Source organism: Janthinobacterium sp. 64, assembly GCF_002813325.1.
Lineage (GTDB): Bacteria > Pseudomonadota > Gammaproteobacteria > Burkholderiales > Burkholderiaceae_D > Janthinobacterium.
On the sequence record NZ_PHUG01000001.1, the window covers coordinates 1,081,970 to 1,139,640 of the forward strand.

Annotated in this window: 48 protein-coding genes (2 of these 48 running past the window's edge); 15 read left to right on the forward strand and 33 right to left on the reverse strand. The window is 64.4% G+C overall.

Annotated elements, in window-relative coordinates:
- On the forward strand, window positions 1-732 hold the 3' portion of the coding sequence (locus CLU91_RS04815; RefSeq protein WP_157814599.1) for a response regulator. 489 nt of this gene lie to the left of the window's left edge; the window shows 732 of its 1,221 coding nt (coding positions 490-1,221); its start codon lies off the left edge, out of view; it ends in the stop codon at window positions 730-732.
- Here CLU91_RS04815 and CLU91_RS04820 read toward each other — a convergent pair.
- The 12 genes from CLU91_RS04820 to CLU91_RS04875 all read right to left on the reverse strand — a co-directional run bounded on the left by CLU91_RS04820 (window position 711) and on the right by CLU91_RS04875 (window position 14,680).
- Window positions 711-1,091 (reverse strand): immunity 22 family protein, encoded by a 381-nt coding sequence (locus tag CLU91_RS04820; protein ID WP_100873231.1) that lies wholly within the window; start codon window positions 1,089-1,091, stop codon window positions 711-713. The two genes, CLU91_RS04815 and CLU91_RS04820, sit on opposite strands and share 22 nt — an antisense overlap.
- Complete coding sequence (locus CLU91_RS04825) at window positions 1,092-3,785, reverse strand: polysaccharide deacetylase family protein (RefSeq protein ID WP_100873232.1); 2,694 nt, start codon at window positions 3,783-3,785, stop codon at window positions 1,092-1,094.
- A 124-nt stretch (window positions 3,786-3,909) separates the two neighbouring features.
- Window positions 3,910-5,211 carry a homogentisate 1,2-dioxygenase gene (gene hmgA / locus CLU91_RS04830; RefSeq protein ID WP_100873233.1) on the reverse strand — a complete coding sequence of 434 codons (1,302 nt, stop codon included), beginning with the start codon at window positions 5,209-5,211 and terminating at the stop codon, window positions 3,910-3,912.
- Entirely contained in the window at window positions 5,208-5,393 is a 186-nt protein-coding gene (locus CLU91_RS04835) for a DUF2783 domain-containing protein (protein WP_070310620.1), read from the reverse strand. Before CLU91_RS04835 ends, hmgA begins: the two co-directional genes overlap by 4 nt.
- A complete protein-coding gene (locus tag CLU91_RS04840; protein WP_100873234.1) occupies window positions 5,390-7,123 on the reverse strand; it encodes an FAD-dependent oxidoreductase in 1,734 nt (577 codons plus the stop codon). The genes CLU91_RS04835 and CLU91_RS04840 overlap by 4 nt, the downstream gene beginning before the upstream one ends.
- Window positions 7,124-7,139: 16 nt before the next feature.
- Entirely contained in the window at window positions 7,140-8,483 is a 1,344-nt protein-coding gene (locus CLU91_RS04845) for an MFS transporter (protein WP_232730629.1), read from the reverse strand.
- Between the two features lie 175 nt (window positions 8,484-8,658).
- Window positions 8,659-9,477 carry a helix-turn-helix domain-containing protein gene (locus CLU91_RS04850; RefSeq protein ID WP_100873236.1) on the reverse strand — a complete coding sequence of 273 codons (819 nt, stop codon included), beginning with the start codon at window positions 9,475-9,477 and terminating at the stop codon, window positions 8,659-8,661.
- A 10-nt stretch (window positions 9,478-9,487) separates the two neighbouring features.
- Complete coding sequence (gene msrA, locus CLU91_RS04855) at window positions 9,488-10,009, reverse strand: peptide-methionine (S)-S-oxide reductase MsrA (RefSeq protein WP_100873237.1); 522 nt, start codon at window positions 10,007-10,009, stop codon at window positions 9,488-9,490.
- Window positions 10,010-10,065: 56 nt separating this feature from the next.
- Window positions 10,066-11,409 (reverse strand): MBL fold metallo-hydrolase, encoded by a 1,344-nt coding sequence (locus CLU91_RS04860; RefSeq protein ID WP_100876583.1) that lies wholly within the window; start codon window positions 11,407-11,409, stop codon window positions 10,066-10,068.
- Between the two features lie 114 nt (window positions 11,410-11,523).
- Entirely contained in the window at window positions 11,524-12,498 is a 975-nt protein-coding gene (gene hemB / locus CLU91_RS04865; protein WP_100873238.1) for a porphobilinogen synthase, read from the reverse strand.
- Between the two features lie 141 nt (window positions 12,499-12,639).
- The gene (locus tag CLU91_RS04870) at window positions 12,640-14,004 is read right to left on the reverse strand and encodes a sensor histidine kinase (protein WP_100873239.1); all 1,365 of its coding nucleotides are present in this window, start codon (window positions 14,002-14,004) and stop codon (window positions 12,640-12,642) included.
- On the reverse strand, window positions 13,994-14,680 hold the full coding sequence (locus tag CLU91_RS04875; protein WP_100873240.1) for a winged helix-turn-helix domain-containing protein: 687 nt from the start codon (window positions 14,678-14,680) through the stop codon (window positions 13,994-13,996). The genes CLU91_RS04870 and CLU91_RS04875 overlap by 11 nt, the downstream gene beginning before the upstream one ends.
- Before the next feature lie 257 nt (window positions 14,681-14,937).
- Between CLU91_RS04875 and CLU91_RS04880 the strand changes: the two genes are divergently transcribed.
- The 4 genes from CLU91_RS04880 (at window position 14,938) to CLU91_RS04895 (ending at window position 19,055) form a co-directional block, all read left to right on the forward strand.
- Window positions 14,938-15,714, forward strand: a complete 777-nt coding sequence (locus CLU91_RS04880; protein WP_100873241.1) for a DUF481 domain-containing protein — start codon at window positions 14,938-14,940, stop codon at window positions 15,712-15,714.
- A 16-nt stretch (window positions 15,715-15,730) separates the two neighbouring features.
- Window positions 15,731-17,599, forward strand: a complete 1,869-nt coding sequence (locus tag CLU91_RS04885; RefSeq protein WP_198521248.1) for an esterase/lipase family protein — start codon at window positions 15,731-15,733, stop codon at window positions 17,597-17,599.
- Between the two features lie 124 nt (window positions 17,600-17,723).
- On the forward strand, window positions 17,724-18,368 hold the full coding sequence (locus tag CLU91_RS28390; RefSeq protein WP_232730630.1) for a hypothetical protein: 645 nt from the start codon (window positions 17,724-17,726) through the stop codon (window positions 18,366-18,368).
- A 6-nt stretch (window positions 18,369-18,374) separates the two neighbouring features.
- The gene (locus tag CLU91_RS04895) at window positions 18,375-19,055 is read left to right on the forward strand and encodes an RES domain-containing protein (protein WP_157814600.1); all 681 of its coding nucleotides are present in this window, start codon (window positions 18,375-18,377) and stop codon (window positions 19,053-19,055) included.
- A gap of 11 nt (window positions 19,056-19,066) precedes the next feature.
- On the opposite strand, the gene CLU91_RS04900 is transcribed toward CLU91_RS04895, so the two are convergent.
- From CLU91_RS04900 to ppc, 11 genes are all read right to left on the reverse strand, one after another.
- Window positions 19,067-20,062, reverse strand: a complete 996-nt coding sequence (locus CLU91_RS04900; protein WP_100876585.1) for an HD domain-containing phosphohydrolase — start codon at window positions 20,060-20,062, stop codon at window positions 19,067-19,069.
- 13 nt (window positions 20,063-20,075) lie between these two features.
- A complete protein-coding gene (locus CLU91_RS04905) occupies window positions 20,076-23,789 on the reverse strand; it encodes a PAS domain S-box protein (protein ID WP_100873244.1) in 3,714 nt (1,237 codons plus the stop codon).
- Between the two features lie 384 nt (window positions 23,790-24,173).
- Window positions 24,174-24,542 carry a hypothetical protein gene (locus CLU91_RS04910; RefSeq protein ID WP_100873245.1) on the reverse strand — a complete coding sequence of 123 codons (369 nt, stop codon included), beginning with the start codon at window positions 24,540-24,542 and terminating at the stop codon, window positions 24,174-24,176.
- A 75-nt stretch (window positions 24,543-24,617) separates the two neighbouring features.
- Window positions 24,618-27,077, reverse strand: coding sequence for a TonB-dependent siderophore receptor (locus CLU91_RS04915; protein WP_232730631.1), 2,460 nt, complete (start codon window positions 27,075-27,077; stop codon window positions 24,618-24,620).
- A gap of 222 nt (window positions 27,078-27,299) precedes the next feature.
- The gene (locus CLU91_RS04920) at window positions 27,300-28,262 is read right to left on the reverse strand and encodes a FecR domain-containing protein (RefSeq protein ID WP_157814601.1); all 963 of its coding nucleotides are present in this window, start codon (window positions 28,260-28,262) and stop codon (window positions 27,300-27,302) included.
- 2 nt (window positions 28,263-28,264) lie between these two features.
- On the reverse strand, window positions 28,265-28,771 hold the full coding sequence (locus CLU91_RS04925) for a sigma-70 family RNA polymerase sigma factor (protein WP_100873248.1): 507 nt from the start codon (window positions 28,769-28,771) through the stop codon (window positions 28,265-28,267).
- A gap of 135 nt (window positions 28,772-28,906) precedes the next feature.
- Window positions 28,907-29,389, reverse strand: coding sequence for a DUF3617 domain-containing protein (locus tag CLU91_RS04930; protein ID WP_100876586.1), 483 nt, complete (start codon window positions 29,387-29,389; stop codon window positions 28,907-28,909).
- A 62-nt stretch (window positions 29,390-29,451) separates the two neighbouring features.
- A complete protein-coding gene (locus CLU91_RS04935; protein ID WP_157814602.1) occupies window positions 29,452-29,625 on the reverse strand; it encodes a hypothetical protein in 174 nt (57 codons plus the stop codon).
- Window positions 29,626-29,734: 109 nt separating this feature from the next.
- The gene (gene pyk / locus CLU91_RS04940) at window positions 29,735-31,195 is read right to left on the reverse strand and encodes a pyruvate kinase (RefSeq protein ID WP_100873250.1); all 1,461 of its coding nucleotides are present in this window, start codon (window positions 31,193-31,195) and stop codon (window positions 29,735-29,737) included.
- 86 nt (window positions 31,196-31,281) lie between these two features.
- Window positions 31,282-32,292 (reverse strand): type I glyceraldehyde-3-phosphate dehydrogenase, encoded by a 1,011-nt coding sequence (gene gap / locus CLU91_RS04945; RefSeq protein ID WP_100873251.1) that lies wholly within the window; start codon window positions 32,290-32,292, stop codon window positions 31,282-31,284.
- Window positions 32,293-32,401: 109 nt separating this feature from the next.
- Entirely contained in the window at window positions 32,402-35,155 is a 2,754-nt protein-coding gene (gene ppc, locus CLU91_RS04950) for a phosphoenolpyruvate carboxylase (protein ID WP_198521249.1), read from the reverse strand.
- Window positions 35,156-35,510: 355 nt separating this feature from the next.
- Here ppc and CLU91_RS04955 point away from each other — a divergent pair, with 355 nt between their 5' ends.
- Window positions 35,511-35,966 carry an RrF2 family transcriptional regulator gene (locus CLU91_RS04955; RefSeq protein WP_100876588.1) on the forward strand — a complete coding sequence of 152 codons (456 nt, stop codon included), beginning with the start codon at window positions 35,511-35,513 and terminating at the stop codon, window positions 35,964-35,966.
- 64 nt (window positions 35,967-36,030) lie between these two features.
- Here the strand turns inward: CLU91_RS04955 and CLU91_RS04960 are convergent, their stop codons facing one another.
- The 4 genes from CLU91_RS04960 to CLU91_RS04975 form a co-directional block, all read right to left on the reverse strand.
- Window positions 36,031-37,698, reverse strand: coding sequence for a cation acetate symporter (locus CLU91_RS04960; RefSeq protein WP_100873252.1), 1,668 nt, complete (start codon window positions 37,696-37,698; stop codon window positions 36,031-36,033).
- Between the two features lie 14 nt (window positions 37,699-37,712).
- A complete protein-coding gene (locus tag CLU91_RS04965) occupies window positions 37,713-38,021 on the reverse strand; it encodes a DUF485 domain-containing protein (RefSeq protein ID WP_100873253.1) in 309 nt (102 codons plus the stop codon).
- 115 nt (window positions 38,022-38,136) lie between these two features.
- Window positions 38,137-39,318 (reverse strand): NO-inducible flavohemoprotein, encoded by a 1,182-nt coding sequence (gene hmpA / locus CLU91_RS04970; RefSeq protein WP_100873254.1) that lies wholly within the window; start codon window positions 39,316-39,318, stop codon window positions 38,137-38,139.
- A gap of 31 nt (window positions 39,319-39,349) precedes the next feature.
- On the reverse strand, window positions 39,350-39,763 hold the full coding sequence (locus tag CLU91_RS04975) for a hemerythrin domain-containing protein (protein ID WP_100873255.1): 414 nt from the start codon (window positions 39,761-39,763) through the stop codon (window positions 39,350-39,352).
- Window positions 39,764-39,975: 212 nt separating this feature from the next.
- Here CLU91_RS04975 and CLU91_RS04980 point away from each other — a divergent pair, with 212 nt between their 5' ends.
- The 7 genes from CLU91_RS04980 (at window position 39,976) to CLU91_RS05010 (ending at window position 47,249) form a co-directional block, all read left to right on the forward strand.
- Window positions 39,976-40,869, forward strand: a complete 894-nt coding sequence (locus CLU91_RS04980) for an STAS domain-containing protein (protein ID WP_232730632.1) — start codon at window positions 39,976-39,978, stop codon at window positions 40,867-40,869.
- Window positions 40,870-40,876: 7 nt separating this feature from the next.
- Window positions 40,877-41,239 (forward strand): STAS domain-containing protein, encoded by a 363-nt coding sequence (locus CLU91_RS04985; protein WP_099763575.1) that lies wholly within the window; start codon window positions 40,877-40,879, stop codon window positions 41,237-41,239.
- Window positions 41,236-41,652 carry an ATP-binding protein gene (locus CLU91_RS04990; RefSeq protein WP_100876589.1) on the forward strand — a complete coding sequence of 139 codons (417 nt, stop codon included), beginning with the start codon at window positions 41,236-41,238 and terminating at the stop codon, window positions 41,650-41,652. Before CLU91_RS04985 ends, CLU91_RS04990 begins: the two co-directional genes overlap by 4 nt.
- Window positions 41,649-42,734 (forward strand): ATP-binding SpoIIE family protein phosphatase, encoded by a 1,086-nt coding sequence (locus CLU91_RS04995; RefSeq protein ID WP_232730633.1) that lies wholly within the window; start codon window positions 41,649-41,651, stop codon window positions 42,732-42,734. The genes CLU91_RS04990 and CLU91_RS04995 overlap by 4 nt, the downstream gene beginning before the upstream one ends.
- Window positions 42,731-44,554, forward strand: coding sequence for an ATP-binding protein (locus CLU91_RS05000; protein ID WP_100873258.1), 1,824 nt, complete (start codon window positions 42,731-42,733; stop codon window positions 44,552-44,554). The genes CLU91_RS04995 and CLU91_RS05000 overlap by 4 nt, the downstream gene beginning before the upstream one ends.
- Window positions 44,541-46,055 (forward strand): ATP-binding response regulator, encoded by a 1,515-nt coding sequence (locus CLU91_RS05005; RefSeq protein WP_100876590.1) that lies wholly within the window; start codon window positions 44,541-44,543, stop codon window positions 46,053-46,055. Before CLU91_RS05000 ends, CLU91_RS05005 begins: the two co-directional genes overlap by 14 nt.
- Before the next feature lie 72 nt (window positions 46,056-46,127).
- Window positions 46,128-47,249 carry a metallophosphoesterase gene (locus CLU91_RS05010; protein ID WP_100873259.1) on the forward strand — a complete coding sequence of 374 codons (1,122 nt, stop codon included), beginning with the start codon at window positions 46,128-46,130 and terminating at the stop codon, window positions 47,247-47,249.
- Between the two features lie 3 nt (window positions 47,250-47,252).
- Here CLU91_RS05010 and CLU91_RS05015 read toward each other — a convergent pair whose 3' ends face one another.
- Both CLU91_RS05015 and CLU91_RS05020 read right to left on the reverse strand, forming a co-directional pair.
- A complete protein-coding gene (locus tag CLU91_RS05015; RefSeq protein ID WP_157814603.1) occupies window positions 47,253-48,005 on the reverse strand; it encodes a DUF4303 domain-containing protein in 753 nt (250 codons plus the stop codon).
- Window positions 48,006-48,020: 15 nt separating this feature from the next.
- Window positions 48,021-48,944 carry a LysR family transcriptional regulator gene (locus CLU91_RS05020; protein ID WP_100873261.1) on the reverse strand — a complete coding sequence of 308 codons (924 nt, stop codon included), beginning with the start codon at window positions 48,942-48,944 and terminating at the stop codon, window positions 48,021-48,023.
- Between the two features lie 123 nt (window positions 48,945-49,067).
- On the opposite strand from CLU91_RS05020, the gene CLU91_RS05025 reads away from it, so the two are divergent.
- The gene (locus CLU91_RS05025; protein WP_100873262.1) at window positions 49,068-49,841 is read left to right on the forward strand and encodes an SDR family oxidoreductase; all 774 of its coding nucleotides are present in this window, start codon (window positions 49,068-49,070) and stop codon (window positions 49,839-49,841) included.
- Between the two features lie 334 nt (window positions 49,842-50,175).
- On the opposite strand, the gene hpaR is transcribed toward CLU91_RS05025, so the two are convergent.
- Window positions 50,176-50,631, reverse strand: a complete 456-nt coding sequence (gene hpaR, locus CLU91_RS05030; protein WP_232730634.1) for a homoprotocatechuate degradation operon regulator HpaR — start codon at window positions 50,629-50,631, stop codon at window positions 50,176-50,178.
- A gap of 251 nt (window positions 50,632-50,882) precedes the next feature.
- Window positions 50,883-52,892, reverse strand: a complete 2,010-nt coding sequence (locus CLU91_RS05035) for a glycoside hydrolase family 3 protein (protein WP_198521250.1) — start codon at window positions 52,890-52,892, stop codon at window positions 50,883-50,885.
- 217 nt (window positions 52,893-53,109) lie between these two features.
- Here CLU91_RS05035 and CLU91_RS05040 point away from each other — a divergent pair, with 217 nt between their 5' ends.
- Window positions 53,110-54,147, forward strand: a complete 1,038-nt coding sequence (locus CLU91_RS05040; protein WP_198521251.1) for a helix-turn-helix transcriptional regulator — start codon at window positions 53,110-53,112, stop codon at window positions 54,145-54,147.
- Window positions 54,148-54,360: 213 nt separating this feature from the next.
- Here the strand turns inward: CLU91_RS05040 and CLU91_RS05045 are convergent, their stop codons facing one another.
- Together CLU91_RS05045 and CLU91_RS05050 are read right to left on the reverse strand one after the other, a co-directional pair.
- Window positions 54,361-57,423 (reverse strand): efflux RND transporter permease subunit, encoded by a 3,063-nt coding sequence (locus CLU91_RS05045; RefSeq protein WP_100873266.1) that lies wholly within the window; start codon window positions 57,421-57,423, stop codon window positions 54,361-54,363.
- Window positions 57,420-57,671: the end of an efflux RND transporter periplasmic adaptor subunit gene (locus CLU91_RS05050; RefSeq protein ID WP_100873267.1), read on the reverse strand. 855 nt of this gene lie beyond the right edge of the window; the window shows 252 of its 1,107 coding nt (coding positions 856-1,107); its start codon lies beyond the right edge, outside the window — the gene reads right to left on this strand; the stop codon is at window positions 57,420-57,422. The genes CLU91_RS05045 and CLU91_RS05050 overlap by 4 nt, the downstream gene beginning before the upstream one ends.

Consider the following 57,671-nt stretch of genomic DNA (forward strand, 5'->3'; position numbering starts at 1 on the left):
CCCAGCCTGGCCACGGACACGCCCACGGCCATGGCAGTGGTGGGCGGCATCATGCTGTTCTTTTCCGTGCATGGTTTCCTGATCGGCTACCTGCTCACGCGCATTTACCTGTCCATCATGATCAAGCGCGCCGACAGCCTCGTCAAAAATGAATCCGTGCGCCTGGAAAGCGGCAAGGAAATCGAAGTGACGGAGCTGAGCCGTTTGCAGCAAAAGTCGCTCGACGACATGCAGGAAGCCGTCACGCAGCTGCTGCTGGCCCATCCGCCCGATGGCGGCGCCGCCGTCACGGCCCTGGCCGGCGTGCCGACGGCGCAAAAGCCGTCCAGCCTGGTGCTGTGGCTGGATGACCATCCGCGCAACAATACCTTGCTGGTGGAGCAGCTGGAACGGGAAAACATCAAGGTCGAGCAGGCCGTGTCGACGCGGCAGGCGCTGGCCATGCTGCAGCAAAAACACTACGCGCTGTTCATCACGGACATGGCCAGGGTGGAAAACCGCCGCCGGATCAAGGATGCGGGCGTGCGCACGGTGCGCGAAGTGCGCCAGACCTTGCCGGAACTACCCATCGTCGTGTATTGCAGCAAGGATACGGTCGCCAGCTACGGCACGGAAGCGCAGGCGGCTGGCGCCCGTTTCATCACCACCTCGGGCACCAGCTTGCTGGCGGCAATCAACAAGCTATTGCATGAGCAACGCGAGGACGACGCTCAGCCACCGGCACAGGCGTAGCTGCCCACGTAATGCAGCGAACTGCGCTGCGGGTGCGCCAGCTGATTCGGCGCAAACACGCAGACGGCCGTGTCGGCCAGCACTGTCTTCCCATCCGCGTCGGCGCAGGCCTGCGCCAGCCAGCTGTCCGCATACGACACGCCATCGAGCAACTGCGCCAGCGGCGCGGGCGACGCCAGCATGGCGCTTTCAAAACAGGCCGGCTCGTAGTGCGTAAGACCCGTTTCCAGGAAGAATGGCGATGGCACGGCATCGCCATCGTCCGTGTACGTGGGCGCCAGATAGGCTTGCAGCGCTTCCCAGCTGGGGAAGCGGCCGCTGCAGGCAAACACGTGGACGACGGGCAAGGTATTGGCCAACTACAGCTTCTCCATCTTTTGCCGCACGGCCGGGGCCGTCGCCGCCGTTGGCGCCAGTTCCAGATAGGTTTTATAGGCCGCCTTGGCCTTGGCCGCATCGCCAGCCTTCGCATACGCGTCGCCCAGGTTCAGATAGGCGATGGCGCGCGACGGGTCCATCCTGACCGTGTTTTCAAACCAGCGGGCCGCTTCGCGGTATTTTTCCTGCTTGTAGAAGACAAAGCCCAGGTTATTCGCCGCCAGCGCGAAGTCGGGACGCAGTTTCAGCGCTTCCGTAAATTGCGCTTCCGCCGCCGCATACTGTTTCTCCTTGTACAACTGCAAGCCACGGTCGTTGGCCCGCTGCGCCAGCTGGCGCGTGGAGGTCGGCACGGCGCCCGGCGTGACGATCTTCTGTTCGCCGCCCTGCAAATCCTTCACCGTCACGCTGGCCGCCGCCGGTTTGGCGTCGAGCTTGCTGTTCAGGGCAATGGCTTCCGTCGACAGCTGCGTCGTGTTCGGGCTGAGGAATTCCGTTTCGCCCGGCAATTCGAAGACGAAGTCGCCCCCTTCCGAGCCAGGCAAGCTGCCGAACGCGGGCGTCTGGTTCGACACGCTGGACACGGCCGGCGCCACGTAGGCGGCCAGTTCCGTGGCCGTGATCAAGCCGTCGCCGTTGAGGTCGCCCTTGCCCGCCAGGCCCTGCAGCAAGGTCCATGTAAATACGGAGTGGCCGTTCGGCCCGCCATCGGCGACGAGCTGGTCGCCGCCGCCGGCCGTCAGCATTTGCCGGCCGATGCGCTTGGCGTTGTCGCGCAGGAAAGAGCTGGAACCGGCGCCACGGGTCAGGCCCAGGCCGCTGTAGCAGGCATCCATGACGAAGAACGCGTGCTTGGCCGTCAAGGACTCCGCGATATTCTGGATTTCCGTCATCGGAATCGCATCCGTGGCGAATTGCGCCGGGTCGGAGTCAACGGGCACGATATAGCCCAGGTCGCGCCCCGAGCTGAGCTTGCGCGTGGCGCCGTGGCCGGCGAAAAACACGAAGATACGGTCATTCTTTTGCACGCCACCGTGGGCCAGCTTATCGTGGAAGGCGGCCAGGATGTTGTTGCGGGTCGCTTCGCCATTTTTCAGGGTCACGACGCGCTCGGGCGCAAACGCAAACTTTTCAATCAGCGTTTCGCGGATGCCTTGCGCATCGCGCACCGCATATTGCAGTTTCGGCCATTTCGCGTAATCGTCGATGCCGATCACCACGGCCCAGGAATTGGCGTAACCGGTCGTCACGGGCACTTTCTCGGGCGCGGGCGCCGTGCTTTTTGCCACCTGGAAGCTCGTGCCATCCCAGCCCGCGAATTGATAGCCTTCGGCGATCAGCTTGTCTAGCACGGCCGGCAAGGCTTTCACCGTGCGTTCATGGATGTCGTGGAACAGGACGATGCCGCGCCCCGCCTTGTCGACGGAGGCCAGCACCCGGTTCGTGATCGAGCTGGGCACGGGATCGGCCCAGTCCAGCGAATCGATATTCCACATCACGGATTTCAAATGCGCATCGGCCAGCGCGGCCATGCCTTCGCTGTTGCGCGCGCCATACGGAAAGCGGAACAGCGCGGCCCGCTCGGGGCTGATGGCTTTTAATAAGGTATCGGTGCCGAGGATTTCGCCTTTCAGCTTGTCGCCCGTCTGTTTCGACAACTGTGCATGGCTGAAACTGTGGTTGCCCACGGCATAGCCTTCTTTCATCAGCTTGCGGCTCACTTCCGCGCCCGCACCCAGCTTGGCGTGGCCTTCCGCGTCGAGCGAACCGAGGTTGCGCCCCACGTTGAAGAACACGGCCGGCACGCCATACTGTTTCAAAATGGCGCTGATTTCTTCCGTGTAGCGGCGGTGCGGGCCGTCGTCGAAGGTCAGCACGATGGTTTTCTTCGGCAAGCCCAGGCCAAAGATTTCCGCCTCATCCTTCTTTGGCGCCGGCTTGACTTCGGGTACAGAACCGGCAGGGGGCACGGCATACGGCACGACGATGCCGTTTTCCTTCAGAATCTGTTCGCGGCTGTAGAGCTTTTTCAGCTGCGCCACGTAATCGTCCCAGCGCTCGCGTTTGAGTTCGATGGCGCGCTGGCCCAGGTTGCCGAAGATTTGCCGGATTTCCTTCTCGTAATTGCGCTCGATCTCGCCCAGCGCATCGAGGTCTTCGGAAATACGCTTGTGCAGCTTGATCGCCGGCAAGGAGGAGTCCTTGGCCACGTCGGCCAGCATGCTTTGCAGCAGCTCGCGGAAGGCCAGGCGGTCCGCGTCATACAGACCGGGATCCGATTCGATATACGTCAACAGACTGTCGAGCGCTTCGAAGCGGCCCGGATTCGTGGGCGCCGTCAATTGATCCAGTGCAAGATCGAGCCTGGCGATGCGTTCCTGGTTTTCATGGAACAGCGCCTGACCCACCTTGCGGGCTTCGTCGCGCGCGCCTTCCGGCAAGCTTTGCTCATCGGCCAGCAACACGATGATCTTGCGGAAATTGCCCAGCAAATCGCGGAACTGGGCGGCCACGGCGGCCGTATCGACGGCGGACTGCGGCGCGGCGGCCGGACTGCCCGAGGCGGGAGCGCCCGGCGTGGCGGTGGCGGCAGGACGGGTATAGGTATAAATGCCGGCCCCAGCGGCGAGAGCCACGACGACGGTGGCGGCGATCTTGATCGGCTTGGAAGTCACAGGCTTATTTTTCCCTTCAACTACGGAGTAAGACGGCGCACGTGCGCCGACAGTGTCATATTCCGTAATTGTAGAGCACGCCTGGCAACTTGGCCCGTACGTTTATTGCCAGGCAGCCAAGCGCTTACAGCGGGTCCGGATCAAAATGCTTGCGCAAGCCTTGCCAGCACTCGAAATAATCGTTTTGCAACAGTCCGCCGTTCAAGGCGAACGGCGTGGGCTTGAGGATGGTGCGCGTCTCGAACATGAAGGCCATGGTATCGGCCACCTTCGCCGGCGCCGACGTGTCGCTGTGCGAGGCGCGTTCGAACGTTTGCGCATCGGGGCCGTGGCCGGACATGCAGTTGTGCAGGCTGGCGCCGCCCGGCACGAAACCGGCCGCCTTGGCGTCGTACACGCCGTGGATCAGTCCCATGAATTCGCTGGCCACGTTGCGGTGGAACCAGGGTGGGCGGAAAGTATGCTCGGCGGCCAGCCAGCGCGGCGGGAAGATGGCAAAGTCGATGGCGCCAAATAGCGGGTTCTCGCTCGGTGCCTGCAGCACGAGGAAGATCGACGGGTCCGGATGGTCGTAGCTGATCGAGCCGATGGTGTTGAAGCGGCGCAAATCGTATTTATACGGCGCGTAATTGCCATGCCAGGCCACCACGTCCAGCGGTGAATGGTCCAAGGTCGTGCGCCACAGATGGCCGCCGAACTTGGCCACGAGTTCGCACTCGCCATCGATGTCTTCGTAGGCCGCGTGCGGCGTGAGGAAATCGCGGCTATTCGCCAGGCCGTTCGAGCCGATGGGTCCCATGTCGGGCAAACGGAAAGCCGTGCCGAAATTTTCGCACACATAGCCGCGCGCCGCGCCATCGGGCAGGGTCACGCGGAAGCGCACGCCGCGGGGGATCACGGCGATTTCCTGCGGTTCCAGCTCGATCAAGCCCAGTTCCGTGGCAATCGCCAGCCTGCCCTGTTGCGGCACGACCAGCAATTCGCCATCGGCCGAATAAAAGAAGCGCTGCATGGAGCGGTTCGCCGCATACACGTGGATGGCGCAGCCGCTCATGGCTTCGGCGCTGCCGTTGCCTGCCATGGTTTGCCAGCCGTCGATGAAGTCCACCGGCGTGCTGTCGGGCAGCGGCAGCGGGTCCCAGCGCAGCTGGTTCGGCGGCGTGGGAGGCATGGCGTGGAAATCGCTGACGATGCGGGTACTGGCAAGCAACGTGAATGGCGGATGCTGGCTGGCGGGGCGGATGCGGTACAGCCACGAGCGCCGGTTCTGCGCGCGCGGCGCCGTGAAGGCCGTGCCCGACAATTGTTCCGCATACAGGCCCAGGGGCGCCTGCTGCGGCGAATTCTGCCCTTGCGGCAAGGCGCCGGGCACGGCTTCCGTGGCAAATTCGTTGCCGAAGCCGCTTTGGTAGCCGGTGCCGATCATGCCGGCTCCGCCAGGCCGTCGGCCGCGTCGCGCAGCAAGCCCTGCACCACGTCGGCCTGGCCGATGGCGCCCATGGCCAGCAAGGCGAAACGGGCCAGGAACAAGGGCGAACGCTGCTCGCCCAGGCCGCCCATGGTGTGGCACAGCTCGGTGTAAAGATTATCGAGTTCGATGTCGGTCATGTTGTCTCCTTAATAATTTTTAATGACCCGCTGCGCAAAGTACTGGGGTCAGACCCGCCGGGTCTGACCCCGGCTTTTGCCAGCGCTTCAATCACCTGCCCCGCCCGCACTTGCCGCCAGCGCCCCAGCACGTGCCCATCCGGGCGCACCAGATAATAGCTGCCGGGCTGCGCGTCAAACAGCGAGAATACCTGCGCCGTGTGATCCCAGGCGCCCCCTTGCGCCCCGCCGCGGGCGATCGCCACGGTCGTCAAGGGCAAGGTATCGCCCAGCGCCAGCAGGTCAGCTGGGACGGCGCCATCGTCGCTGAAATACAGCCCCGTGAAATTGCCATCAGTACGGTTCACCAGATCGGTAATATACCCCGCTTTTTGTCCGCCCTTGTGCGGCAGCGCCAGCGGGCATTCGGGCAAGACCGTGCCCGGCGCGGGGCCGGCGGCAAACATCGCGCCATCTGGCGCATTCAGCGGCGACTGCGCATACGCGATGGCGCTGGTCTGGCGCGGGTTGATCAGCGAGCGCACGTGCGCATGCTTGCCCGCCAGGCCCAGCACGGCCGTACGCATCAGATCGAAGGCAAACGTGGGCGGCGCCATGAATTCCGTGCTTTTCGTGCCGTGGCGCAGGTTTTCATGGGCCGCGTACACGCGCTCGTCCGAATAGCTGTCCAGCAAGGCCTGCGGCGCCTGGCCCTTGACCACGTAGGCGAGCTTCCAGGCCAGGTTGTCCGCGTCGTCGATGCCGGAATTGGCCCCGCGCACGCCGAAAATGGGCACCAGATGAGCCGCATCGCCCGCGAACAGCACGGCGCCGTGCCGGTATTTTTCCAGGGTCAGCGCGTTGGCTTTATAAATGGTGATCCACACGGGATGCCATGGCGCTGTTTCTCCCATCATGGCCAGCAGGCTGTCGACTCTGGGCGCCACGTTTTCCAGCAACACGGCCGCCTGCGCATCCTCGTCGTCGCGCAACTGGTAGTCGATGCGCCAGATATCGTCCGGCTGCTTGTGCACCAGCACGGTCGAGCCGGGATTCGACGGCGGGTCGAAATACGCAAGGCGCTCCGTCGGGCGATCGCTTTTCAAATGGATGTCGACGATCACATAGCGCCCTTCATAGCTGGTGCCCTGCAGTTTGAGGCCCAGCGCTTCGCGCACTGCGCTGCGCCCGCCATCGGCCGCCACCAGCCAGTCCGTGTCAATCTGGTAGGTTTCGTCGGGCGTGGCGACCGTGACAGTAGCGCCATCGGCGCGCTGGTCCACGCCGGTGACCCGCGTTTGCCAGCGGATATCGATCAGCTCCGGCTGGCTTTCGGCCGCATCGAGCAGGAATTGTTCGATATGGTATTGCGCCAGGTTGACCATGGGCGGCAGCTTCTGGTTCGCGTCTTGCGGCATCGTGAAGTGCAGCACTTCCTCGTTGCGGGAAAAGCTGCGTCCGCCCGCCCACGGCAAGCCCTTGCGGATAAAACCGTCAAGCGCCCCCAGGCGGTCGATGATTTCCAGGCTGCGCCGCGAAATGCAGATGGCGCGGCTGCCCGTGCACACGCCGTCGTCCGCTTCGATCAGCACCGAGCGCACGCCGTGGCGCGCCAGGCCTAGGGCCGTGGCCAGACCCACGGGGCCGCCGCCGACGATCAGCACCGGCACGTGCTGCGTGGCGGCACCGGTCGGTTTGCCGGGCGGATAGACTTTCGGCACATGGGGATAAGGGTGGAAGATGTCGCTCATGATGGATCCTATTCAATCAAGATTGTTCTTTGCCGCCACGGGCGATGGGCAAGGTCAGCACGATGGCCGCGCCCGCCACCAGCAGCACGCTGGCATACAGCAAGCCCGTGGCAAAGCTGTGCGTGATGTCTTTCAGCCAGCCCACGACGACGGGGTTCAGGGCCGAGCCGATATTGCCCGTGGCGTTGATGACGGCGATGCCGATGGCGCGCGCGCCGAGGCTCAGGGCACGGTCCGGCGTGGTCCAGAAGACGGACATGGCCGTGTAAGCGCCCGTCGAGGCCATGCACACGCCCAGCAGTTGCACGACAGGATTGCCGGAATACGCGGTCAACAGCCAACCAAAGGCCGACAGCAGCATGGGCCAGACGATGTGCCAGCGGCGTTCCTGCAGGCGGTCCGAGCGGCGGCCCCAGGCAATCATGCCGATGACGGTGCACACTTGCGGGATGGCGGCCAGCAAGCCGATCTGCGTGTTGCTGGCGTTGCTGTTAAAACTTTTCACGATCAACGGCGTCCACACGGCCACCATGGCCAAAGTATTCACCAGGCAAAAATAGGCGACGCCGAATTTCAGCACGGTGGGCGAGCACATTTCCGCCAGCACCGAGGTTTTCTGGGCCTGCGCCGCAGGCTTGTGCTCGGCCGCCAGCATGCGCGCCAGCACCTGCTGTTCCAGCTTGCTCAGCCAGTTCGCCTTGCCCGGCGCATCATCGAGGTAGCCGTACACGGCCAGGCCCAGCAGGACGGATGGCATGCCTTCGAGCAAGAACAGCCATTGCCAGCCCTTCAGACCCCAGTGGCCGTCCAGGCCCAGGATCAGGCCCGACAGGGCCGAACCGATGGCGGCCGTGACGGGCATGGCGATCATGAACAGGGCATTGGCCCGCGCGCGGTAGGCGCTGGGAAACCAGTACGTCAGGTACAGCAGCATGCCGGGCAGGAAGCCCGCTTCCGTCACGCCGACCAGGAAGCGCAGCGCATACAGGCTGGCCGGGCCGCTGGCGAACAGGGTCGCCGTCGAGGCCAGGCCCCAGGCGATCATCATGCTGCCGATCCATTTGCGCGCGCCGATGCGGGCCAGCACGATGTTGCTGGGGATGCTGCAGGCGATGTAGGCGATGTAAAACAGGGTGGTGGCAAAACCGAACTGGGTGCCACTCAAGCCCAGGTCCTGCATCATGGTCAGGCCGGCGAAGCCGATGTTGATGCGATCCAGGAAGGAAAACACGAACAGCAGGAACAGAAATCCCAGCAGATGGCGCGATACCTTGCGCATCACCTGCTGTTCCAGTTGGGAGGCGGCCGCGTCGGGAACGGGCGCAGTAGTGGCTTGTGTAGCCGCTTTGGCGATGGTCATGCTAGTCTCCATAAGGTGTCGCCCTCCCCTTGTTGATTTTATTGGGTGAGAGCGGCCGGGTGATCCCGGCTTGAAACACAGTATGCAGACGACAACGACGCTGGCTGTCCCCATTTTGGGGACGTTTTACGGCCAAAACAGTCAAGAAGGCGGAGCCATTGCTACGCCGAAGGGACTAGACGGGGGCTGGCGCCATGCACAGCGCGAACAACTGGCGCTGGCTGGAAATACCCAGGCGTTTATAGGCGCGCTTCTGGTAAGTCGTCACGCTGGACGGTTGCACGCCCATGGTTTCCGCGATTTCCACGGCCGTCAGGCCTTCGAGCACGCAGCGCAGCACGTCCAGTTCGCGCTTGCTCAAGGCGGGACAATGCTGGCGTAGCCGTGCCAGCATCATGGGCGCGACGCCTTGCGTATTCTGGCCGTTCAGGCTGTAGTGATACTTGACGGCATGGGCAAACAGCGGTGACAGGGTTTCGATGCCCGCCACTTCGCCGGGCAAGAACTTGCCCTGGCTGCTGTCGCGGTAGAAATTGACGGACAGCCAGATATCGCCGGCCGGCTGCAGCAGCAAGGACAAACGATCCGAGACATTCGGTTTTTGATAGCAGGCGGCGCGGTAGCCGGGATGATCGATCTCGTCGCTGGCTTGCTGGTGCAGCACGATGGCGGGATCGATTTTGCGCCCCGGTGCCGGCGCGATCACGCGCTGGTTGCCGTCGAGCGCGTAATAGTGGCGCGCGTAGCTGTCGGCAATATCTTGCAGGAAACGTCCGCCGCGCCGGTCGGCCACGGCGACCGTGCGCGGGCGGTTGCCGAATTCATAGGCAAAGATCGTGCACTGGGCAATCGGCGCGACCGTGCTGACCGTTTTCAGGATGGCCCCGGCGACGGCATTCACGTCCGCATGGCCGATGGCGGCCATCAGCTCCAGGGTACGCCCGAAGTCCAGCTGCCCTTCCGCCTGCCGCCGCTCGACGCGCCAGTACCGCATATCAGCTTCCTTACTGCCCGCGCTGCGGCAAGACCCAGTCCGGCCGGATGTAATGGCAGGTGTAGCCGTGCGGCAAGCGCTGCAGATAATCCTGGTGCTCGGGTTCCGCTTCCCAGAACGGGCCGGCGAGCGCCACTTCCGTCACCACCTTGCCGGGCCACAGGCCGGAAGCGTCGACGTCGCGGATGATGTCTTCGGCCACCCGTTTTTGCTCGTCGTTCGTGTAATAGATGGCCGAGCGGTAGCTGGTGCCGCGGTCATTGCCCTGGCGGTTTTCCGTGCTGGGGTCGTGGATCTGGAAGAAAAATTCCAGGATCTTGCGGTAGCTGATGGTGTTCGGGTCGAAGACGATCTCGATCGCTTCCGCATGCGTGCCGTGGTTGCGGTAGGTGGCGTTGGCCACGTCGCCGCCGCTGTAGCCCACGCGTGTGGCGATCACGCCCGGATAACGGCGCAGCAAGTCTTGCACGCCCCAGAAGCAGCCGCCGGCCAGGATCGCGGTTTCATTGCCTTGTGCATAGGCTTGTGCCATGGTGTCTTTCCCGTTCTAGTCAGAAGCAGCTATCTTACCCTGTCGCGCGACTTTCTTCAGCGGGCCAGCAAGCGTTTGAGCTGCGCCGCCTGGTAGGCGCCGATGGCGTCATTGAACAGGCAGCGGATCAGCGGGTCGTCGACGATGTCCGCCTCGTCCAGTCCGGCCCGCGTGGCGGCGTCGAAAGGGCCATCGTTGATGCGCATGTACATTGAGGTGAGCGATTCACCGAGCACCAGCGCCGCATGGCATTTCACCAGCGGCACCTCGGTGGTCCATCCCGGCGCCTCGCCCGTGTCCGGCACGAGGTCGATCAAGTCGCCGTGCGTGCGGTAATGCAGGACCGTGGCCGCGCCGTCATGGCCGTACAGCGCCAGGCGCCAAAGACGCGGAGCCTGGAAATAGCTGTCTTCGGGCAGCTCCATGTCGCGGTAGCGCTCAAGCAAACCGTTGCGGCAGAAATCGAGCACCAGCGCGGCATCATCCGCACTCAAGGGCGCGAAACGGCGCGCGATGTCCGCCGTGGCGGGTGGCGGCGCATCGGGGCGGTAGTCGAAATCCACATCCTGCGGGCCCACGGGCAGCACCCAGGGCAAGGGGGCGGCGCTGCTCACGCCGTGCGCGTCGAGCAGCACGGCCGTCGATGGATCGAGGCGGAAGATGTGCGCGCCCGGCAGCGCGGCGCCGATTTCCTCGGCAAAGCGGCGGTAGGTAATCGGGAACATCGCATGGTTGTACCAGGACCACTCTTCCTGCACGAACTGGCAGGAGCTGGGCACGAGGTAACGGGGCGCCAGCGCGCGCAGCTGCGGTACCCAGTCGTCGGGAAACTCGACTGGCCCCCGCACTGCCTGCGACGGCGCGATGACGGCGATCTCGCGCATGGTCTGGAATGGCCACAGCACCATGTCCCACGGCGCAAAGGCAGCCAGCTGTTCCAACGTTTCGGGGCCGATCCAGGAATCGACGACGTTGAGCACGTTCAAGCCGGCGGCGCGCACCTGGAACAGCGAGTCGACATCGTCATCGAGCGCGCGGCGCGGGATCACCTCGATGCTGCCCACCTGTACCGGCACGTCGACGTGCAGGCGCTGCACGTGCGTAAAACCCAGTGCGCGGATCATCGCGAACAGTTCGTCGAAGACGCAGTACAGATAGATGGGCGTGGCGCGGTCGAGCGCATCGAGGCTGTCGAGCGAGCAGTGGTCGTCGTGGAAGTGCGAGATGAAGACGGCATCCCAGCGCAGCCGGCGCACGGCATCGAGGTCGAAGCGCACGGGCGGAAACGCGTGGCAATTGCGGCTGAACGGGTTTTCGACGATGGGATCGAAGGCGATGGCCGTGCCTGCGCATTCGAAGACATAGCCGGCGTGCAGGATGCGGGAGATTTTCAGGGGCATGGGAAAATGAAAAAAACCCAACGGCGTAAATACCGGGGTCGGACCCTGAGGGTCCGACCCCAGCTCTTGCTTTTGGGGTGAAAAAGGCCGCTAACGGCGCGCCAGGGACAAACCTCAATACGGATTATTCAGCACATCCATCGCGAAATACGTAAAAATCATGTCCGCGCCCGCGCGCTTGATGGCGCCCAGGGTTTCCTGCACCACGCGGCGCTCGTCGATGGCGCCCGCCTGGGCGGCGAACTTGATCATCGCGTACTCTCCGCTGACCTGGTAGGCGCCGATCGGCAAACGCGTCACTTCGCGCAGGTCGCGGATGATGTCCAGGTAGGCCCCGGCCGGTTTCACCATCAGCGCGTCGGCGCCTTCGGCTTCGTCGATCAGCGACTCGCGGATCGCTTCGCGGCGGTTCATCGGGTCCATCTGATACGTCTTGCGGTCACCCTTCAGGGTGCTGCCGGCCGCGTCGCGGAACGGACCGTACAGGCCGGAAGCGAACTTGGTCGAATACGCCATCACGGGCGTGTCGTGGAAACCGGCCGCATCCAGCGCGCTGCGAATCGCCGCCACCTGGCCATCCATGGCCGCCGATGGCGCGATGATATCGGCGCCCGCCTGCGCGGCGATGACGGCTTGCTTGCCCAGGTTGAGCACCGTGCTGTCGTTGTCGACCGTATCACCATGCAGGATGCCGCAATGGCCGTGGTCCGTGTATTCACAGAAGCAGGTGTCGGACATGACCACCATTTCCGGCACGGCGTCCTTGATGATGCGCGACATGCGCGCCACCAGGCCGTCCGGGTTCAGGGTGTCCGTGCCGTGGCTGTCCTTGTGGTGCGAAATGCCGAAGGTCATGACGGAGCGCAGGCCGGCGCGCGCGTAGCGCTCCACTTCCTGCGCCAGCTTCGCTTCGGGAATGCGGCGCACGCCAGGCATGGACTTGATGTCGATGAAATCGCTGGAGCCTTCGTCGACGAAGATCGGCAGGACCAGGTCGCGCGGGTTGATCTCGGTTTCGCGGAACAGCTCGCGCAGTTGCGGGGTCGCGCGCAGGCGGCGCATGCGCGAAGTGGGGAATTGTGCTGGCATGGTAACTGGCTTCAGGTTAAGGACGCCCGCAAGTATACGCCGATCAAGGCGCTTGCGCCGGGCCGCGCGGCAAAAAAGCCGCGCAGGTCAAAAAATGCCGTCGGGTGCAACGAAGAAGCTTACAAGTTGGTAATGTACTGTTTAGCCACGCTGGCGCAGCAGCCGCAAGCGCAGGCGCAAGCCCGGCGCCGCATCCTCGATCTCCAGGCTGCCGCCGTGCAGGGACGCGATGGCCGCCACGATCGACAGGCCCAGTCCATTGCCGGGCAAATGGCGGCTCTTGTCGAGCCGGTAAAAACGCTGCGTCAGCTTCGGCAGCTCTTCCGTTGGCACGCCGGGGCCGTTGTCGCGCACGGCCAGCCAGCTGCCCTGCTCATCGCTGCCGGCCGACACGTCCACCGTGGCGCCCGGCCCCGCATACTTGATGGCGTTGTCGACCAGGCTGGCCAGCGCGCTGCCCAGCAGGTTGCGGTCGCCGCGCGCCGGCACGCTGTCGCCAACCATCTGCACCAGCAGCACGCCCTGCTCGTCGGCCGTCGCTTCGTACATTTCCACGATGTCGGCGCCGATCTGCTGCAGGTCGATGTCATCGAAATTCTCCGGGCGCATGCCCGATTCGGCCGCCGCGATCTGCAGCAGCTTGTCGAACACGCGCGTCAGGTCGTCGATATCGTCGATGGCCGCCTGCGCCGTCTGCGCATAGCCAGCCACGTCCTGCTGCTGGCGCAAAGCGCCATCGAGCTTGTTGCGGATGCGGCCCAGCGGCGTGCGCAAGTCGTGCGCGATGGCGTTCGAGACGTGGCGCACGCCTTCCATCAAGTGTTCGATGCGGTCGAGCATGCGGTTGATGTCGCGGCTCAGCAAGCCGAATTCATCCTCGCTGGCGACGGGAATGCGCCGGCTCAGGTCGCCTGCCTCGATTTCCCCCGCCGTGCGGCGGATTTGCCCGATGCGCGCCTCGAGCTGGCGGCGGAACAGCCACGCGCCCGCCACCACCAGCAAGATGGCCACCCCGCCGCCATAGGCCAGCGAGCGCAGCACCAGGGTACGGATCGACTTGCCCTCTTCCATGTCGCGCCCGACGAACAGGCGCGCGCCGCCCGCCAGGTCGCGGATCAGCATGCGCGCGGGCACCCTGCGCCCTTCGCGCGTGACGTCGCGGTGCAGCAAACGGCCCACGGGACTGGCAAGGTCGGGCCAGGACGACAGATTGCCCGCCACGCGGCGGCCATCGGCGTCCACCAGCAAAAAAATCTCCGTGTCGCTGTCGGTGCGGTCGGTGAGCAGATGGGCAATTTCCGCCGTTGTGCGGCTGCTGCCGCCCTGCTGGTACAGCGTGGAGAGGCGCTCCGAGAGCAGGGTCAGCTTGCGGTCCACGCTGCGATCGAGCACGCCGATGGTGCCGAAATAGAAGACGGCGCAGACGATGCTGATCGACACGACCACCAGCACGCCATAGCCGAGCGCCAGGCGGGCCGCAATGGAACGGTGCCAGTTACGCACCATCGAGCACGCCCAGCGTATAGCCGACGCCGCGCACCGTGTGGATCAGCGGCGGCGAGAATTCCTTGTCCACCTTGGTGCGCAAGCGGCTCACCTGCACGTCGATGACGTTCGTCTGCGGGTCGAAATGGTAATCCCACACCGCCTCGAGCAGCATGGCGCGCGTGACGGACTGGCCCTGGTGGCGCATCAGGTATTCCAGCAGGCGAAATTCGCGCGGCTGCAGGGCGATCTGCCGGTTGGCGCGCGTCACGCGCATGGTGCGCATGTCGAGCACCAGGTCGGCCACCTGCAGCTGCGTCGCTTCGGGCACGGGCGCGGCGCGCCGCAGCAGCGCCTCGATGCGCGCCAGCAGTTCGTCGATGGCGAACGGTTTCGACAGGTAATCGTCGCCGCCGCTGCGCAAGCCGCGCACGCGCTCGTCGACGCTGGACAGGGCCGACAGCACCAGCACGGGCGTGTTGCGGCCCATGCCGCGCAGGCGCGCAACGATGGCCAGGCCGTCGATTTCGCCGGGCAGCAGGCGGTCGAGCACCAGCGCATCCCAGTCTTCGCCACAGGCCAGGCGCATGCCGTCGATGCCATTGTCGCAGGCGGTGACGTCGTGGCCCGCCTCGCGCAGGCCGGCGCAAATGTAACGGGAAGTTTCGGCTTCGTCTTCGATGACCAGGCAGCGCACGGGAGATTCCTTGTAAAGATCAGGCGGCAAATAGGCGCAGCATACGCCAGGCGCGCGCCGGTTGCCAGCCCCGTCGCGTGCGGCAAACGATGACGGGGTCGGGTACAATACGGCCTCGGCAATGTTTGGCCGCGCCCGCGCGCGCGCACGTACGCATGTTTTTATCGGCGCCGCCCCGATTGCTGCGGCCTGCATCGCCACCACCGCCACTAACGAACAGCAGGCACGCCCGGCGCGCGCCATAGACAAATACAGCCATGAAATCGACCCACTCTCTCGCACTGGCGCTGGCCATGGCCATCACCTGCGGCAGCGCCGCCGCCGCAGACGCCAAACAAACCATGCTGTTCGATGAAATTCCCATCGGCAGCTGGAGCACCTCCGCCGAACTGGGCGCTATCACCACCTCGGGCAATACGGTCGGCACCTCGGTAACGGGCAAGATCGACGCGCGCCAGGAACTCGATGACTGGAGCAATCAGTACATCTTCAGCGGCTACTTCAAGGAAGATGAAACGACGAACGACGACGGACAGAAAGTGCGCGAACGCTCGGCCGAACGCTTTTCCGCTTCCGCCAAGGCCGCCTACAAACTGATGGCCGACCATGAAAAACTGTTCGTGCTGGCCTCGCACGTGAACGACAAGTTCGGCGCCTATACCAAGTACTCGACCCTGGCCGTCGGTCATGGCTCGCGCTGGTACCAGTCGAGCGACAAGAGCGTCGACGTGGAATTCGGTCCTGGCTATTTCAGCGGCACCAACGAGACGGGTGAATCGGAGCACGGCCTGACGGTGCGCGGCGCTGCCGCCATGAAGTGGAAGATCAGCCAGTCGGCGATGTTTTCACAGACGCTCAGCGTCGAACGCGGTACGTCGAACACCCACTCGATCGCCGAAACGTCCCTCAGCACGAAAATCAACGGCACCATGCAGATGAAGGCCGCCTTCAGCGCACGCAACGACACGCGCGTACCGGACGACAAGAAGAACACGGATACGCAAACCTCGCTGACCCTGGTCTATTCGTTCTGAGATGCCGGCCACGCTGATGCGGCGACTGCGCCTGGGCGCCCTGCTGTGCGCGGCGGCGCTCCTGAGCGGCTGCGCCGCCGTCACCGTCAGCGCGATCTCGCCGGCCGACTACCTGCAGCAGCGGCGCGGCGACATCCTCACCACGGGCAAACTCAGCGCCTCGGCCAGCGAGGTGCTGCGCATCATCGGCAGCGACATCGCCGCCTGCGAAGCCAATACGGGCAGCTGCCGCGCCGACCTGGCCCGCTCCGAGCTGCTCAGCGACGAGCAGCGCCTGGCCACCTTGTCCGAACTGTGGCTGGAAAGCGCGCTGGCGGAAGAAAAACAGGACGGCCATGCCAGCGCCGAGCGGCTGGCCGCCTGGCTCGAATCGGCCCGCTACGCCTACGCCTATCTGTTCTACACGACGCGCACGCCGGGCCAGCGCGCCTTCGAAGAGCGCCAGACGCAAATCCGCGACTACTATAACTATGCCGTGCAAAAGGCCGTCGGCAACCTGTTTCGCCACCGTGGCGAATACCGCCCGGACGGCAATGTGATCCGCGTCGCCGGCTGGCAGATCGACAGCGAACTGTCGGCCCTGCGCCTGCCCGACGACGGCACCCTGCCCGACGAACTGCTGCCGGCCACCTCGCTGTCGTTTTCCGGCCTGCGCAATGTGTACCGGCGCGACGGCTTCGGCGCCGACCTGGTGGCCGTCATGCCCAAGCCCCAGGCGTCGAAAGGCGAGTATGTACCGTATCAGGAAACCCGCTTCCCTGTCGTCACGGCGCTGATCCGCTTCGACGGCAACAGCCTGCAGGAGGTATTGGCCACGCAGCAGTTGATGGTGATGCTGGTCGACCCGACGCGCAGCGAATCGACGCGCATGGCGGGCCAGGAATTACCCGTGGCGGCCAACTTCACGGCCGGCTATGGTTTGTGGCTGGCCCGTTCCGGCTTCGGTGTGCAGGCGCTGCGCACCCTGTTCGGCCGCGCCGACGGCATCTCGCGCCCGCAGGTCCACCTGATGCAGCCCTACGATCCGAACAAGCGCACCATCGTCATGCTGCACGGCCTGGCCAGCAGCCCGGAAGCGTGGATCAATGTGGCAAATGAACTGATGGGCGACGAACAGCTGCGTCGCCGCTACCAGATCTGGCAGGTGTACTACCCCAGCAATGCGCCGCTGGCGGCCAACAACGTGGCCATCCGCCAGGCGCTGGCCGCCACGCTGGCGCATTTCGACCCTTCGGCCAGGGCGGATGCAGCGAACGACATGGTCTTGATCGGCCACAGCATGGGCGGCGTGCTGGCGCGCCTGATGGTGTCCGACGCCAGCAACACCCTGCTCGACGCCATCACGGAAGAATACCATTTGAAGGGCAAGAAGGCGGAAAAAGTGCGCGCCGGTCTGGCGCCCTATTTGAATTTCACGGCCATGCCGCAAGTGAACCGCGCCATTTTCATCGCCGCGCCGCATCGCGGCACCTCGTTCGCCAACCACAAGGTGGCGCGCTGGATCGCCAACCTCGTCACCTTGCCCATCACCATGCTCGACCAGTTGTCGGACGCGGCCGGCAGCCTGGCGCAGCTCGACACGGGCAGCAGCGAGCCGCTGCGCATCCCCAACAGCATCGATAACCTCAGCGACAAGGACCCGTTCGTGCGCCTGGTAGCCGACCTGCCCATCAGCCCGAACGTGCGCTACCACTCGATCATGGGCAACGACACGCCGGAGCTGCCGCTGGCGGAATCGAGCGACGGCGTCGTGCCCTACGCCAGCGCCCACCTCGACGGCGCCCTGTCGGAAAAAGTCATCCCGTCGTGGCACAGCGTGCAGGAAAGTCCGCAGGCGATTCTGGAGATACGGCGAATATTGCGCATGCCTGACACCTTGCCCTGATGCACCTGGCATTCTTTCCGCATGCCTTATCGCTGGATAAGAAAGTTACATCGCATGATAAAGTTGCGAAACATGAGAATCTTGTATATGATGTTCTTTACCACGCTACTGCAAAGGAATCATCATGACAGCGCATCTGCATCACGATACTCTGGCGCCCGAGCTTCAGGCCTTAACGGATAGCGACCTGCGGCTGGTGGAACAATTCTCGCGCCTCGTGACCGCACAGCTCGACATACTGGCGCAAGGGCCCGAGCGCCCGCGCCTGATCGACCTGGCCACACGCGCGCTCCATGAGGCGCGCGCCTCGCTGGGCGCCCCGCCGCCGCTCGCGCCGCTCCAGCTTCCCGTATCAAAACTCAAGGTATCCGATGTCATTGGACAAGGATGGGTGGAACTGTCGCAAGCGTCGCTGTATCGCGCGGTGGAAAACAATCGGTTTTATTGCGTGACGCCCAAGGGGCGTAGTATCGGCAAGGAATTTCCTGCGTGGCAATTTGTCCAGCCCGTACCGGAACTGATCGCGCCGGTACTGGCCATCCTTGCCGGCCAGCCCAGCAGTGAAATCCATGCCTTCTGGGTCAGCCGTGTTGACGAACTCAACGAGCTGTCGCCGGCAGAGATGCTTGCAGGAAAATCGTTCGAAACGCGCACCGAGATCCATCCAAGCCAGCAGGCGCTGCTGGATCTGCCGGCAAACGAGAGATTGCGCAAGGTGCTGGCGGCGGCGAAGTGGCAGCATAGGGGGATGGCTGACATCGTAGGCTAGCGTCGCATGACACTTGAACTGGAAGAAACGCCGATTCCACCAGATATGGCTGCGCGCCTGCCGGCATTGGCTTTGCTGCACGCTGAATTGTTGCGCAATGTCGTCACCTTACCAGCCGGCCAGCCCCTGGTACGCGCAGCGTGGAACGCGGCATCCATCTGGCCGGCAAAGGTCGAACGCACGTACCGCTTCGGCCCGCCCGCCGAGCTGGCTGACTCAAACGGCTTCCCCTATCACTGGGTCTATATCGCGCAAGATACCTGCACGGCTGCCTGGGAAGCCCAGCTTTGCCAAAACGACGTCACGCGCCCGGGCACCTTTTATATCGCGCATGGCGCGCAACAAGCGCTGATCGCGACCTTGTCATTCAGCACCCCGCTGCAATTGCTCGATCTGACAGGGCTTGCCGCCAGCCGGCTCGGTATTTTTGACCAATTGCGCAGCCCCGATCACGGCTGGTGCCAATGGCTGGGCTGGCAGCTGGATCAGATCATCGCGCAGGAAAATAGTCCGATTCACGGCTTCATGTACCCGTCGCGCCGTCAGCCCGGCAAACTGGCCTATGCGATATCCTCGCGCCATATGGCGGCGCTGGGAACCAGCATGGCATGCTCACACGTGCAATTCGGCAACACTGATGCATACGCGCGCCTGCTTGCTGATCGCCTGCGCGTGGCCCCGCCCTGACCTGATACGCCCTACACCGGTTCGCGCCACTTGTCCTTGATCTCCAGCATGGCTGGCAAGTGTTCAACAAACAGCGCCAGCAGATCCGGGTCGAAGTGCGTGCCGCTGTCGCGCTGCATGGTGGCGATGGCTTCTTCGACCGTCCAGGCGCGCTTGTAGGGGCGCTCGCTGGTGAGCGCGTCGAAGACGTCGGCGATGGCGACGATGCGGCCTTCGTGGGGGATTTCCTCGCCTTGCAAGCCTTGCGGATAGCCGCTGCCATCCCATTTCTCGTGGTGCGTCAGGGCGATGATGCGCGCCATTTTCAGCAGGCCGCCCGCATGCTCGCCGATGATGGCCGCGCCGATTTCCGCATGGCGGCGCATGACGCTCCATTCGTCCGCATCGAGCTTGCCCGGCTTTTGCAAGATGGCGTCGGGGATGCCGATCTTGCCCACGTCGTGCATGGGCGCCGCATTCAACAAGTCTTCCGCCCGGGCCGCGCTGTAGCCGGCCGCCAGCGCCAGCTGGCGCGCGTAATAGCTCATGCGGATGACGTGCATGCCCGTCTCGTTGTCCTTGTATTCGGCCGCCTGGCCCAGGGTCTGGATCACCTGCAGGCGCGAGCGGCGCAATTCCTCGGCATCGACCAGCGACAGATGCGTGCGCACGCGGGCGCGCACGATGGACGGGCTGACGGGCTTGGTGATGTAGTCGACGGCGCCGGCATCAAAGCCGTCCGCCTCGTCCTTCACGTCGCACAGGGCGGTGACGAAAATGACGGGAATGGGCGCGGTGACCGGCATGGCTTTGAGCTGGCGGCACACTTCGTAGCCCGTCATGGCAGGCATCATGATGTCGAGCAGGATCAGCTCGACGGGATTGTTCTGCGCCAGTTCCAGCGCCTTCTCGCCATCCTTGGCATACAGCAGGCGGTAATCATCCTGCAAGATCTGGCGCAGCACCTGCAGATTCGTCGCTTCGTCGTCCACCAGCAGCAGGATAGGTTTGTCTTCGTGTAAGGTCATCGTCAGCTCAATATCAGGAAAGGTCGGCAGGCGTTGGCGCATCGAGCCACGCCAGCAGCTGGCGCAGCACGTCCGCGGCGCGCGCAAATTCAAAGTCGTCGATGGCGCCGGCCAGCGCCTGCAGGCGCTGCTGCTGGCCGTGCGGCGCCAGCATGGCGGCGATCTGCGCCATCAGGGCGTCGTCCAGCTGCCCGCCTTCCAGGCTGGCGATGGCTTGCCGCAGCAAGGCGCCAGCGGCGGGCGCATCGAGCGGCGCGGCGGCATCAGGCGTTGCGTTGGCCGGCACCAAAGGCGCCCCGGTGTCCGCCTCCAGCTCGCCGGCCAGCGCCGTGAAGGCGGCCGCCAGCTGCACCAGCAATTCGGTGGCCGGCAGCTGGCGCGCAATCGCTTGCTCGATGCGCCCCAGCAGGCTTTCGACCTGCACCAGGCACAGGTTGCCCGCCGCGCCCTTGATACGGTGCAGCAGGTGGCCCGCCACGCTGCCGTCGCCACGTTCCAGTTCCTCCGCCAGCATGGCGGCGCAATCGCCATTGGCCTGCACGAAACGCGCAATGGCCCGCTGCAAGGTCTCGCGGCCGCCCCACAGGGCGATGCCGCGCTGCCAGTCCACCTGGCCTGCGGCCGCACGCGCCGCCGCGCTGGCCGCCGGCGGCGCCATGGCCACGGCGATGTCGAGCAGGCGCGCGATTTCCGCCGTCAGCTTGTGCATTTCCAGCGGCTTCGAGGCAAAGCCGTTCATGCCCGCCGTCTGCGCGGCGCGCCGGTCCTGTTCCAGCACGCTGGCCGTCAGAGCGATGATGGGAGTGGCCTTCAAGCCCTGTTCGCGCTCGTGCACGCGGATCAGGCGTGTCGCTTCCAGGCCATCCATGCGCGGCATCTGCACGTCCATCAGGACGATGTCGAAGCTGCCACGGCTGAACTCTCGCACGGCGCTCTCGCCATCGCTGGCGGCGATCACCTGGTGGCCGGCCGCGCCCAGGCTGATCAGGAGCAGCTCCACGTTCTGCGGCACGTCGTCGGCCACCAGGATGCGCAGCGGCGGCAAGGCCACCACGGGCTGTTCGCTGCGGCGCGCCACGGCCTTGCCCGGCGCCAGCGGCAGCAATACATGGAACACGCTGCCCACGCCCAGGGTGCTTTCCACCGTGATGCTGCCCCCCATCAGTTCGACCAGCTGCAGCGAAATCGTCGTGCCCAGGCCCGTGCCGCCAAAGCGGCGGCTCATCGAGGAATCGGCTTGCGTAAACGGCGCGAAGATTTTATCCAGACGGTCGGCCGGGATGCCGATGCCCGTGTCGTGCACGGCGATATGCACCTGCCCGCCCTGCATGGCGACGGCCACGCGCACATGCCCTACCTCCGTGAACTTGACGGCGTTGCCGATCAGATTCGTCAGCACCTGCTGCACCCGGCGCGCGTCGCCGAGGAAGAACTGGCCCATGCCGGGATCGACGTCGACATGCAGCACCAGGTCGCGCGCCTGCGCCGTGATGCGCAGCGAGGCCGCCACATGGTCGACCAGATCCGGCAGCGAAAAGTCCACCAGTTCCAGCTCGGTCGCGCCTTTTTCCAGCTTGGCCATGTCGAGGATGTCGTTGAGCAGTTCCAGCAGCGAGCGGGCCGACTGGCGCACCGTGCCCAGGTGGCGGCGCTGCAGGCTGTCCAGGGCGGTCCCCAGCAGCACTTCCGTAAAGCCGATGATGGCATTCATCGGCGTGCGGATTTCATGGCTCATGTTGGCCAGGAAGCTGGTCTTCGATTCGGCGGCCAGCTCGGCGCGGTCTTTTGCCGCGCGCAGGTTTTCCTGCATGGCGCGCCGCTCGCTCACGTCGGTGGCCAGCTTGACCACCTTGAACGGCTTGCCGTCCGCGTTGAAGATCGGGTTATACGAAGCCTGTATCCACACTTCCCGGCCATGCTTGTCGATGCGCTTGTACTCGCCCGTATTGAATTCGCCCTGCGCCAGCTGCTGCCAGAACGCGACGTAGTCGGGCGAGGTGACGTACGCCGGTTCGCAGAAGATGCTGTGGTGCAGACCCAGCACGTCATCGAGCTCATAGCCGACCAGGTCGAGGAAGTTCTGGTTCGCTTCCAGGATGCGTCCCTGCAGGTCGAACTCGATGACGGCCGTCGCGCGCGAGATGGCCGTCACCTTGCCTTCGTATTCGGCGTTGCGCAATTCGCTTTCCGTGATGTCGAGGATGACGCCGTCGATCCAGCGCACCACGCCATCGTTGTCGAGCACGGGCCCGCTGCTTTCGCGCACCCAGCGCTCGCGCCCGTCGCGGTGCATCATGCGGTAGACGTTCTCGAAATCGCGCCGTTCGCCGGCCGCCTGCACGCAGGTGTCGTTGACGCGCTGGCGGTCGTCCGGATGCACGAGTTCGAACAGCCTGACCCGCCCTTCGATGAAGTCCTGCGGCATCCAGCCCGTCAGGTTGAAGACGGCGTCGCTGATGAAGATCATCTTCCATTCGGGCGCGAAGCTGCAGTGGAAGGACACGCCGGGGATGTTGCGGATCAGGGTGCGGTACTGGCGCTCGCTGTCCTTGAGTGCCTGCTCCATGCTGCGCGACGAGCGCATGTCCGTGACAAACGCCACGAACAGCGGCTGGCCCGGCGTGTCGATCTTGCCGATGGCCACGCGCATGGGCAGCACCGTGCCATCCTTGTGGCAGCCATCGAGTTCGCGTCCGCTGTCGAGGATGCGCGAGGCGCCCGTTTCCAGGTAGTCGCGCAGATAGCCCTCGTACTCGGCCGCATCGGCCGCTTGCAGCAGCACGCTGGCGTCGCGCCCCACGATGTCCGCTTCGGACCAGCCAAACAGATTTTCCGCGGCGGGATTGAAGGAGCGTACCTTGCCCTGGCCATCGATGGTGATCAGGCCATCGGCCGCCGTATCGACGATGGCGCGCAGGCGCGACTCGCTGGCGCTGGCATGGCGCAGCAGCTGGCGGTAGCGCAGCAAGCCGTTCGCGGCGACCACGAAGACGGTCAGGGTGACGGTGATCAGGGCCACGGCCAGGGCCACGAACGAGGCTTGCACCGTAATCGTGTTCTCGCCTGCCGTGGGCGTGCCGGAAAAGCGCGCCGCCAGCATGCCCGTGTAATGCATGCCGGAGATGGCCAGGCCCATCACGGCACTGCTGACGAGCAAGGATGCCAGGGGACTGAGGCGCTGGCGCATGGCGCTCAGGCCGAAGCGTATCCACAGCGCCAGCATGGCCATGGTGACGGCCACCAGCAGCGACAGCGCAAACAGCCACGGCTCGTAATGCAGGGTCAGCGACGTTTGCATGGCGGCCATGCCGCTGTAATGCATGGAGCCGATGCCCACGCCGACGAGCACGCCGCCCACCACCAGCTGGCGCCAGCTGATGCGCGGGCGCGCCAGCAGGTTCAGCGCCACCCATGACGCGGCCACGCCGGGCAGCATCGACAGCAGGGTCAGACCCGGTTCGAAGGACACGCGCGTGCAGATGTCGAAAGCGAGCATGCCGATGAAGTGCATCGACCAGATGCCGCCGCCCAGCGCGATGGCGCCCGTGATGATGGCCGTCTGGCGCTGGAAGCCGGGCTCGCTGCTGCGCGCCATGCCGGCGATCTGCAGGGCCATGAACGAGGCAAAGATGGCGATACCGATGGAAAACAGTACCAGCCAGGCATCGTGCGTGCCATAGATATACGGCACGGTATCGGTCGAAAAGGCAAAGATGGAACTGAGCATACTGTCGTGAACTACATAGAGTGAAACGTGACGTCGCAAGACATGACGGCGCACCGCGCGCCGGTGCCAGGCTTTTTAGTAAAGCGGCAACGCGGCAAAAATGACAACGGCAGCAATCGACCAGGGCAAGGCTCGGTCATCACGCCCACGCCTGCCGCGCGGGGGAAAGGTGCCCGTTCAGAAAGAACAAGCGAAATACGTACGAACTCTGGCGCGGATAGCTGGCCGCCAGCGTGACGATGATTTTTTACAGAGTCATGAGTATAGTTGCTTTGCGAAAATATTCATAGGACTTCAGCAATATCATGACAATAAAGACAATATTCTGCGGCCCTGATGCGACAGCGGCCAGGCGCCGGCGTCAAGGCCTGGCGCGAATGCCGCTCAAGCGTTCTGCGCCAGCATGCGGCGGAACCATGCCAGTTGTTCGCGCGTCAGGTAGTTGGCGCCGTCGCCGTGCAGGATCACGATCTCGATCTCGGGCGGGATCGAGGCGATCAGCTGCGCGCCCGTGACGGGAATCTTCGGAAAGGCGATGCCCGCCAGGAAAGCCAGATCTTCCGCCACCGTCACGCAGCGGCGTTCGGGATCCGGCGACGGCACGAGGAACAGGTCGATCTGTTCGCTTTGCCCGCCGATGACGACGTGCAATTGCGCAGCCAGCAGTTCGGGCAGGATCAGCTCGATGTTATTCTCGGTGCGCGATTGCTGGAAAGCGCGTTTCAGGGGTGTCAGGACTGGCGTGGCGGACATGGGAGCAGTGTGAAAGTGAAGACGGCGGCAGTGTAGCAGAGGCGCCCGGCCAGGCGCGCTCTGCTGAAACGGCGCCTACATCTTGTAGTTCAGCGAAACCAGCACGCTGCGCGGCGCGCCGTAGCGTTCCAGCCCGCCCGACCAGGCATAGCCGAGCGCCTGGTAGTAGCGGCGGTCGAGCACGTTGTCGACACTCACGCGCAGCTGCAGCTGCTCGCTGAGGCGGTAGCCGGCCGTCAGCCCGACGATGGCGTAGCCGCCCTGCCGCGTCAGGTAAGCCGTGTCGCGGCGTTCGATCTTGTCCTGCGCAGTCACGGAAGCGCCTACATTCCACCGCGCCAGGCTGCCGCTCAGTTGCACCGTCGTGTACAGCTTGAACAATTGCTTCGGCTCATCCGTGGCGATGCGCTGGCCGATATTCGCCGCCACGCTGTCTTTCGTGTACTTGGCCAGCACATAGGTGTAGCCGCCCGCGATCTGCCAGCCCGGCAAAGGCGAGCCCGACAACTGCAAGTCGACGCCTTCGCTCTGCACCTGGCCGGCCGCGCGGGCGCAATAGATGGCGCCACCCGTGGGGCAATTGACCTCGTCGGCCATGGCGCGGTTATTCTGCCTGATGCGGAACAGGGCGCCGCTGGCATTGAGCCTGCCGCCGAAATATTCTCCCTTGACGCCCGCTTCCAGGTTGGTGCCGCTCAACGGCGGCAAGGTATTGCCTTTGACATCGAGCACGCTTTGCGGCTGGAAGATCTGCGTGCCGCTCGCATACACGGAATGGTGCGCGTCAAGGTCGTAGACCAGACCGGCGTACGGCGTAAACTTGGCGTTTTCCGTCAGGTCGCGGCGCCATGTGGGGTTGGTGGCATACCAGCCCGTCACGTCCTGCGCATACCAGCCGAAGCGCCCGCCCAGCACCAGGCGCAGCGGATCGGCCAGGCTGAAGTTGCCGGCCGCATAAATGCCCTTCTCGTCCGTCTTGCGGCCCCAGTTGTAGGGCTCGAACGGCGCGCCGCGCATCGGGTAGGCGTGCGGATTCCACTGGAGCAGATCGAACACGCGCGTTTGCGCGCCTTCCCAGCTCTGGCCCGCGTCCGAATCGTCATGGCGGTAGCTGGCGCCGACGATCACGTCATGCTGGCGGCCGAACCAGGTGACGGGGCCGCTCAAGCGCCAGTCGGCCACGACTTGCTCCGTGTTGTACTTCCAGCCCGTTTCGGACTGGTTCAGCTTGTATATGTCGCCATCGATGCGGCTGTTGGTGGTATTGCGCGTGCTCGACGAGGCATCGATATGCGTGATGGCGAAGCGGCTGCGCCAGCCCTGCTCCAGCTGCGTTTCCAGGTCGGCGAAGACGACGTTGTTGTCGCGTTTCTGGAACGAGTCGGCATTGTTCAGGAAGGTCGAGCGGGGCAAATCCATGTGGCGGCCGTCGGGCAAGGTCGGCAAGCCGACGAACACGCCGTCGGTGCGGCTGTGCTGGCGCGAAAAGCCGATGCCGGCCGTGGTCGATGGCGTCAGGTCCGCCTCCAGAATCGCATACACGGTGCTGTTCTTGTTGCCCACCACATCGACGAAACTGTCGCTGTCGCGCAGGCTGGCCGCCACCCTGCCGCGCACCTTGCCCGACGCGGTCAATGCATTGCTGGCGTCGACCGTCAGTTGCCGGTCCTTCCAGCTGCCCAGGTGAGCCGAGGCATTTAGCAGGGACGTGGCCGTGGGGCGCTTGCGTATCATGTTGATGCTGCCCGACGGCGCGCCCGCCCCTTCCATCAGGCCCGTGGCGCCGCGCACCACTTCCACCCGGTCGTACATCAGCATGTCGGCCGAAACGTTGCGCTCATTAAAACCCGTGACATCGAGCGGCAAGCCGTCGACATTCACGTGGCTCAAGGCAAAGCCGCGCGCAAAATACGTGGTTTCCTGGTCGGACACCCCCTGCGTCTTGCCATAGATACCGGGCGTGGCGCGCGCCACGTCCTGCAACGTGGTCAGGTCGAAATCTTCCATCTGCTGGCGCGAAATGACGCTGACCGTTTGCGGCGTGTGGCGCTGCGACAGGTTCAAGCCCGTGGCCGTCGACAGATTGCGCGCCGTATATAGCCCCGTGCCTTCCGTGGCGCGGTCGGCCTCGGCGCTGACGATCACGGCGGGCATGCTGGCCATGCCGCCATCGGCCGTACTACTACTGATTTTGCGCAACAGGTAATTGCCGCTGCCGCCATCCACCCCTTCCAGGCCGCTGCCTTGCAACAGTTTTTGCAAGCCGGCGGAGACGCCATGGCGCCCCTGCAAACCCGGCGTCGCCAGGCCGTCGAGGGCCACGCCCTGCGTCGACAGGTTGATCCCGGCGGCGATGGCAAACGCGGGCAACGCATCGCGCAGGCTGCCGGCGGGAATGCTGTAATCACGCACATTGGCGGCCGGGCTGGCCTCGGCGGCCAGCGCTGCCTGCGGCAAACCGGCGCCGGCAGCGCCCACGGCCAGGAGCAGGACCAGCGCGGCGCGCACGGCGCCGGTGGTGGGATGGAGCGTCATGCGTGCCGTTGTCAAACTGCGGTGCTGCAAAGCCATGTAAAGCCCTTTCGATGGTTCGGATTGTTCGTTCTCTATCTTGTATGACGAAGCAATCCGAAAAAAGGGACAGGCAAGAAGTAAATTGGAGCACGTCGGCTTACGCCCTGCGGGCTAAGCCAACCTACCATACCCGACAGGCGTAGGTCGGCTTAGCGTGGCAAGGCCACGCGTAAGCCGACAATCTCAAGCCGCCTCGACACTGATCCAGTAGCGCGTGCGGCGCGCCAGCCGGATCGGCAGGGAGCGCTGCAGCAAGAGCAAGATGTTGTCCGGGTCGTTCAACTGGAAAATGCCGTCCACGGGCATGGCCGCCAGCGCCGGATCGCAGCGCAGCACGCCATAGCGATAGCACGCCACCTGCTCCAGCACCTCGCCCAGCGGCATGCGCTCGGCGATCAGCACGCCCCGCAGCCAGGCATCCGTATGGGGTGACAATGGCGTCAAGGCGGAAACGGCCACATCGTCGAAACTGCCCTGCCGGCCCGCATCGACCCTGTGCAAGTCTTCTGGCGCCTGCGATGGCGCGATCTCGACGGCGCCCTCGCTGACAGCCACCTGCGTGCGCGGCGCCAGCACGCTGCCGCCCTGGCGCACGCTGAAGCGCGTCCCCAGCGCGCGCACGGCGCCATTGCTGCTGCGCACGAGGAACGGGCGCGCGGACACGGCCCCGTCGTGCGCGGTGGCGACGTGGATTTCCCCGGCATGCAGCACGACCAACCGCGCCGCGTCGTCAAAGCGCACGTCGATGGCCGTGTCCGTATTGAGAACCAGCTGCGTGCCGTCGGGCAATGTCAGGTGGCGGATTTCGCCCCTGGCCGTGCGGATGTCGGCGCGCCACGCTTGCCAAGGTGCCGACTGGCTGGCCAGCCACAGCGCCGGCCCGGCCGCGATCAACCCCGCCAGGCCGTAGAGCACGGCACGCCGCTGCGGCGACTTCGGCACCGCGTCCGCCGCCTGGCGCAGCGCGGGCGGCACGCTGGCCAGGGTGCCGCACACCAGCTCGGCCCGCTGCCAGGCCGCTGCATGCGCGGGATCGCTGGCGCGCCAGGACTGGAACGCTTGCTGCTCGCTTGGCGTCAAGGCACCTGCGTGCAGGCGCACCAGCCATTGCGCCGCCGCCCGCGCCGCGCGGGGATCGATGGCCACGTTCACAGGATCAAGAGGATGCAGCGCTCGAACGCCTGCACCATGTAGCGCTTGATGCTGCGCTCGCTCACGCCCAGGCGCCGGGCGATTTCTCCATAAGCGAGGCCGTCGACATGCGCCAGCAGGAAGGCGCTGCGCACCAGCGGCGGCAAGCCGTCGAGCATGGCATCGATGCGCTGCAAGGCCTCCAATACGAGCAAGCGCTCTTCCGGCGACTGCATCAGCAATTCAGGCTGCTGCGCCAGCGTTTCCAGCCATGCCTGCTCCAGCGACAGGCGCCGGTAGTGGTCGATCAGCAGGCGCTGCGCCACGGTCGTCAGATAGGCGCGCGGCTCGCGCAAGGTCTGCCGGTTCTCGGGCGGCGCCGTCAGCAGGCGCACGAAGGTATCGTGTGCCAGGTCCGCCGCATGGTCGGCGCACTGCAGCTTGGCGCGCAGCCAGCGCATCAGCCAGCCATGGTGGTGGCTGTAAATGCCGGCTATCGACTCGCTGGACTGCGCAATGTTCACTGGGGACTCCGATACGCGCAAGGCAAGGCGCGGCTAATTGATAATAATTCTCATTATCACAAATCATGGCCTCCGGCGTCAATGCCGATGCCTGCCTATTCCCGGAAACTGTTGTTTCAGCGTGGCTGCAATCGTCTAGCGCTTGATATACAGGCTCTTCATCACCATGCCGCCGCGCATTTTCTTCGCGCCCGGCGCCAGCCCCGCTGGACAAGCGCCCTGGAACACGGCAGCCAGTTCCGTGCGCTGCACTTCGCTCTTGCCATGGACTTGCACGGTGGTATCGGCGCTCAGGGTGTATGCCCTGGCCAGGTCGCCCTTGAAGGTGACGGCCAGCCTGGCGTCCGGACAGCTGGACTGGAATTGATAGCTGTCGCCCTCGCGGCTGTGCGACTCGATCTGGCATTCCTGCTCGAAATCAGACCACAGGTCATCGTCGATCAGGCGGTCGCGCGCGTGGTCGACGCAGATTTCCCAGGAAAATGGCGAGGTGGCGGGCGTCACCTTCCACAGCCCCGTGGCACGCTGCAAGCGCTGCGCCGGCTCGGCCGCCGAAGCGAACGTGGCTGCGCACATGGGAAGAATAGTCATCAGGAACAAGGTCGCGCTGCGCTTCATGGGCATACTCTTTCAGCTAAAAACTTGAATATAGCAAAGAGGAATGCCTGCAGGCCACACGCTTAGCCGTGCATCCCGGGCCTCGCCGCCAGCACGCAGGGAATGGCTAGCGGCCCCAGGAAAGTCACCAGGATGGCGCGGATGGCCGTTATTCGCAAGGCGCGGCGTTTGGCGATGTAGAGGCAGGCGAAGGCCGACAGCGACCAGATCAAGGCAGGCAAGTACTCGGTCATCATGAACTCCGGATGCGCCCTGGAAGGCAGGAAAGCCATGCTGACACGGAAATGGGATCACCGCAATGGCAGATTGGGCTTCTGCCATTGCGATGGATACGGTCGAATACGATCAGTGTTGACCGATCTTCATGATTTTCAGCGCGTTCGTGCCGCCCACCTTGCCCATCGGCTCGCCCCAGGTCAGGACGACCGTGTCGCCCTTGGTCACGACCTTATGTTCCAGCAGCAGCTCTTCCGCCTGTTGCAAGACCTTGTCGCGATCCGTGCCGGACGTCAATTCCAGGGTGCTGACGTTGCGGTACAGGGCCAGCTTGCGGCGCGTGCCTACGCTCGGGGTCAGCGCGACGATGGGGATGTCGATGTTACAACGGCTCATCCACAGGGCCGTGGAACCCGATTCCGTCAAGGTGGCAATCGCTTTCACACGCAAGTGGTGGGCCGTAAACAGGGCGCCGTAGGCGATCGACTGGTCGATGCGCGAGAACGTGGCGTTGAGGAAATCGGCGTCCAGCTTGCAGGTATCCCACTTTTCCGCATCCAGGCAGATGGCGGCCATCGCTTCCACCGTCTCGATCGGATAGCGGCCAGACGCCGTTTCGGCCGACGTCATGACGGCGTCCGTGCCATCGAGCACGGCATTGGCCACGTCGGATACTTCGGCGCGGGTCGGCACGGCGTTGACGATCATCGATTCCATCATCTGCGTGGCCGTGATCGCCAGCTTGTTTGACGCGCGCGCCATCTTGATCATGCGCTTTTGCAGGGCCGGCACGGCCGCATTGCCCACTTCCACGGCCAGGTCGCCGCGCGCCACCATGATGCCGTCGGAAGCGTCGAGAATCTCTTGCAGCGCAGGAATGGCTTCCGCGCGCTCGATCTTGGCGATCATCATCGGCTTGTGGTCCCACGCTTCGCCGGCGATATTGGCCAGCTGGCGCGCCATGACCATGTCGGTGGCGTTTTTCGGGAACGATACGGCCACGTAATCGGCCTGGAAGCTCATTGCCGTCTTGACGTCTTCCATGTCTTTCGCCGTCAAGGCTGGCGCAGACAAGCCGCCGCCCTGGCGGTTGATGCCCTTGTTGTTCGACAACTCGCCGCCGATTTTCACGGTCGTGTGGATTTCGCTGCCGACGACTTTATCGACCGTCAGCACGATCAGGCCGTCGTTCAGCAGCAATACGTCCGCCGTGCGCAAGTCGCGCGGCAATTCCTTGTAGTCGAGACCGCAGCGCTCCAGGTTGCCCAGTTCGCCGTTTTCGCCCCATTTCGCGTCAAGGATGAACTTCATGCCATTTTCCAGGAAAATCTTGCCTTCTTCAAACTTGCCGACGCGAATCTTCGGGCCTTGCAAGTCAGCCATGATGGCCACTTCGCGGCCGCACAGCGCAGCCGCTTCGCGCACCATGCGGGCGCGGTCGATATGGTCTTGCGCCTTGCCATGCGAAAAGTTCAGGCGCACGACGTCGACGCCGGCCTTGAACATGCGGACCAGGGTATCGATATCGTTCGAAGCGGGGCCGATGGTGGAAACGATCTTGGTGGCGCGTTGCTGTACTTGCATGGTCATGGTGTGCTGCTTTCTATAATGAGTTGCTACAAGGGCCAGCCTTGTGGGCCGGCCGTCCTGGTGCGCTGGATCAGCGGTGGTTCTTCTTACTTGGCCGCCATCAGGGCGACCGTGGTGTCCAACATGCGGTTCGAAAAGCCCCACTCGTTGTCGTACCACGACGACACTTTCACGAGGCGGCCCGACACCTTGGTCAGGGTCGCATCGAAGTTCGACGAGGCCGGGTTGTGGTTGAAATCGATGGAAACGAGCGGTTCCGTCTGGTACGTCAAAATGCCTTTCAGCGCGCCTTCCGACGCCGTTTTCAGCAAGGCGTTGACTTCCTCGACGCTGGTATCGCGCTTGGCGATGAAGGACAGGTCGACCAGCGAGACGTTAATCGTCGGCACGCGGATGGCAAAGCCATCGAGCTTGCCATTCAGTTCCGGCAAGACGAGGCCGACAGCGGCCGCCGCACCCGTCTTGGTGGGAATCATCGAATGCGTGGCCGAGCGGGCGCGGCGCAAGTCTTCATGCATCACGTCGCTCAAGACCTGGTCGTTCGTGTAGGCGTGCACGGTGGTCATCAGCCCCGATTCGATGCCGATGGCGTCGTTGAGGGGTTTGACCAATGGCGCCAGACAATTCGTCGTGCACGAGGCATTCGAAATGACCGTGTCCGATGCCTTCAGCACGTGCTGGTTGACGCCGAACACGATGGTGGCGTCCACATCCTTGCCGCCCGGTGCGGAAATGATGACTTTCTTGGCGCCGCCCTTCAGGTGGGCCGAGGCTTTTTCCTTGGTGGTGAAGAAACCCGTGCATTCGAGCACCACGTCGACGCCGAGTTCGCCCCAAGGGATCAAAGCTGGGTCGCGCTGCGCGAAGACGCGGATGCGGTCGCCATTGACGAGCATATTCTCGCCATCGATGGTGACGACGCCGGGAAACTTGCCGTGCACCGTGTCGTAGCGCGTCAGGTGCGCATTCGACTTGGCGTCGCCCAGGTCATTGATGGCGACGATCTCGATATCCTGCTGCTTGCCGCCTTCATAAAACGCGCGCAAGACATTGCGGCCGATGCGGCCATAGCCATTGATGGCAACTTTGATGGTCATGCTGTCTCCTTGATGTTTTCTGCTGAGTTCGTAAAGCCAACCCAAGTGCAAATACCGGGGTCGTACCCTCAGGGTACGACCCCAGCCCTAGCTGTTGGGCTTGATTTCATTAACCGCTATTGCGCAACCCTGCCGCAATGCCATTGATCGACAAATGTATCCCCGTGCGCGCCGCCGCATCCTGCTTGCCCTCGCGGAAGCGTTTCAACAGCTCCACCTGCACGTGGTTGAGCGGGTCGATATAGGGGAAACGGTTGCGTATGGACCGCTGCATCAGCGGATTGGCTTGCTGTAACTCTTCCTGGCCCGTGATCAGTTTCAAGGCGTCCAGCGTGGCCGCATATTCGGCGCGGATGCGCGCAAAGATGGCCTCGCGCAAGGCCTTGTCCTTGACGAGTTCCGCATACTTGCCGGCAATGGCGATGTCGCTCTTGGCCAGCACCATATCCATGTTCGACAGCAAGGACGTAAAGAAGGGCCAATCCGTGTACATGCCGCGCAGCACGTCCGCGCCATCGGCGGGATGGGCGGCCAGGTAGGCTTGCACGGCGGAACCAAAGCCGAACCAGCCCGGCAACATCAAACGGCATTGCGCCCAGCTCAAGACCCAGGGAATCGCGCGCAAATCCTCGATCGAGGTCGATTTCTTGCGCGAGGCGGGACGGCTGCCGATATTCAGCGCGGCAATTTCCGCGATCACCGTCGATTCCCAGAAATACTGTTCGAAGCCGTCCGTGCCGTACACGAGGTCGCGATAGGCGTTCAGGGCCGTGCCAGACAATTCTTCCATGGCGGCAAGGTGGCCCGCGCCGGCCGACGCCTTCGGTTGCAGCTGCGCCTGTGGCAGCAGGGTCGACTGGATGGTGGCGGCCACCAGCACTTCCAGGTTGCGGCGCCCCACTTCCGGGTTTGCATACTTGGCCGTGATGACTTCGCCCTGCTCCGTCAAACGGATCTGCCCCTGCACGGCGCCTGCCGGCTGGGCCAGGATGGCTTCATAGCTGGGGCCGCCACCACGTCCGACAGAACCGCCGCGGCCGTGGAACAGACGCAGCTTGATCTGGTATTGCTTGAAGACCGTCACCAGTTCGATCTCAGCCTTGTAGAGTTCCCAGCCGGACGTCAGGAAACCGCCGTCCTTGTTGCTGTCCGAATAGCCGAGCATGACTTCCTGCTGGTCGGCGCGCGATTCGAGCAAGCCACGGTAGAACGGCAAGCCGAAGGCGCGCGCCATGATGGCGGGGCCGGCGCGCAAGTCGGCTATGGTTTCAAACAGGGGAATGATGTTGACGTCCACTTCGCGGCTGTCCTGGCGCAGCAAGCCCACTTCTTTCAGCAGCAAAGCCACTTCCAGCAAGTCCGAGACGCTGGCCGCCTTCGAGATGATGCAGTTCGGCACCGATTCCTTGCCGTATTTGACGTGCGCTTCGCGTACGGCGCGGAAAATGTCGAGTTCGGACGTCGTTTCTTCCGAGTATTGCGCATACGGCGACGTCAGCAGGCGTGGCGACTCCAGCTCGGCCAGCAGCAGGCTGATGCGCTGCTCTTCGTCGAGGTCCAGGTAGACCAGGCCCGGCTGGGCGCCCGCGAACAGTTCGCCCACGACACGCTCGTGCACGTCGGAATTCTGGCGCAAGTCCAGCGGCGCCAGCGAAAAGCCGAAAACCTTGACGGCGCGCCGCAGCTGGCGCAGCCGGCCACGGGCCAGCGCGCGCAAGCCATTGCTGACGAGCGAATGCTGGACCACGTCCAGGTCGGCCAGCAGCTCAGACGCGGCAGCATACGGCTGCACGCCGTCGGCTGGCTTGCCCTTGCCTGAGAGAACCACGCGCGTGGCATCGAGGCGCGCATGAATGCCGTGCAAGGCGCGGCGGTATGGTTCGTCGACGCGGTGCGGCGACGCATCGGCAGAACGTTCGGCCAGTGCGCGCAGCGGCTCGCTGCAGGCATTGAGGATTTGCGCCAGCGACAGTTGCGACGCGAGCTTGCGCAATTCACCGAGGTAAAAATCGAGCACTTTGTCGGCCTGCGTCTGCAGGGTGCTGCGCAGGATGTCGGCCGTGACAAACGGGTTGCCGTCGCGGTCGCCGCCTATCCAGCTGCCGACCTTCATGAAATTGGGCAATTCCGCATCTTCCCAGCGGGCATCGCGCTGGGCCAGCATGGTTTCCAGCGAGGAATACAGTTTCGGCAATTCGCGCAAGATCGTATGGTCGTAGAACGACAGGCCATTGGCCACTTCATCCATGACGGACAGCTTGCTCGTGCGCAGCAGACGCGTCTGCCACAGGGTGACGATGCCGCGGCCCAGCGCTTCTTCGTTTTGCTCCGCCTCTTCCGGCGTCATTTGCACGCGGTCGCGCTCGCTCAACAGGCGGGCGATAGCCATCTGGCAATTCTGGATGCTCTTGCGCTGCACTTCCGTCGGATGTGCCGTGAACACGGGGCTGACGAACGCATCTTCGAAAAAGGTTTCCAGCGCATCGGCCTTGCCCGCGTCAAACACGTTGCCGACGGCATGGCTGAGGCTACCCTGGCGCGGCGGCGAACCGGCGATCAAATGGGCACGCGTGCGGCGGATGTGATGCTGGTCTTCCGCGATATTGGCCAGCAGCGAGAAATAGCTGAAGGCGCGCGTCAATTGCGTGGTTTCTTCCTGCGACAGCGCTTGCAGCGCGTCCGACAGCTGCGCGCGCGCCGCTTCGTCATTGTCGCGGCGGAAACGGATGGCCAGCTGGCGCACATGTTCGATGCGCTCGAAGGCAGGATCGCCCAGGTGGTTGCGGATGGCGTCGCCCAGCAGACGGCCCAGCTGGCGGATATCGCTGCTCAGCAGCTCGTCTTTCACTTCATTCATTTGCATGGTATGTATTTCCTGGGGCGGCCACGGCGGCACCGCACAGATTGCGTAGTTCGCGCTTCCCGGCCCGGGAAACGCCCATCATCCATTTTGTAGTAAATTTACCTTACTGTCTCACCATCCTCTTGATTTTCATCAATAAAATCCACGTCGAAAGGGCCTTAAAGGGCTTGCGAGCTGTTTGCAAGGGCAACAATATGAAAATTTACTACGCATTTAAGCGAAAGGCAACCAAATTTGTCTTTCCAGGCTGAAAATTGACGGCGCCAGTCACATGGCGGTGGCGATGGCCAGGCACTCTCCTGTATGCTGGCGGCTTGAAACAAGGATGTAATCCGCATCTTTATAAGTGAACCCCATGCGACTGACTGCCTACACTGACTACACCCTGCGCACCCTGATGTATTTGGGCGCGCACCGCGACCGGCTCGTGACCATCCAGGACATCGCCGACCTGCATGCGATTTCAAAAAATCACCTGATGAAGGTGGTGCACCAGCTGGGCCTGTCAGGCATCGTGGAAACGGTGCGCGGGAGAAATGGCGGCCTGCGCCTGGCGCGCGACCCGGCCGAGATCAATATCGGCACCGTGGTGCGCGAGACGGAAAGCGATTTTTTCATGGCGGAATGTTTTAACAAGGAAAACAACACTTGCCCGCTCGCACCCGATTGCCTGCTGAAAGCCAAGCTGGGCCAGGCCACGGCCGCCTTCCTGGCCGTGCTCGACACGGTGACCCTGGCATCGATACTCGAAGCGACGCCGGGCGTGCCGGCGCTGGCGGCCGGCGTGATTCCCCTGCGCGTGGCAAAGTAAGCGCGCCAGAAACAACAATGCCCGGCAAGCCGGGCATTGTTTCCTGCAGTAACTATCTACAACATCAATGCGCGCTGGCGCCTGCCGCGCCGATGCCCGTCTCCGAACGCATTTGCTGCGCTTCGTAGCCGGCGCGGTCGATGCGCGCGCGCGGGCTCTTGTCGAGCACCGAGAACAGCCAGATGCCGACGAAGCCTGCCGTCATCGAGAACAGCGCCGGCGAGGCGTACGGGAACAGCGCCGCCGGATGGCCCAGCACGTCGACCCAGACGGACTTCGACACCACCGTCAGCGCGACGGCCGTGGTCAAGCCCAGGAAGCCGCCGATGGTGGCGCCCCGCGTGGTGCAGTCTTTCCACAGCACCGACATGAACAGCACGGGGAAGTTGGCGGAAGCGGCAATCGCGAAAGCCAGCGAGACCATGAAGGCGATGTTCTGCTTTTCAAACGCGATGCCCAGCACGACGGCGATGATGCCCAGAACAATGGTGGTCACGCGCGACACTTTCAATTCGTTGGCGCCCGTGGCCTTGCCCTTCTTGATGACGGTGGCATACAGATCGTGCGACACGGCCGACGCGCCCGACAGGGTCAAACCAGCCACGACGGCGAGGATGGTGGCGAACGCGACCGCCGACATGAAGCCCAGGAAGACATTGCCGCCCACAGCCTTGGCCAGATGCACGGCCGCCATGTTGTTACCGCCCAGCAGCTTGCCGGCAGCATCCTTGAACTCGGGATTGGTGCTTACCAGTACGATGGCGCCAAAACCGATGATGAAGGTCAGAATGTAGAAGTAGGCGATCCAGGTGGTGGCCCAGAACACGGACTTGCGCGCTTCCTTGGCGCTCGGCACCGTGAAGAAACGCATCAGGATGTGCGGCAAGCCGGCCGTGCCGAACATCAGCGCCATGCCAAAGGAGATGGCCGAGATCGGGTCCTTGATGAAGGAACCGGGGCCCATGATGGCTTCCTTGGTGGCATGCACGTCCACCGACTTGGCGAACAGCGCTTCCGGGCTGAAGTTGAACTGCGCCAGCACGGCCACGGCCATGAAGGTGGCGCCGCCCAGCAGCATCACGGCCTTGATGATCTGCACCCAGGTGGTGGCCGTCATGCCGCCAAACAGCACGTAAATCATCATCAATGTACCGACCAGGACGACGGCGATCCAGTATTCGAGGCCGAACAGCAGCTTGATCAGCTGGCCCGCGCCCACCATCTGCGCGATCAGGTAGAAGGCCACGACGACCAGGGTGCCGGACGCCGAGAAAATACGGATCGGCGCCTGCTTGAAGCGGTAGGCGGCCACGTCGGCAAAGGTGTAGCGGCCCAGGTTGCGCAAGCGCTCGGCCATCAGGAAGGTGATGACGGGCCAGCCGACGAGAAAGCCGATGGCATAGATCAGGCCGTCATAACCGTTCAAGAAGACGGCGGCGGAAATGCCGAGGAACGATGCAGCCGACATATAGTCGCCCGCGATGGCCAGGCCATTCTGGAAGCCCGTGATGCCGCCGCCGGCCGTGTAGAAGTCGGAGGCCGACTTGGTCTTCTTGGCCGCCCATTTGGTGACGAACAGGGTGAAGATGACGAAGACGGCGAACATGATGATCGCCGTCCAGTTGGTCGGCTGCTTGACTGCCTGGCCCAGGTCGGCGCCGGCCGCCAGCACGCTGCTGCTGGCGCTCGCCAGCAAGGTCAGGGCTGCCAGACAGGCGAATGGGCGTTGCATCGATGGGGCGCGGTTCATGCTTGCACCCGTGCCTGGATGGCGCTGGTCAGGTCGTCGAATTGCTTGTTGGCGCGGCGCACATAAATGCCGGTGATCACCACGGTAAACACGATGACGAACAGGCCGATCGGCATGCCCCAGGTCATCACGCCGGTGCCCGTTTTAGTGGCAAGGAATTCCTTGTCGAAGGCGATGAGCAAAATGTAGCCGTAATACACCAGCATCATCAGGCCCGTCAGCGCCCAGCCGAAGCGCGAGCGCACTTTGACCAGTCGATGATAATTGGGGTCACTCTTGAGTTTTTGTACCAGATCGTCATGCATGGTGTTGCCTCCTGTTATGTAAAAGCCTGCTCTTTTATGCGAGCTTGGATTCACAGTACAGCGCGAGGCTTACCCGCCCCTTACGGCAGCGGTTTTTTCTCGCAGAAGCAACAGCTCAGTTCAGCGCGGCAGCCGGTCCGAAAAATTCATGGTGCGTCTGCCGTTCCGGCACGCCCAGCTCGCGCAGATATTGCTTGACGGCCCGCATGAACGGCTGCGGCCCCAGGAAATAGGCGTCGATGTCGCGCGAGGCTGGCAGCCAGTCATTCAGCTGCTCTTTATTCAGCAAGCCGACGGCGTCCGGCGCACCTTGCTCATCGCCATGTTCCGCGTAGCAGTAATAGCGTTTCAATTGCGGATGCTGCGCGGCCAGTGCGTCGATCTGCGCGCGGAACGCATGCACGCCGTGGTTGCGCGCCGCATGGATGAAGTGCACGGAACGCTTGCCGCGCAGGGCCGCCGTCAGCATGGCCAGGGTCGGCGTGATGCCCACGCCGCCGCTGATCAGCACCAGCGGCTTGTCGCTCTCCGTCAGCACGAAGTCGCCCGATGGCGGCGTCAACTGTACGGTGTCGCCCGCCTGCACGTGGTCGTGAAAATGGTTCGACACCTTGCCACCCGCTTCGCGCTTGACGCTGATGCGGTAGGTCTGGCCATTGCTGGCGGCCGACAAGGAGTACTGGCGGCGCATGGGCAAGCCATCGACCGTGACCAGCACGCCGATGTACTGGCCCGGTGCAAAGTCGAGCACGGGCTGGCCATCGGCGGGCGCCAGCAGGAAGGAGGTGATCTCGCCGCTTTCCACCGTCTTGCTGCGCACTACAAAGTCGCGCGCGCCGCTCCAGCCACCCGGCGCGGCCGCCTGCGCCTTGTAGATGCGCCCTTCTTCGCCGGCCAAAATATCTGCCAGCTGGCCGTAGGCCGCGCCCCAGGCGTCGATGACGGCGTCGCTGGCGACTTCGACGCCCAGCACTTCGCGGATCGCCTGCAGCAAGCTGGCGCCGACGAGCGGATAGTGCTCGGCGCGGATCTGCAAGGCCACGTGCTTGTTGACGATGGTGACCACCAGGCCGCCCAGCGCTGCCAGCTGGTCGATATGTTTGGCATACATCAGCACGCCATTGGCCAGCGCGCGCTGCTGGTCGCCGCTGTGCTGGTGCGCCTGGTTAAAGTACGGCAGCACTTCGGGATGGTCGCGGAACAGATTCTTGTAGAAGTGGCGCGTCAGCGCTTCGCCGCCCTGTTCGAGGATGGGGACGGTGGCCGTGATGATGGCGCGTTGTTCTTGGGTCAGCATGTAAAACTCCTGTGTATATTTGTAAGCGTTCTCAGGCCAGCGTTTCAACGGCTGGATACAACTCATGGTCTTCGCGGCGCATGCGCTGGAACAGCGCGTGCAGCACGGTATTGGCTTCGCTGCGGAAGGCTTCCGGTTCGGCTTCCAGGCGCACGGGCGTATTCCAGCGGCCGGCGAAATCGAGGTAGGCGCCGGCGATGCCGTGCATCTCGTTTTCGTACTGGCGTCCCAGCTGGGCCACCCGGGCCACGCCGGACGCTTGCGCGGCCGGATACAGGTAGCGCTGCTCGACGGCCAGGTGCAGCTTGATCAAGCCGCTCATGGCGATGATCTGTTCGGCAATGGCCTGCGCCTGCGCGGCCACACCGCCGCGCGCCAGCTGGCGCAAGTCATCGATGGCGGCCAGGATGGCCAGGTGCTGCTGTTTGAATTTGTCGATATTCATGGCGTGTTTCTCTTGTTGAGTGTTGCCAGTGTAGCGGAATTCGCTTAAACATGCAAATTACATGCATCTTTAAATGACCAGTATTTCATACTGACATGGCCACTATGTGCGGCACAGAACACAAGCTATGGCCACGCTTGCCTATACTTTATTCATCACAGCGCGGCCCGCTTGCGGCCGTGCCGCACCCTCCACTCCAGCCAAGGATGAGCATGAGAATGAAGACGGATACGGTCAAAACGGGCACTGGCCAGGCGCAGCAACTGGCCGGCATCATCAACGAACACCACACGGCACTGCTGGACGGCTGGATGGCTGGCCTGATCGCCCGCCTGGTGCGGCGCGACAAGATCGCCGAAAACGAGCTGCGCCAGCAGGCAGCGCAATTGCTGCCGCTGCTGGCGGGCGCGCTCGACAGCGGCGACTCGTTCGACATCGAAGGCGGCGCCTGGGACGATACGCGCCAGCTGATCGCTGAAATATCGCAGTCGCGCGTGCGCCAGGGCTATTCGCCGATCGACACGGCCAGCTTCATGTTCGCCTTGAAGGAACCGCTGTTCGCCTATCTGCGCCAGGCAATCACGGCGCAGCCGGAGCAGCTGGGCGACGCCATCGTCAGCACCAGCAAGCTGTTCGACGAACTGGGCTTGCTGACCATCGCCATCTACCAGAAGGCGCGCGAACAGGTGATATTGCGCCAGCAGCAGGAATTGCTGGAGCTGTCCACGCCCGTGGTGCAGCTGTGGCAAAACGTGCTGGCCCTGCCCCTGATCGGCACCCTCGACAGCGCCCGCACGCAAGTGGTGATGGAAAGCCTGCTGCAAAAGATCGTCGACACGGGCGCCCTGATCGCCATCATCGACATCACGGGCGTGCCCACCGTCGACACCCTGGTGGCGCAGCACCTGCTGAAAACCATCGCCGCCGCGCGCCTGATGGGCGCCGACTGCATCATCAGCGGCATCCGCCCGCAGATCGCGCAAACCATCGTGCACCTGGGCGTCAACCTGGAAGACGTGGTGACCAAGGCCACCCTGGCCGACGCCTTCGTCGTGGCCCTGAAACGCACGGGTTCCAGCATCACCTACCAGCAGCAACCACACTGAGGCGCCTATGGAAAGAATCCCCATTTTACGCATGGGCCGGCTGCTGCTGGTGACGATACAGGTGGACATGCATGACCGCCTGGCGATGACCTTGCAGGACGACCTGACCACCCGCATCGTGACGGACCGCGCCACGGGCGTGCTGATCGACATTTCCGCGCTCGACATCGTCGATTCCTTCATCGGCCGCATGATCAGCAACACGGCGGCGATGGCGAAGATCCTCGATGCGCGCACCGTCGTCGTCGGCATGCAGCCGGCCGTCGCCATCACCCTGGTGGAACTGGGCCTGACCCTGGAAGGCGTGAGCACGGCGCTCAACGTGGAACGGGGCATCAAGCTGCTGGAACGGGACGGCGCATGCGCATGACGGGGGCGCAACAGATGCAGCAGATCCTGCCCCTGCACAGCGACGAAGACGTCGTGCGGCTGCGCAAGCAGGTACGAGACAGCATGGTCGCCATGGGGTTTGGCCTGATCGAACAGACCAAGATCATCACGGCGGCCAGCGAACTGGCGCGCAACACCTTGCGCTACGGCGGCGGCGGCGAAGCGCGCATCGCGCGCGTCTGCGATGGCGCGCGGCAGGGACTGGAACTGCGCTTTGTCGACGCGGGACCGGGCATCGACGATATTTCCCTGGCGCTCACCGATGGCTATACCAGCGGCGGCGGACTGGGACTGGGGCTGGGCGGCGCCAAGCGCCTGGCTGACGCCTTTCACATCGACACGGCGCCCGGCGCGGGCACCACCGTCACCATCGCGAAATGGAAGCTGTTTTGAACCACATCGAGCAAGCCCCTGACATCGCCAGGCAACGCAGTTTTCCCATCGGCGAGCCGAGCGAGATCGCCGCGGCCCGCCGCGCCAGCAACGAACTGGCGCGCCGCATCGGCTTCGACGACGTGCGCACGGGCCAGCTGGCCATCATCATCAGCGAAGCGGCGACCAACATCGTCAAGCACGCGCAGCGCGGCGAAATCCTGCTGCGCAAGGTGCTGCGCGGCGGCACCAGCGGCATCGAAGTGCTGGCCATCGACAACGGCCCCGGCATGGGCAATGTGCGCCAGTACATGGCCGATGGCCATTCCACCACGGGCACCTACGGCGTGGGCCTGGGCGCGATACGCCGCCTGAGCCAGGAATTCGACCTGTACACGGCGCCCGGCAAGGGCACCGTGCTGATGATGGTGGTCTGGGGCCAGCACGCCAGCAGCGCCATCCCCGCCCATCCGAACTGGCGCATCGGCGCCGTGTGCCTGCCGCTGCCCTCGGAACAGGTGTGCGGCGACGCCTGGAACGTGGTCTGCGAAGGCCATGAACTGAGCTTGCTGGTGGCCGACGGCCTGGGCCACGGCCCGCTGGCGGCGCGCGCCTCGGAACGCGCCAGCGCCTTGCTGGAAACTGACACGCCCGGCTTGCCGCCCCTGCCCGCCCCCTTCATCGAACTGGCCCACGGCGCCCTGCGCACCACGCGCGGCGCGGCCCTGGCGGTGGCGCACATCGACAGCGCGCGCCGCGAGTTGCGCTATGCCGGCGTGGGCAACATCGCCGCCTGCGCCTTCGACGCGCAGCAGCGCCGGCATCTGCTGTCGCATAACGGCATCGTCGGCAGCAACCTGCGCAAGGTGCAGGAGTTCTGCTATCCGTGGCAGCTGGGCGCGACCTTGATCATGCACTCGGACGGCTTGCACACGCGCTGGGACCTGGAACAGTATCCGGGCCTGGCGCATTGCCACCCCAGCCTCGTCGCCGCCGTGCTGTACCGCGATTTTGCGCGCGGGCGCGACGATGTCACGGTGGTGGTGCTGCGCGAACATGAGGAATGCCAGGCCGGCACCGAGGAAAGGAACGAAACAACATGACGCAACGCATATTGACGGCGCATATCGGCAGCGAACTCGATGTGGTGGGAGCGCGCCAGCGCGCGCGGCAGATCGCCGCCCTGTGCGGCTTCGGCGTGCAGGACCAGGTGCGCATCGCCACGGCCGTGTCGGAACTGGCGCGCAACGTCTACAACTACGCCGGCAGCGGCAAGGTGCATTTCGCCATCGATGGCCAGACGGCGCCGCAGGTGCTCAGCATCCGCATCGAGGACCAGGGCCCCGGCATCGCGCAGCTCGACAAGATACTGGCCGGCACCTACCGCTCGCCCACAGGCATGGGCCTGGGCATCCTGGGCGCCCAGCGCCTGATGGACCGCTGCCATATCCACAGCACGCCGGGCGACGGCACGCAGATCACGCTGCACAAGCTGTTCCCGCGCGACGCGCCCCTGCTCGACGGCAGCATGATCGGCACCCTGTCCGGCAGCCTGCAGGCGCTGCCCTCCGATATCACGCTGTCCGAAGTGCAGCAGCAGAACCGCGAGCTGCTCGCCACCCTGGCCGAACTGAAGACGCGCCAGGACGATTTGCTGCAGCTGACGCGCGAACTGGAAGACACCAACCGGGGCGTGGTGGCGCTGTTCGCGGAACTCGATGAAAAAGCCGACCACCTGCGCCGCGCCGACCAGATGAAATCGCGCTTCCTGTCGAACATGAGCCATGAATTCCGCACGCCGCTCAGCTCCATCCGCGCCCTGTCCAAGCTGCTGCTCGACCGCATCGATGGCGAGCTGTCCGAGGAGCAGGAAAAACAGGTGCTGTTCATCCTGCAAAGCGCCGTCAGCCTGAGCGACCTGGTGAACGACCTGCTGGACCTGGCCAAGATCGAGGCGGGCAGGGTCGACGTGCACGCCAACAGTTTTCAGGTGGCCGACCTGTTCAGCGCCCTGCGCGGCATGCTGCGCCCGCTGCTGGTGTCCGAGTCGCTCACCTTGACCTTCATCGATCCCGACCCGGCGCTGCACATCCATACGGACGAAGGCAAGCTGTCGCAGATCCTGCGCAACTTCATCGCCAACGCCCTCAAGTTCACGGAAGCGGGCGCCATCATCGTCAGCGCCACGCCCTTGCCGCAGCAGGACGCCATCCGCTTTTCCGTCTCCGACACGGGCCTGGGCATCGCCGCCGAAGACGTACAACTGATCTTCGAGGAATTCAGCCAGGTGGAAAACCACATGCAGCGCAAGGTCAAGGGCACGGGCCTGGGCCTGCCCCTGTGCCGCAACCTGGCCACCCTGCTCAATGGCACGGTGTCCGTGGAAAGCACGCCCGGTGAAGGATCGCTGTTTTCCGTCGTCCTGCCCACCAGCTACCATGCGCCCGAAGGCAGCCTGCCGCCATGCGCGCCGGCCAACGACAATGGCAACGACCAGCGCATCGGCGTGCTGGTGGTGGAAGACAATCCGCCCGTGCGCCTGCTGTATGACAAATTTTTGGCCGGCAGCGAATTTCGCGTCGTTCCAGCGCGCAGCGTGCGCGAGGCGCAGGAACGCTGGGAACAGCAGCGCCCCGCCGCCGTCATCCTCGACATCATGCTGCACGGCGAAACGGCCTGGCACTGGCTGGCCGAGCTGAAAAACGATCCGCTGCGGCGCCAGGTGCCCGTCATCGTCGCCACCGAAATCGACGACGTGCGCAAGGGCCTGGCCCTGGGCGCCGACGCCTACTACGTCAAGCCGCTGTCGCGCCAGCAATTGCTGGCCACCCTGCGCGCGCTGATCGGCAATCCACACCACCGGCAAGAGCCGGTTCCGCCGCAAGGCACAACCACCTGGGACAATGCGCATGCTACCGGATAACAACAGCGATGCTCTGATCCTCAACGTCGATGACAGCGATGGCGCACGCTACGCCAAGTCGCGCATCCTCCAACGCGCCGGCTTCAAGGTCATCGAAGCGTCGAACGGGGGCGACGCGCTGCTGCGCGCGCGCCAGGACCGCCCCAACCTGATCCTGCTCGACGTCAAGCTGCCCGACATCAACGGCCTCGAAGTGTGCCGCCAACTAAAAGGAGGTGCCGAGACCAACACCATCCTGGTGCTGCAAACGTCCGCTTCCTGCATCGGCACGGCCGACAAGATCCGCGCTCTCGATGGCGGCGCCGACAACTACCTGGTCGAGCCGATCGAGGCCGATGAACTGATCGCCAACGTCAAGGCGCTGCTGCGCCTGGGACGGGTCGAGCGCGCGCTGCGCGACGTGGACCGCCGCAAGGATGAATTCCTGGCCACCCTGGCGCATGAATTGCGCAACCCGCTGGGCCCCATCCGCACGGCGCTGGCCCTGCTGTGCAAGCTCGATCCCGTCGTGCCGGCCATGCAGGACAATGCGCGCCGCACCATCGGCCGCCACACGGACCACCTGGTGCGCCTGGTGGATGACCTGCTCGACGTGTCGCGCATCTCGCAGGGAAAAATCTCGCTGCAATGGGAAAGCGTGAGCCTGGCCAGCGTCATCCGCAGCGCGCTGGAAACGAGTTCGCACAGCGTCGAGGCGCGCGGCCATGCGCTGGACGTGAACCTGCCCCAGGAAGAACTGTGGGTCTGCGGCGACACCGTGCGCCTGTCGCAGATCGTCGCCAACCTGCTGCTCAACGCGGCCAAGTTCACGGCGCCGGGCGGGCGCATCGCCATCACCGCCGCGCGCGAAGGCGACAACGTGCGCATCCGCCTCTGCGACAACGGCATCGGCATCGCAGCCGCCAATATCGACAGCATCTTCGGCCTGTTCGAGCAGAGCGGCCACTCGCCCGACCGGGTGCAGGACGGCCTGGGCATCGGCCTGTCGCTGGTGCGCAACCTGGTGACCTTGCACGGCGGCCAGGTCAGCGTGAGCAGCCCCGGCGTGGGGCTGGGCAGCACCTTCGAAGTCATCCTGCCGCTCGACGCCAACCTGCCGCAGCCGGCCGCGCCGGCGCCGCAGGCAGCCACCGGCGGCAGCCAGCGCATCCTCGTCGTCGACGACAACTGCGATGCGGCCGACACCCTGGCCGAACTGCTGGAAATGTACGGCCACACGGTGCGCACGGCCTACACGGGCACGCAAGCGACCGAACGCACCCTGGAATTCAAGCCCGACATCGTCTTTCTCGACATCGGCCTGCCCGACATGAGCGGCTACGACGTGGCCGTCAAAATGCGCCAGTTGCCGATACCGCAGCAATTCCTGCTCGTCGCGCTGACCGGCTATGGCCAGGAACACGACCGGCAGGCAGCGCTGCAGGCCGGTTTCAACGAGCACTTCGCCAAGCCCGTCGATTTCGGCAAGCTGGCCATGCTGGGATTGCATATCACGCCATGAGCGGGGGTGGCGGCTGCGCGTTGCCAGGGCGTCCGCTATAATCGGCGGCCGCCTCACCTCTGGAACCATGACATGACAACCCGCACGCCGCTGCTGCGCATCACCATGATACTGGGCGCTCTGCACGCCGTCCTCGGCTGGCTGCTGCTGCCTTCGCTCCCCGTCGGCCTGGCCGGCTGGCTGCTGGGCGGCGCCGTCTTGCTGGCGTCAACCATGCTGATGCCGATGACCATCTTCGCCCGCGCCGTCACCAACGATGGGCGCCTGGCCGACCGTTTGAGCTGGGCCGGCTCGCTGTGCATGGGCTTTTTTTCCTCGCTGTTCGTGCTGACCGTGCTGCGCGAACTCACCCTGCTGATTCCCGCCGCCCGCCCGCACGCGCAGGCGTCCGCCGTGGCCGTGCTGCTCCTGGCGCTGCTGGCCACCGCCATCGGTTTCATCAACGCCCGCAAGGTGGCGCGCGTGCGCGAAGTGACGGTGCCGATTGCCGGCTTGCCGCCCGCCTTGCAGGGCTTGACCATCGTGCAACTGAGCGACATCCACGTGGGCGCCACCATCAAGCGCGCCTACGTGCAAGCCATCGTCGCACGCGCCAATGGCCTGCAGCCCGACATCATCGCCATCACGGGCGACGTGGTCGACGGCACGGTGGCGCAACTGGCCAGCCATACGGCGCCGCTGGGCGTGCTGCGTGCGCGCCACGGCGTCTTCCTCGTCACGGGCAACCACGAATACTATTCGGGCGCCGCGCCGTGGGTGGCGGAGTTCCGCCGCCTGGGCTTGCGCGTGCTGATGAACGAACACACGGTGATCGAGCACGACGGCGCGCGCCTGGCGCTGGCCGGCGTCACCGATTTCAATGCGGCCAGTTTCGACCCGGCCCAGAAAAGCGACCCGCAAGCGGCCATCGCCGGCGCGCCCGCCAGCATTCCCCGCATCCTGCTGGCGCACCAGCCGCGCAGCGCGCCCGAGGCGGTAGCGGCCGGCTACGACCTGCAATTGTCGGGCCACACGCACGGCGGCCAATTCTGGCCGTGGAATCTGTTCGTGCCGCTGCAGCAGCCCTACGTGGCCGGCCTGCACCGGCAAGGCCGCTTGTGGATTTATGTGAGCCGCGGCACGGGGTACTGGGGCCCGCCGAAACGCATCGGCGCACCGGCGGAAATCACGAGACTGAGGCTGGTGGCAGCGTAAACTTCACTCCTCCCAGCTGGCCATCCACGCCTCGAAACGCGCCAGCACGGCCGGCGGATTCAAACGTGCCATCACGCCTTCCACAGGTTCACTGTCGCTGACCTCGAACAGCAGCACGAACTCCTCGCGCTGCGCGCCCGCACCAAAACAGGCTTCGGCGTCGAGCTGCGCCAGCGCCGCGATGCAGGCCTCGAACACGCCGGTGCGGAAAGTGTCGAAGTCGACGTCAAACGGCAAGTCGCGGTGCGCCTGCAGCAGCAAACGGTAGGCGCTGTCGAAATACGCGACCCCGTCCTCAAACGCCCATTCCGCCGGATTCCACAACATCTCTTCGCCGTATTCCGAGGCGGCCAGCGCTTCGCGGCTGTTGGCCGCCGGGCCGATGGTCATGGCGCTGTCGTCGCTGACCAGCGCGAAAGCGTCGATGTGCTGGCCGGGATGGGCACGGCGCACGGCAGCGAAAGCACTGCGCGCGGCGTCCGCCACCAGGGTTTGCAGCAGCGCGAAATCAAAGACGGCCGGGTCGATGAGCATGGCGCGCGCCAGGGTATGGCCACCGGCGACAGCTGCCTGGCAACTGGCGGCGTAGGCGGCCTGCGCTTCGGCTACGCTGGCGTACTGCGTGCGTGCCTCCTCGCCCCAGGTCATGGCCGCACCGGCGGCCGTCCACACGGTGGTGCCGAAGACGCGCGCTTCCTGGAAGCGGGTCGGCTGGTCATGGTCGAAGGTATAAAACAGGCTGTAATTGTCAGGCATAAGATTTTTCATTGTTTAATCGGGCCGTATCTGCGCCGCGAAATCGCGCTGGCGGAACTGCTCCAGCAGGAAATCGACGAACACGCGCGTCTTCGCGGGCAGCAGTTTCTTGCTGGGATAGTACACGGACAAAGGGCCGGAATCGGCATGCCAGCCGGGCAGCAAGCGGATCAATGCACCGCTGCGCAAGTGGGCCAGCGCGTGCGGCATGGGCAGCAGCGCCACGCCGACGCCGAGGATGGCCGCCTGTGCCATCGCTTCCGGATCGTCGAAGATGGCGCGCGGCCGGCATTCGGCCACGCCTTCGCCGCCCGCGCCATCGCGCAGTATCGAGCTGCGCAGTCTGCCGCTGCCAGCCGAGCGGCGCGCCACGCCGTCGAACTGGGCCAGGTCCGAAGGGTGCGCGGGCATGATTTTCCCCTGCATGAAGGCGGGCGACGCCGTGGCGACGATGTGGGCGTGGCCCAGTTCGCGCGCCACCACGCCCGGCGTCAATTCGATGCCGCCGCCGATGGCGACGTCAAACCCCTCGCCGACCAGGTCCACTTGCCGGTTGTCGAAATGGCAGTCGGGGATGACACCGGGATAGCGGGCGATGAAGTCGCCCAGCAGGGGCACGACGTAGCTGCGCCCGAACGACGGCGCCATGCTGATTTTCAGTATGCCGGCCGGCTGGCCGCCCTCTTCGGCCACGCCGGCGATCGCTTCGCGCAGGGTGGACAGGGCGCCGCCGATCTGCTGCAGGAAGCGCTCGCCCCCTTCCGTCAGGGTCAAACGGCGCGTGCTGCGCTGGAACAGCCGCAACCCCAGGCTCGCTTCCAGGCGCGCCACGTTCTTGCTGACGGCCGCAGGCGTCAGCCCCAGGCGGCGCGCGGCCGCCGAAAAGCTGCCCAGCTCGGCCGACAGCACGAATGATTGCAAGTGATTGAGAGCTTCCATGCGCCTATTCTACCCGTTCACTTGATAGCAATGGTTGAAAGTGATTGTAGCGATTCATGGCTAGCGCGCAGGCAATGCAAGGCAGATACTGGCTTCCTCGACTCCTCACTCAGAAAGCTCATCATGCAAACCCAAGCCACCACCAGCACCAGCACCACCTTGCCACTGCTGAACAAAATCGCCTTCGTGACGGGCGGCTCGCGCGGCATCGGCGCGGCCATCGTGCGCCGCCTTGCCAGCCAGGGCGCCAACGTCGTCTTCACGTATCAACATTCGGCCGCCGAAGCGCAGGCGCTGGCCGCCAAAGTGGAGGCAAGCGGCGGCAAGGCCCTGGGCGTGCAGGCCGATGCGGCCGACGCCACTGCCCTGACGGCCGCCATCGCCAAGGTGGCGGCACAGTTTGGCCGTGTCGACATCCTCGTCAACAATGCGGGCGTGTTCCTGCCCGGCGCCATCGATGATTTTTCGCTGGAAGACTTCGACAAGACCTTGAACGTCAACGTGCGCGCCGTCTTCGTCGCCATCAAGGCGGCCGTGGCGCACATGCCGACGGGCGGGCGCATCATCAATATCGGCAGCACGAATGCGCACCGCATGCCATTCGGCGGCGCGGCTGCTTATGCCATGAGCAAATCGGCGCTGAGCGGCCTGACGCAAGGCCTGTCGCGCGACCTGGGCCCGCGCGGCATCACCATCAACAATGTGGAACCGGGTCCCGTCGCCACGGACATGAACCCGCCGACGGGCGACTTCGCCGACCTGATGCACGGCCTGATGGCCCTGCCCCGCCACGGCACGGCCGATGAAATTGCCGGCATGGTCGCTTACCTGGCCAGCGCGGAAGCGGCCTTCGTCACGGGCGCCGGGCTGAAGATCGATGGCGGTTTTGCCGCTTGAAAGGGAACAGCACGGGCACAATCAGAACTAGAAGGCGTGCTTGAGGCCCACCAGCAGCACCGTCTGGCCGCCGTTCGACGACGGCGTGCCATTTTGCGAATCGCCCACCGAAGCGATGGCACCGACGATGCCGCCGCCTTCGCCCAGGGTCTGGCTGCGCGCCTGGACAGCGCATAGTTCTCTCGAACGACAACTGGCGGTAGCGCGCGCGATGCCCTTGGCCGGGGATGTGGATGTGGATGTGGATCAAGGGGGAAAATTAGACGCTCAATCACTCGCATAGGAGTGATTGACTCTCAAAAGTATGCTGCCGGAATCAAGGGTGTGGCGAAGCTCAGCGCAGGATCGCGGGCGCCACCGGCAGGGTTTCGAGGGCAATAAAGGCTTCCAGCGCGCGGCGCATGTCTTCGAACACTTGCTTGCCGTAGGCCGCTTCCAGGTGGGCATACTGCAGGTCGATGAGCTTACCCATTTGCATCAGCAAACTGGCGCCCGCTTCCGACAGGTGCACCTTGCGCCGGCGCTGGTCGCCTTCAAACTTGCTGCGTCCGATCAAGCCGATTTCTTCCATGCGCGCCAGGATGCCGCTCATGCTGGGACTGGAAATCTGGCAGATATTGCACAGCTCGCGCGGTTCCAGGGTGGGGCTTTCGTTGAGCGCGCGCATGATGCGCCACTGCTGCTCCGTCACGCCGAAGTGATTGAGGATGGGCCGGAAATGCTGGAGCAGGCTGTCGCGTGTCTTCAGCAGCAGTTGCGGCATGTTCGGATAACGGATCGGTAGCTGCAAGCGGAACTCCTGGTGGCCGGCAAATGAACGTCATTATACGGCCCGCCCCGTGCAAACGGCAGGCCGGCAACAATGTATTTTTCGCTACGTCCGCCCCCTCTCCTCCTGCGCATGCCGCTGCACGAAGTACAGCACGCCCGCCGTCACAAGTGTTCGCGCACGGCCGGAGTCACCTGCAGGCGCACCGGGCCAGCCAGGCTACAGTCCATCGGCCGGGAACAGGCCGCGCAGGGCGGCCCGTCCCGCGCCTGTCAGTACGCCAGCCCGTAGCCAAACTTGTACAGCGGATGGGCCGTGTCATACGGCACGTCCGACTTCTGCACCTGCACTTCGGCCATCGACGATGGCAGCTCGAACGGCAGCTTGCCTTGCGGCTTGGCCTTGCCCGTCAGGACATCGAACAGCGCGCCGTCGCTCACGCCAAAGTTGGCGAGGATGGCGCTGGCCTTGTCCTGCACGTTGCCGAGGATGGCCGGGCGGTCCAGGTACACGGTGACCACCGTCTTCGGCGCATACTTCGCCGCGTTCTTGATCGCCTCGTAGTCGGCATCGCCATCGGCATAGTTCAGGCGCCCCTCGTGCTGCATGCTGCCGAAGATGTAGTTCGGGTGCAGGATTTCATACGGCGCGGCCACGCGCAGCAGGGCCACGTCCGCTTCCTGCGGCGTGGCGACCACCGTATAGCCATACTGCCTGGCTACGGCCGCATCGATACCATACAGGTAGACCTTCTTGACGGTGGACGCCAGCGGCAAGACCTTGTCCTTGTTTTCCAGCAGGACCAGCGAGCGGCGCTGCGCGTCCAGGCCTGCCTCGACGAAGTCCGCCTTGCCCACCGTGGTGGCCGCCTTGGCCGCATCGACGAACGGATGCTCGAACAGGCCCTGCTTGAATTTCTGGATCAGGATGCGCCGCGCCGACGCATTGATGCGCGCTTCCGTCAGCTGGCCGCGCTGCACGGCTTGCGTCAGGTATGGCGCTTCCGTCACGCCGCCAAACTGGTCCATCCCCGCCGTCACGGCTTTCACATAACGCTCGGCCTTGGTGGCGTCTTCCATGCCCCACGGCGTGCCGAAGCCCATGAAGGAAGGCGCGACACCAGGCGCCGTGCCGTTGCGGCAGTTGGCGTCGCAGTCGGACGTAATGCCCCAGTCGGACAGGATCACGCCTTCGAAGCCGTATTTGCCGCGCAGCAGATCCGTCAGCATGGTCTTGCTGAAGCCGGCCGCCACCTGTTCCAGGGTGATGCCGTCGATCGTGATATTGCCGTCCGGCAAAGCGTAGGTCGGCATGACGGAAGCCGCCTTGGCCGTGAAGGCGCCTTCGAACGGTTTCACGTGGTAGGCGAAGTTGTTGCCCGGGTAGGTCATGTAGCGGCCATAGTAATTGTGGCCGTCGTAGCCCTCTTTCGTGGCGCCGTAGCCGACCCAGTGCTTGACGACGGCCACCACGCTGCCGTCATGCAGGCCCGTGTTCCCATCCTGGAAGCCTTCGATATAGTGCTGCACCATGCGCTTGGCCAGGTCCGCGTCTTCGCCAAAGGTGCCGTTGATGCGCGACCAGCGCGGCTCGGTGGCCAGGTCGGCTTGCGGCGACAGGGCCTGCGTGATGCCGACGGCCAGGTATTCCTGGCGCGCGATGTCGCCGAAGCGGCGCACCAGCGCATCGTCGCCGATGGCGGCCAGGCCCAGGGTTTCAGGCCACTGCGAGAAGCCCTTGGTGCCGGCGCTGGCGCCCACCGTGTATTGGAAATGGTGGCGCGGGTCCGTGCTGATGGACACCGGGATGCCGTGGCGCGACGTTTCGCTCAGAGCTTGCACCTTGTTGTACTGCGCCGCCATGTTGGCCGAGTCGCCCGCCATGCGCGTGATGAAGGTGTTGACGTACTGCTTGACGATCAGGTCCTGCAGGGCCGTCAAATCATACGCACCGCCCTGGCCGATGCCGGTGGGGTCGGCAACGGTGGGCGCCGTGCCGTGCATCATCAAGCCCGCTTTTTCATCAAGGCTCATGCGCGACAACAAATCGTCGGCGCGCGCCTCGGCCGGCAGGCGCCAGTCTTCGTACGGGTCGATCTTGCCGTTGCGGTTCATATCCTTGAAGGCATAGCCGTCGGCCTGGACCAGATTGAAGGTGGTGGCGCCGAATACGGGCTGCTTGTAGTCCTCGCTGACGGTGTCGTTGCCGCAGGCGGCCAGGGCAAGCGTGGCGACGCAGCCGGCGACCAGGCGGGCCATCGGTTTCAAAGTGCAATTCATCATTATCTCCAAGACTGTTTTTGTAGGTATCAAGGCGCGGCAGCAAGGCCGGCCAAAAACAATATAGCGTGAGAATGCGTGAGTTTCTTGACCGCGCAGCACGCGTTTTATACCCGCGAGAACAATTTTTGGTTAGATGGCACAACAACCAACAATCTCCTACAAAGTGCTAATATTTGTGAAAAATTACTACAACAAGCAGAATAAGCAGGAGACAGCCTTGCACAAACCCGATACGCGCACGGTTTCGAACCGGATCGCGCAGCAATGCGCGCGCGCCATGCAGGCCGATGGCCACGAACCCGCCGAGTTTTTTCAGCGCACGGGCATCACGCCGGCGCAGCTGGACGAACCGGGCGGCCGCATCAACGCCGAGCGGCACCGCCGCATGACGGCCTACGCGCAGCAGCTGCCGCAGCACCGCGGCTTGCTCGACCTCGACGTGACGCACTGGTTCGCGCATTACTCGGGCATCGCCCACGTCTGCTTCAACCGCCCCACCCTGCGCAGCGCGCTGCACGAGCTGCTGCACTTGCGGGGCCTGATCGGCGAATTCGATTTCATGCTGATGAGTGAAAATGGCACGCGCATCGAGATCGAATACCTGTCCGAGTTCTGCCCGTCGGGCGGCGCCATGCAGGCGCTGGCCAATTTCCGCATGCTGTCGCTGGTGGCGCGCGCCTACGACGATGGCGCGCCCACCGCCTTCCATGCCGGCTTCCAGGGCAAGGCGCCGTGGTTCGCGCCCGCCATTTCCGAGTGCTTCGGCGCCGCCGCCACCTTTGGCCAGGCGCGCAATACCTTGACGTTCGACGCACCGGCGCTGGACCGGCCCTTCGCGCAGTTCAACGCCATGCTGGCGCCGCACGCGCTGCGGCACGCACAAGGGCAATTGCAGCAGTTGCAGGGCGCACAGCTGTTTTCGGCCCGCGTGGAGCAAGCCATCATCGACCTGCTGGGCCGGCAAGGCGCAGGCGACACTGACAGCGCCTCGCTGCTGCCGGCCCTGTGCGACGGCCTGGCGATGAACCGCTGGACCTTGCAACGCCAGCTGCAGCAGGAACAGACTTCGTTCCGCGCCCTGGAACTGCGCGCCAAGAGCCGCGAATCGCGCCGCCTGCTGCGCGAAACGAAGCTGAGCGTGGCGGAAATCGGCGACCGCCTGGGCTTTTCCTCGCAAAGCGCATTCACCCGCTTCTTCAAGACCCAGTTCGAACTGCCGCCGGCACGCTACCGGCAGGATGCCGCCGGAGCCTAGAGAAAGAGACAAGCAACAAGAAACAAGCAACAAACAACAAACAAACCGGCAAACCACGAAACGGCCCAAGTCCAAAACCCAGGCTCCCCGGGCCAAGCGAGCCTGAAAAATGCCGAGGGCAAGGCGCAGCGACGCAGACAGTACGCCAGTACGGCAAGGAAGCTGCAACGCCGCCATCGGCATTTTCTCAGGCCCGCGTCTCCGGCCCGCTTTTTAATCTCTACCCGGACGTATCCGAAACCAGATCGCATACATGGCGGGCAGGAACACCAAGGTCAGCACCGTACCAGCAAACGTGCCGCCGATCAGGGTATAGGCCAAGGCCCCCCAGAAAACCGAATGCGTCAGCGGAATAAAGGCCAGAATGGCCGCCAGCGCAGTGAGGATCACGGGGCGCGCGCGCTGCACGGTCGCTTCGACGACGGCGTCGAACGGTGCCAGCCCGGCCGCCTCGTTCTGATGAATCTGGCCGATCAGGATCAGCGTATTGCGCATCAAAATGCCCGACAGCGCGATCAGGCCGACCAGCGCATTGATGCCGAACGGCTGCTGGAACAGCAGCAAGGTGGGCACGACGCCGATCAGGCCCAATGGGCTGGTCAGGAACACCATGACCATGGCCGAGATCGAGCGCACCTGCAGGATGATCATCAAGAGGGTCAATGCCAGCATGATGGGGAACAGCGGCAGCATGGCTTGCGTCGCCTTCGCCGATTCCTCGATGGAGCCAGCCTGCTCGATGCGGTAGCCAGCCGGCAGCTTGTCGATGACCGTTTGCAGCTGCGCCGTGATGGCGCCCGAGACGTCGGGCGGCTGCAGGCCATCGGCGATGTCGCCACGCACGGTAATCGTCGGCTGGCGGTCGCGCCGGCGCATCACCGGTTCTTCCGAACGGACCTCGACGCTGCCCACCTGCGACAGCGCGATGCGTTCGCCATTCGCGCCAGCCAGGGTCAGGTCGGCGATGCGCGCCGGGTCCAGCCGCACGTCGCCAGCCGCGCGCGCCACCACCTGCACCGTGCGGATATCTTCGCGCACGGCCGTGACGGGCACGCCGCTGAGCAAAAACTGCAGCTGCTGCGCCACCGCGGCGGACGTCAGGCCCATCGCCTGCAGGCGCTCCTGCTGCAGGCTGAAATGCAGGGTGGGCGTGCGCGTGCCCCAGTCGCTGTTCACGGTGCGCATCAGCGGGCTGGCCTGCATCACCGCTTGCACCTGGCCGGCGATGCCGCGCAACACCTCGGGATCAGGGCCGCTGACCCGGTAGGCGACGGGGAACGGCGAATATGGGCCGAACACCAGTTGCGTCACGCGCACCCTGGCCTCGGGCGCCAGCCCGGCGGCCACCGCCACGCGCAAGCGCTGCTTCAAGGCGTCGCGCGCCTGCTGGCTGTCGGTGCGCACGACGATCTTGGCAAACGACGGATCGGGCAATTCCGGTCCCATCGCCAGGTAAAAGCGCGGCGCGCCCTGGCCCACATAGGCCGTGACGATCTTCGCCTCGCTCTGGCGCGCCAGCCACGCTTCCACCTTGGCCGCCGCGCCGCTGGTCTGCCCGATCGCGCTGCCGTACGGCAGCTGCACTTCAATCAGCACTTCAGGACGGTCGGAGATCGGGAAAAACTGCTTCTTGACGACGGCCATGCCCAGCACGGCCAGCACGAACAGGCCGATCACGGTGCAGAACACCAGCCATTTGCGGGCAATCACGCGCCCCAGCAGCCGGCGAAAGCGGTGGTAGCGCGGCGTGTCGTACAAGCCTTCATGGCCACCGGCGACGTGTTTGAGTTCAGGCAGTAGCTTCACGCCCAGGTAGGGAGTGAACACCACCGCCACCACCCACGAGGCGATCAGGGCGATGCCGACGATCCAGAACATATTGCTCGTGTATTCCCCGGCGCTCGAACGGGCAAAGCCGTTCGGCATGAAGCCGACGGCCGTGACCAGGGTGCCAGCCAGCATGGGCGCGGCCGTGTGGCTCCAGGCGTAGGCGGAGGCGGCGATGCGGCTGTAGCCCTCCTCCATCTTCACCACCATCATTTCGATGGCAATGATGGCGTCGTCCACGAGCAAGCCCAGGCCCAGGATCAAGGAACCCAAGGTGATGCGGTCGAAGTTCTTGCCGGTGGCCGCCATCACGATGAACACCACGGCCAGGGTCAATGGCACGGCGGCGGCCACCACGATGCCGACCCGCCAGCCCATGCTGACAAAGCACACCAGCATCACCACCAGCAGCGCGGCGAGGAACTTGAGCATGAATTCGTCGACGGCCGCGCCGATGTTGACTGCCTGGTCGGTGACCTTGACCAGGCTCATGCCCAGCGGCATGGCGGCGCCGATGGCCGTCACTTCCCCGTCCAGCGCCTTGCCCAGATCCAGCCCGTTCCAGCCGTCGCGCATGACCACGCCCAAGAGCAGCGCCGGTTCGCCGCCATTGCGCACCATGAAACTGGCCGGATCTTCCTGGCCACGGCGCACGGTGGCGATATCGGACAGGACCAGGGTGCGCCCCTGCGCCGCCACGGGCGTATCGCGGATCTTTTGCAGCGCGTCGAGCGCGCCGTCAAGGCGGATGAATACCTGCGGCCCGCGCGTTTCGACCGAGCCGGCTGGCGTCAAGGCATTCTGGCCGTGCAGCGCCGCGAACACGTCCTGCGCCCGCACGCCCAGGGTGGCCAGGCGCTCCTGCGAAAACTCGACGTAGATGCGTTCGGCCTGCTCGCCGATGATATTGACCTTTTTCACGCCCGGCACGTGCAGCAGGCGCTGGCGCAGGGTTTCCGCCTCGCGCACCAGCAGGCGCTGCGGCTCGCCCTTGGCTTTCAGCGCATACAGGGCAAAGGTGACGTCGGCGTATTCGTCGTTGATCATGGGACCGATCACGCCGGCCGGCAAATTGGCCGCCTCGTCGCCGGCCTTCTTGCGCGCCTGGTAAAACTCGGCCTGCACCTGCCCGGGCGGCGTGCCGTCGAGCAGGGTCAATGTGGTGAAGGCCAGGCCGGGCGTGGTATAGGTCTCGGCACGTTCGTACCAGCGCAGCTCCTGCAGGCGCTTTTCGATCTTTTCGGCCACCTGGTCCTGCATTTCGCGCGCGCTGGCGCCTGGCCAGGCGGTGACGATGGTCATCACCTTGACCGTGAACGCCGGGTCTTCCGCGCGCCCAAGCTTGAAGAACGACAGCAGGCCGGCCAGCGAAATGAGGCAGATCAGGAACAGGGTGACGGACCGCTCGCGCACGGCCAGCGCGGACAGGTTGAAACCGGCCGCGCTCATGGACGCGCTCCCGCGGCGGCTGCCACTGGCGCCTGTTCGACCCTGACCTGCTCGCCCTGGCGCAGCAGATGGGCGCCCAGCGCGACGATGCGTTCGCCCGCCTTCAGGCCGCCCACGTCGGCGCCGTCATCGTGCAGCCCTCGTACCTTCACGGGCCGCCAGCTCACTTGGGCCGGGGTACCTCCGATCACCCACACGCCCTGCCCCTTGCCCGCATCATGCAGCGCCGCCAGCGGCACTTGCACGGC

Coding starts and splice junctions, on each gene's coding strand:
- hmgA (WP_100873233.1), bottom strand. CDS start 5,211: ATGATCGGCACCGGCTACCAAAGCGGCTTCGGCAACGAATTTGCCACG.
- CLU91_RS04835 (WP_070310620.1), bottom strand. CDS start 5,393: ATGACCGACATCGAACTCGATAATCTTTACACCGAGCTGTGCCACACC.
- CLU91_RS04840 (WP_100873234.1), bottom strand. CDS start 7,123: ATGAGCGACATCTTCCACCCTTATCCCCATGTGCCGAAAGTCTATCCG.
- CLU91_RS04845 (WP_232730629.1), bottom strand. CDS start 8,483: ATGACCATCGCCAAAGCGGCTACACAAGCCACTACTGCGCCCGTTCCC.
- CLU91_RS04850 (WP_100873236.1), bottom strand. CDS start 9,477: ATGCGGTACTGGCGCGTCGAGCGGCGGCAGGCGGAAGGGCAGCTGGAC.
- msrA (WP_100873237.1), bottom strand. CDS start 10,009: ATGGCACAAGCCTATGCACAAGGCAATGAAACCGCGATCCTGGCCGGC.
- CLU91_RS04860 (WP_100876583.1), bottom strand. CDS start 11,409: ATGCCCCTGAAAATCTCCCGCATCCTGCACGCCGGCTATGTCTTCGAA.
- hemB (WP_100873238.1), bottom strand. CDS start 12,498: ATGCCAGCACAATTCCCCACTTCGCGCATGCGCCGCCTGCGCGCGACC.
- CLU91_RS04870 (WP_100873239.1), bottom strand. CDS start 14,004: ATGGTGCGTAACTGGCACCGTTCCATTGCGGCCCGCCTGGCGCTCGGC.
- CLU91_RS04880 (WP_100873241.1), top strand. CDS start 14,938: ATGAAATCGACCCACTCTCTCGCACTGGCGCTGGCCATGGCCATCACC.
- CLU91_RS04885 (WP_198521248.1), top strand. CDS start 15,731: ATGCGGCGACTGCGCCTGGGCGCCCTGCTGTGCGCGGCGGCGCTCCTG.
- CLU91_RS28390 (WP_232730630.1), top strand. CDS start 17,724: ATGACAGCGCATCTGCATCACGATACTCTGGCGCCCGAGCTTCAGGCC.
- CLU91_RS04895 (WP_157814600.1), top strand. CDS start 18,375: ATGACACTTGAACTGGAAGAAACGCCGATTCCACCAGATATGGCTGCG.
- CLU91_RS04900 (WP_100876585.1), bottom strand. CDS start 20,062: ATGACCTTACACGAAGACAAACCTATCCTGCTGCTGGTGGACGACGAA.
- CLU91_RS04905 (WP_100873244.1), bottom strand. CDS start 23,789: ATGCTCAGTTCCATCTTTGCCTTTTCGACCGATACCGTGCCGTATATC.
- CLU91_RS04910 (WP_100873245.1), bottom strand. CDS start 24,542: ATGTCCGCCACGCCAGTCCTGACACCCCTGAAACGCGCTTTCCAGCAA.
- CLU91_RS04915 (WP_232730631.1), bottom strand. CDS start 27,077: ATGACGCTCCATCCCACCACCGGCGCCGTGCGCGCCGCGCTGGTCCTG.
- CLU91_RS04930 (WP_100876586.1), bottom strand. CDS start 29,389: ATGAAGCGCAGCGCGACCTTGTTCCTGATGACTATTCTTCCCATGTGC.
- CLU91_RS04935 (WP_157814602.1), bottom strand. CDS start 29,625: ATGATGACCGAGTACTTGCCTGCCTTGATCTGGTCGCTGTCGGCCTTC.
- pyk (WP_100873250.1), bottom strand. CDS start 31,195: ATGACCATGCAAGTACAGCAACGCGCCACCAAGATCGTTTCCACCATC.
- gap (WP_100873251.1), bottom strand. CDS start 32,292: ATGACCATCAAAGTTGCCATCAATGGCTATGGCCGCATCGGCCGCAAT.
- ppc (WP_198521249.1), bottom strand. CDS start 35,155: ATGCAAATGAATGAAGTGAAAGACGAGCTGCTGAGCAGCGATATCCGC.
- CLU91_RS04955 (WP_100876588.1), top strand. CDS start 35,511: ATGCGACTGACTGCCTACACTGACTACACCCTGCGCACCCTGATGTAT.
- CLU91_RS04960 (WP_100873252.1), bottom strand. CDS start 37,698: ATGCAACGCCCATTCGCCTGTCTGGCAGCCCTGACCTTGCTGGCGAGC.
- CLU91_RS04965 (WP_100873253.1), bottom strand. CDS start 38,021: ATGCATGACGATCTGGTACAAAAACTCAAGAGTGACCCCAATTATCAT.
- hmpA (WP_100873254.1), bottom strand. CDS start 39,318: ATGCTGACCCAAGAACAACGCGCCATCATCACGGCCACCGTCCCCATC.
- CLU91_RS04975 (WP_100873255.1), bottom strand. CDS start 39,763: ATGAATATCGACAAATTCAAACAGCAGCACCTGGCCATCCTGGCCGCC.
- CLU91_RS04980 (WP_232730632.1), top strand. CDS start 39,976: ATGAGAATGAAGACGGATACGGTCAAAACGGGCACTGGCCAGGCGCAG.
- CLU91_RS04985 (WP_099763575.1), top strand. CDS start 40,877: ATGGAAAGAATCCCCATTTTACGCATGGGCCGGCTGCTGCTGGTGACG.
- CLU91_RS04990 (WP_100876589.1), top strand. CDS start 41,236: ATGACGGGGGCGCAACAGATGCAGCAGATCCTGCCCCTGCACAGCGAC.
- CLU91_RS05000 (WP_100873258.1), top strand. CDS start 42,731: ATGACGCAACGCATATTGACGGCGCATATCGGCAGCGAACTCGATGTG.
- CLU91_RS05005 (WP_100876590.1), top strand. CDS start 44,541: ATGCTACCGGATAACAACAGCGATGCTCTGATCCTCAACGTCGATGAC.
- CLU91_RS05010 (WP_100873259.1), top strand. CDS start 46,128: ATGACAACCCGCACGCCGCTGCTGCGCATCACCATGATACTGGGCGCT.
- CLU91_RS05015 (WP_157814603.1), bottom strand. CDS start 48,005: ATGCCTGACAATTACAGCCTGTTTTATACCTTCGACCATGACCAGCCG.
- CLU91_RS05020 (WP_100873261.1), bottom strand. CDS start 48,944: ATGGAAGCTCTCAATCACTTGCAATCATTCGTGCTGTCGGCCGAGCTG.
- CLU91_RS05025 (WP_100873262.1), top strand. CDS start 49,068: ATGCAAACCCAAGCCACCACCAGCACCAGCACCACCTTGCCACTGCTG.
- CLU91_RS05035 (WP_198521250.1), bottom strand. CDS start 52,892: ATGATGAATTGCACTTTGAAACCGATGGCCCGCCTGGTCGCCGGCTGC.
- CLU91_RS05045 (WP_100873266.1), bottom strand. CDS start 57,423: ATGAGCGCGGCCGGTTTCAACCTGTCCGCGCTGGCCGTGCGCGAGCGG.